Below are 57,671 nucleotides of genomic sequence, written 5' to 3'. Positions count from 1 at the left end.
TGCAGCGGCGCGTAGTTGGCGATCAGCGTCACGTGTTCGCTGCGGCCGGGTTCGTAGCTGCGGAACATGTAGAAGTCGGTCGCGTCCACCTTGGGGCTGGTGGTGATGAACGGGGCTTCACGGTGGCTCGATGCGAGCGCGCCACCAAAGGCTGCGGCCAGCGACGCGGCCAGGACCGAGAGCGCCGCGGCGCGGAACAGGGGCTGTGGGTGCATGAGAGGTCTCCTGAAAGGCCGATGAGGCCGGTGGGGCTGTTGAGAACGGGCCCGGCGCCGGGCACGGAAGGCTTTACGCAGCCCGCCACCGCTTGGATGCAAGGGCGTCGCGTGACAGACCGCAGCCGAACATCCGGACACAGCTGAAACACCCCGGTGGGCCGCCACTGCCGCCGCGCCGCTTCCAATGTCGGGGTGAACGACCTGCCGGCCGCCAGCTTCCAGAGCACCCAGCCGCACAACGGCCTGCCGCGGCGCCGTGTGGGCGACCGCCTGCGCGTCACTGCCGAGCGCCGCAGCCGCCGCGATGTCGATGCCGGCATCACGCACCTGGCCTCGCTGAACCCTTCGCTGCTCCAGGACCTGCAGCGCTTTGCGCAGTCGCACCGCCCGGGTGAAGGGCTGGACCTGCTGGAGGTGCTGGCCGCCTCGCTGCGCCACAACAGCGCGCTGCTGCTGCACCTGCAAGACGACGAGCAGGTGCTGCAGATGCAGGTGCTGCCGGCCAGCCGGCAGCTGCGCTGCGAACTGGGCCGCGCGCCCTGGCAGGCCCTGGGCCTGCTCACGCTGCGCGTGCTGCGCGTGGGCACGCTCGACCTCAGCGGCGGCAGCGCCCCCGAGCCCTTCGGCACGGCCTACGACCTCGGCCCCATGCTCTGGCACCTGGCGCTGCACGGCGCGCGCGGTGAACTGCTGCCCGAGATCAGCGGCGTGGCCACCTACCGCGTCACGCCCGGCGCCAGCCTCGACGTGGCCGAATCCGTGGGTGCGCTGGCCACGGCGGTGCAACGCCTGCAGGGGCAGACCACGCCGCTGCGCGAGATCGCCAGCTGGCCCGGTTTCGACCGCGACCGCGCCGAGCGCCTGCTCAACGCGCTGTACCTGCAGTCGGCACTGATCGTCACGCGCTCGCACCCGGGGGCCTTGAGCGGCCTGTAGCCCGGCCCGTATCGGCACCACCAGCCGCGCCGCAGAATGCGGCCCATGGACAGCCCCACCGCCCCTTCCGACCAGCGCGCCCTGGCCCGTGCCGACTTCACCCTGCAGGGCCCTGGCTTCAGCCTGCAGCTGCAAGCCACCGTGCCTGCCGGCCCGGCGCGGCAGGCCGACCTGCTGCCGCTGGCCCGCGCGCTGGCCGACACCGTGGTGGCGCAGACGAGCCAGGCCGTGGAAGCCGCCGGCCAGACCATCAGCTGCCGCGCCGGCTGCGGCGCCTGCTGCCGCAGCCTGGTGGCCATCTCCGAGGTGGAGGCGCGGCGTCTGCATGCGCACATCCACGCGCTGCCTGAGCCGCGCCGCAGCACCCTGCTGGCGCGCTTCGACGCCGCACTGGGCGCGCTGCAGTCTGCCGATGTGCTGCCCGCGCTGCAGCACTGGGCGGCTTGGAGCCCCGCCGAATACCGCCGGCAGCTCACCGCCTATTTCGCCGCCGGGGTGCCTTGCCCTTTGCTGGAGGACGAGTCTTGCGGCCTCTACGCCGAGCGGCCCATCACCTGCCGCGAATTCCTGGTCACCTCACCGGCACGCCACTGCGGCGAACTGGGCTCGCCGCTCGTGAAGCGCGTGGAGCTGCCCGTGCAGATGTTCAACGCCGTGGCGCGCTGGCGCCCGCGCGCTGCCGACGAAAGCGGCGGTGTGCAGGAGCGCTGGGTGCCCCTGGTCCTGGCCCTGGCCTGGGCCGCCGCGCACCCCGACGAGAGCGAACCGGCACCCGGCCCCGAGCTCCTGCAAGACCTGCTCGGCGCGATCAACGGCTGAATCAGCGCGCGCCCAGCGTTTCCCAGCGCTCCAGCGCCTGCAGCAGCTCGGTCTCGATGGCCTCGTGCCGCGCCTGCAGCACGGGCACGCGCTGCGGCTCCTTCGTGTAGACCTCGGTGCCGGCCAGCGTGGCGGCGATGGCGGCCTGCTCGGCTTCCAACGCCTCGATGCGTGCCGGCAGGCCGTCGAGTTCGCGTTGTTCCTTGTAGCTGAGCTTGGTCTTGGCCGGCTCGCTGCGCACGGGCGCGGCGGCCGCGGGCTTCGGCGCCGGTGCGGCCAGCGGCGCGGCGGCGGGCTGCAGGCCGGCCACGCGGCCGCGCGCGCGCTGCTGCTTCCAGTCTTCATAGCCGCCTTCGTACTCGCGCCAGAAACCGGTGCGGCCGCCGTAGGCCGGGTCGCCTTCCCAGGCGATGGTGCTGGTGACCACGTTGTCGAGGAAACGCCGGTCGTGGCTGACGAGGAAGACCGTGCCCGCGTACTGCTGCAGCAGCTCTTCCAGCAGCTCCAGCGTGTCGATGTCGAGGTCGTTGGTGGGCTCGTCCAGCACCAGCACGTTGGCCGGCAAGGCGAACAGCCGCGCCAGCAGCACGCGGTTGCGCTCGCCGCCGCTGAGCGTGCGCACGGGCGAGTTCGCGCGCTCGGGGCTGAAGAGGAAGTCGGTGAGGTAGCTCATCACGTGCTTGCGCGAGCTGCCCGTCTCGATCCACTCGCTGCCGGGGCTGATGGTGTCGGCCAGCGTGGCGTCGAGGTCGAGCCCGGCGCGCATCTGGTCGAAGTAGGCCACCTGCAGCTTGGTGCCCTGGCGCACACTGCCGCGCGTGGGCTGCAGCTCGCCGAGGATGAGCTTGAGCAGCGTGGTCTTGCCCACGCCGTTGGGGCCGATGAGGCCGACCTTGTCGCCGCGCAGGATGGTGCCGCTGAAGTCGTCGATGAGCACGCGCTCGCCGTACTGCATGCCCACGTTCTTCAGCTCGGCGACGATCTTGCCCGGCGGCAGGCCGGCGTCCAGCTCCAGCTTCACGCGGCCGAGCTGCTCGCGCCGCTGCGCACGCTGCTCGCGCAGCTTCAAGAGGCGCTGCACGCGGCCCACGCTGCGGGTGCGGCGCGCTTCCACGCCCTTGCGCACCCACACCTCTTCCTGCGCCAGCAGCTTGTCGGCACGGGCGCGTTCCAGCGCTTCGTCTTCCAGCTCGCGCGCCTTGGTCTTCTCGAAGGCCGCGAAGCTGCCCGGGTAGCTGCGCAGGATGCCGCGGTCGAGCTCGACGATGCGCGTGGACACGGCGTCGATGAAGGCGCGGTCGTGCGACACCAGCACCAGCGCGCCGGCGCGTTCGTTCAGCAGGGTCTGCAGCCACTCGATGGCGTCGATGTCGAGGTGGTTGGTGGGCTCGTCCAGCAGCAGCAGGTCGGGCGCGGCCACCAGGGCCTGGGCCAGGGCCACGCGCTTCTTGGTGCCGCCGCTGAGCGCGTCCACGCGCAGGCTGCCGTCCAGGTGCAGGCGCTGCAGGGCTTCATCGACGCGCTGTTCCCAGGTCCAGCCGCCCAGGGCCTCGATGCGGGTCATCAGGGCATCCAGGTCGTCGGCGGGGTCATGGCGCTCGAACTGCTCGCGCAGCGCACGGGCTTCGCCCACGCCCACGCTCACCGCGTCGAAGACGCTGATGCCGGCTTCGAACAGCGGCTCCTGCGCCACGTAGACGCGGCGCAGGCCGGTCTGCAGCTGCAGCGTGCCTTCGTCGGGCTTGTCCAGCCCGGCCAGGATCTTCAGCAGGCTGGACTTGCCAGCGCCGTTGCGGCCGATGAGCGCGATGCGCTCGCCAGCTTCCAGGGAAAGTGCGGTGCCATCGAGCAAGGGCACATGGCCGAAAGCGAGGTGGGCGTTGGAGAGGGTGAGCAGGGCCATGCGCGGATTGTCAGGGCCCCGGCGCGATCACCCTGCCCAGGGCGCGGGCGCGCGGGGGCAGGTTCAGTTGGCGGGCTGCTGCACCACGCGCGAGGCGGCACGGCGCCACACGTCGCCGCCGTAGGCGCGCTGCTGCTCGCGGCAGCTGTCCACGAGCTTGGCGCTGTGGTCGTCGTCGGCAGCGATGGCGGCGGCCACGATGCGCGCCCAGGGCTGCACAGGCACCGCGCCCAGAGGGCGCGCGCCGCTGGCCGCCCAGGCCGCGGCGAAGCCGCGCCAGTAGGCCTGCACGGCGGGCAGCGGGTCGTCCAGCACCGGCAGCAGCACGCGCAGCGCGTGCGCGCTGGTCAACAGGTGCAGCACGGTGAAGTTGCCGCTGGCGGCGTAGAGCTCGGCGGCGCCGCGGGCCAGGCGCTCCAGCGTGTGTTCGTCGACGCGCAGCTGCGCCGCGGCGTCACCGAAGCCCGGCCAGGCCGCCACCACGGCCACGCGGTCGGCGATCAGGCGCCCGGCGATGGGCAGCGGCGGCAGCGGCAGCCGGCGCAGCACGGCGGCAGGGTCGGCCTCGGTGGCGTGGTGCGGCGCGGCAGGCGGGGGGTCCAGCGCCAGCCAGGTGGCCGCCCAGTGCGCCAGCGCGTCGGCCAGCTCCTGCCGGTGCGCCGCCTGCGTGGCGTAGGCGGTACGGATGAGGCCGTGGAAAGCGGCACCTGCACAGCCCTGCATCAGGCGCGGCAGCACGGCTTCGAGCACGTCGCCGGCGCCTTCCTGCGACAGCCACTGCGTGAAGAGATCGCGGTAGATCGGCCAGGCCTCGCGGCGGCCCAGGTGGGCGGCCCAGGCGTCACCGGCAGGCCAGGCTTCGGCCGCGGGTGCGGGCTGCAGGCGCGTGGCGTAGGCCTCGCACCAGGCCTGCAGGCGCGGCGCGGGCGCGCCCAGGCGGTGCAGCGCGAAGGCGGCCATGGGCAGGTGGCTGCTGAGACCGTTGCCGTACTCGGCGTGGTAGCGGGCGCCGGCGTCCAGCCAGGCCAGCAGGGTGGGGTTGTGGGCGGAACTCGGGATGGGCATGGCGGTGCTCTTGGCGGTCTCTCAGCGCAGCGCGGCTTCCAGGGCGTCGACGTACATCGCCGGCACGTCGAAGCCGGTCTGGTCGGTGATCTCGGCGAAGCAGGTGGGGCTGGTGACGTTGATCTCGGTGAGGTGGCTGCCGATGACGTCCAGCCCGACCAGCAGCAGGCCGCGCGCCACCAGGATGGGGCCCAGGGTCTCGGCGATCTCGCGGTCGCGCTCGGACAGCGGTTGCGCGACGCCCTTGCCACCGGCCGCCAGGTTGCCGCGGATCTCGCTGCCCTGCGGGATGCGCGCCAGGCAGTAGGGCACCGGTTTGCCACCGATGACGAGCACGCGCTTGTCGCCGTGCACGATCTCGGGCAGGTATTTCTGCACCATCAGCGTGGTGGCGCCACCCTGGTTCAGCGTCTCGGTGATGCTGCCCAGGTTCATGCCGTCGGGGCCGACGCGGAAGATGCCCATGCCGCCCATGCCGTCGAGCGGCTTGAGGATGATGTCGCCGTGCTCGGCGTGGAAACGCTTCACGTCGGCGGCGTCGCGCGTCACGAGCGTGGGGCCGATGAACTGCGGGAACTCCAGGATCGCGAGCTTCTCGGGGTGCTCGCGCAAGGCGCTGGGCTTGTTGAAGACGCGTGCGCCTTCTCGCTCGGCCTGGCTCAGCAGGTGCGTGGCGTAGAAGTACTCGGGGTCGAAGGGCGGGTCCTTGCGCATCAGCACGGCGTCCACGTCGCGCAGCGCCTGCGGGCGTTCGTGCGGGGCCTGCTGCGCGGCCTCGAACCAGTCACCCGAGTGGCCGTTGCCAGGGCGGCCGGTGAGCGTGATGTCGCGCACGAAGCCGGTGACGGGCTCGCCGCGCTGCCAGCGCAGGTCCTTGGGCTCGCAGGCCATCAGCGTGTGGCCGCGGCGGGCGGCCTCGCGCATCATCGCGAAGGTCGAGTCCTTGTGGGTCTTGAAGGTCTCCAGCGGGTCGGCAACGAAGAGCAGTTTCACGGGCGCGGGCTCCGGCAGGCAGGGCAAACAGGGCCCGAACTGTGGCACAGCCGCGCCCGCGCCGCAGCGGCCTCAGCCGCGAAGCCGCCAGCGCTGCGCGGTCAAGGTCAGCACACCCGCCACCACGCCCCAGAAGGCTGCGCCCACGCCCCACAGCGTGAGCCCGCTGGCAGTGACGAGGAAAGTGACCAGCGCGGCTTCGCGCTGGCCCTCGTCCTTCATCGCGGTGGCCAGGCCGCCGCCGATGGTGCCCAGCAGCGCGAAGCCGGCCACGGCCAGCACCAGTTCTTTCGGGAAGGCGGCGATCAGGCCCACCACCGCGCCGCCCAGCAGGCCCACGGCGATGTAGATCACGCCAGCGGCGGCCGCGGCCTTCCAGCGCTGCGCGGGGTCTTCATGCGCCTCGCGGCCCATGCAGATGGCGGCCGTGATGGCCGCGAGATTCAGCGCATAGCCGCCAAAGGGCGCCAGCACCAGCGAAGCCAGGCCGGTGGTGGCGATGACGGGCGACACCGGCACCGCGTAGCCGGCCGCGCGCTGCGCCGCCACGCCGGGCAGGTTCTGCGAGGCCATGGTGACGATGAAGAGCGGCAGCGCGATGCCGATGGTCGCCGCCAGGCTGAACTGCGGTGCGGTGAACACGGGCACGGCCCAGGCCTGCGCCCAATCGATGCCACCCAGGTGCAACTGCCCCTGCAGCGCAGCCACCGCCACGCCCACGGCCAGCACCCCGGGCACCGCGTAGCGCGGCCACAGGCGCCGGCCCAGCAGGTAGGCCGCGAACATCAGCGCCACCAGCGTGAACTGCGTGCGCAGCGACGCGAAGGCATCGAAGGCGAAACGCGCCAGCACACCCGCCAGCAGCGCCGCGGCCAGGGCCTGGGGGATGCGGTCCATCACGCGTGCGAACCAGCCCGTGGCGCCCGCCAGCGTGATGAGCAACGCGCACACCATGAAGGCGCCCACGGCCTGCGCCATCGGCACGCCCGCGCCGGCGGTGACGAGCAGGGCCGCGCCGGGCGTGCTCCACGCCGTGAGCACGGGCATGCGGTAGTGCCAGCTCAGGCCCAGGCTGGTGAGGCCCATGCCCAGGCCCAGGGCCCAGATCCACGAGGTGGCCTGCGCAGGGCTTGCACCGAAAGCAGCGGCCGCCTGGAAGACGATGACCACCGAACTCGTGAAACCCACCAGCACGGCCACGAAGCCGGCCACCAGGGCCGACAGCGGCAAAGACAAACGCAAACCCGGCCCCTTCATCGCAGACATCGCAAGAGGGGCCGAGCATAGACGCCGGGCCCGCAGCGGCCCGGCGATGCAGAGATCAGCGCGGCGCTTCGCTCACGCGCCGGCCCAGCGACACCGCATAGGGTGCGGCGCGCGCGCGCAGCACCGGGTCGTTGGAGGCTTCCAAGCCCTTGGGCAGCGCCGTCGGGTTGAAGGTGATGTTCTCGCAGGCACCGCCCGCGCCAGGCGCCACCTGCGTGACGAAGAGCTGGCCCACGGGCACCAGGCGGCGGCTCTCCGGCCAGACCTGCGTGGGGTCGTCCACCGGGTCGCCGGCTTCGGCGATCTGGAACTTCAGGTCGAAGACCACCGGGCCGCTGGCCACGCGGCGGCGCAGCTCGTCGGCGAGGAAGTCGTCGGGCATCGTCTTGAGCTGTTCGTCGGTGAGGCCCAGCGTGCCGGCCACGGGCTCGAACTGCCAGCGCACGGTGGTCTTGTCGCCCTTGGCGTTGGTGGCGATGAAGGCGTTGGTGCTCCAGTAGTTCACCGCGCCGTAACTCGCCGGCACCGGGGCCTTGGCCAGGTAGGCGGCCTGGCGCAGGGTCTCGGGGTTGGCCTCGTTGAAGGCCTTGAGCCTGGCCGGGTCGGGCTTGCCGGTGACGGGGTCGGGCGTGCGCGCCTGCAGGAAGGGCGCGAACTGCTCGGGCTTGGCGACGAAGAACACCGGCGCCGAGATGTTGGCGCTTTGCCAGAGCTCGCCCCCCGCGCCCGTGAACTGGAAGGCCAGGCCGCGCACCGAGCGGCCCTTGTCGCTGGCCTTGGGGCTGCCGCCGCCGATGGAGAAGCGCAGGATGGCCGGCACCTGATCGCCGCTGAAGACGCTGGCGCTGCTGAGGTTGCGCCCCACGGTGTTGCCAACGAAGTGGCCGGCCGCGCACACGCCCTTGGCGCCGCTGCGGCGGGCGCCGGCGTTCTTGCCGAACAGGCCTTCGAGCGCGTTGACCTGGTCCAGCGGCAGGCTCTGTGCCGCAGCAGGTGCGTTGAAGGCGAACGAACAGAGGGCGGCCGCGGCAGCGGCGGTGAGGGTGAGCAACTTCATGGCGGGGGCAGTCCTTCTCTAGGTGGCGCGACAGGAAACGAAAGGGGGCTGCGCAGCGGCCTTCACCGCCTGCAGCCCCCTTCTGTCGGCGCGCCCCGCGCCGGCTTACAGCCCTGACATCAATTCACGACGAACACCGCCACGCTGCGGGCCGGCACCGTGAAGGCACCGCTGGTGATGTCGAAGCGCGCTTCGGTGGCCACGCGGCGGTCGGCCGCGGTAGCGGCGGCCTGCACCGGGTGCAGCACATAGCCCTGGCCGGCCAGCGCGGGCACCGTGAGCGTCTGCGCCGTGGTGCCCACGTTCATCACATAGGTCAGTTTGCGGTGGTTGGCGCCGGCGTAGCCCGTGCCGTCCACCGTGGCCGCGATCACCGTGGGCAGCTGGTTGCTGCCCAGGTTGTGGAACTGCAGGCGCTGCTGGATGTCGGCGGCCGTGCGCAGGCGCAGAAGCGTGGTGCCGCTGCGGATCTTCAGCAGGTCGCGGAAGGCGTCGCGCATCCAAGCGATCTCGGTGGCTGTGGGCTTGATGTCGGCATTGGCCAGCACCGGGCGCATCAAACCCCAGGTGTTCTGGTTGTCGGCCGCGCGCGGCAGGCCCACGCCGAAGTTGTTGTCGGTGTAGGTCCAGTCGAGCTTGTTGAACCAGTCGCCGCTGTCGTAGCTGTTGCGGTCCAGGCTCTTGCTGCGCAGCGTGTCGATGCCGGCGTGGAAGTAGGCCGTGCCCTGCGCCAGTGCCACGGTGGCCACGCCCAGCAGCTGCACGCGGGCGCGGTCGGCCTTGCTGGTGGCCGCCGGCAGCTTCATGGCGTTGACGTCGAAGAGCGTCTGGTTGTCGTGGTTCTCGACGTAGTTCACCACCTCGCCGGGCTGCGTGGCGTAGCCCACCGGCACGCCGCCGTCGCCGCCCAGGTTCTTGAGCTGCAGCGTGGCGTCCCAGTGCGTGACGAGGGTGTAGTCGGCAATGCTGCCGGCCAGCGCGCCCTTGATGAGGTCGCCATACCAGCGCAGGTCATTCAGGGGGCGGTTGCCGGCGCTGGGGTTGGGGTCGTACCAGAGGCCGTTGATGAAGCCCTGGTTGCTGACGAGCTGGCTGCCGCTGTCGCAGCAGCCGCCACCGCGCACGGCGTCGCGCATCTTGTCGCCGAAGGTGCCGATGCCGGTGCCGCCCAAGCCGCCCTGCGCGGCCTGCGCGAAGCGCGTGCCGTTGATCACCTCGCCGAAGTTCCAGCCTTCGCCGAAGAGCTGCACGGTGCGGCCGGCGGCAGCATTCACGCGCGTCTGCAACTGCTCCATCACCGCGCGCGGCTGGTGGCCCATCAGGTCGAAGCGGAAGCTGGCGATCTTGTATTCCTTGGCCCACAGCGCGGCCGAGTCGATCATCAGCTTGCCCATCATCAGGTGCTCGGTGGCCGTGTTGTCGCAGCAGGTGCTGTTGGTCACGGCGCCGTTGGCATCCAGGCGGTGGTAGTAGCCGGGCACGATGCGGTCGAGCACGCTCTTGGCGTTCTGGCCGCTGGCGGTGGTGTGGTTGTAGACCACGTCCATGCCCACGCGCAGGCCGGCGGCGTGCAGGCCCATCACCATCTGGCGGAACTCGACGATGCGCCTCGCGCCATCGGCCGCGGTGCTGGCGTAGCTGCCTTCGGGCGCGTTGTAGTGCCAGGGGTCGTAGCCCCAGTTGAAGCAGTCGGTGCCGGCGCTGGCCGTCACGGCGGCCTGCTGCGTTTCGGCGTTGGCCGCGCCGGTGGGCGTGGGCGTGGTGCAGCCGCTTTCGGGGATGCTGGCCAGGTCGTAGGTGGGCAGCAGGTGCACGTCGGTCACGCCGGCATCGGCGATGGCCTTCAGGTGCTTCATGCCGTTGCTGTTCGCTTCGGTGAAGGCCAGGTACTTGCCGCGGTTGGCGGCGCTGACCGTGCTGTCGCTGGCGCTGAAATCGCGCACGTGCAGTTCGTACACCACCATGTCGGTGGAGGCCTGCACCTTGGCCGGCACGGCACTCGCGTCCCAGCCGGCGGGCTTGAGCGCGGCGGCGCCCAGGTCGGCGATGTAGCTGCGCGCGCTGTCGGTGGCGAGGCTGATGCTGTAGGGGTCGGTGACGAGGTTGCGCACCAGGCCCGTGCCGCGCGCGAACACCTCCACGGCAAAGCGGTAGTACTTGCCGGAGAGATCGCCCGTGCGCTGTGCGCTCCACACGCCGGTGGCGGCGTCCATCGCCATCTCGTCGACGGTGGTGGCATCGCCGGTGGCGGTGTCGTAGGTGAAGACCAGCACCTTCTGCGCGGTAGGGGCCCAGAGCTTGAAGCGGGTGTTGCCGCCGCCGATGCTGACGCCCAGGTCCGTGACGTTCGCAGCAGCCGCGTACAGGTCGTCCAGCGCCGCGGCGTGCTGCGCGGTGGTGGCGTTCTGCACCTTGCCGGCGGCGGTCTCCTGCACCAGCACGAGCTGGCTCTTCAGCAACGTGGGCAGGCGGGCGGCGTCGGCGTCCTTCACCGCGAAGACGGCGCCGGTGTCGATCCACTTGAAGCGCTGCGCCGCAGCGGCCGGCACGGTGCCGGTGTAGCGGTCCAGCGTGATGAAGCCGTCGGCGCCGCCCACGTTGCCGTCCAGCGGCGCGGTGATCTGGCCGGTGGCCGAGTGGTAGAGCTTGACCACGCCGCCGCCGTCCACGCGCGGCCACTGGATCAGCTGCTTGTTCAGCCAGAAGGCGCGGGCGTCGCGCGTGCTGGCGCTGCGCGTATCGGGCTTGGCGGTGTAGACGGTGGCGTCGCCCTGCACCAGCCAGATCTCGCCCACGCCAGCGCTGATGCTCAGCGCGGCGTAGTTGACGCGGATGTTGTCGTTGCGGCCGTCCTTGTCATCGCTCTTGGGCGGGAAGCCGTGCACGATGAATTCCAGCGCCGTGCGGTTGGCATCGCCCTGCGGGTTGAGCACCGGGATGTCGAACACCACCTCGGCCGCGGCCGCGCTGGGGGCGGCGTAGCCGGGCATGGCGCTGAAGGCCACGGGGGCGGCCCATTGGTCCAGCGTCACGCCGGCGGGCATGCGGGCCGTGTCCATGCCGTTGCTGGGCCACAGGTGCAAGCCGTAGGCGCTGTAGTCGCCGGCAAAACGCAGGTAGCGCACGCGCACGGTGTGCAGGTTGGGCGCACTCGCCCCCAGCGGGTTGCTGGTGTAGGTGACGGGGTCGCCCTGGATGCGCCAGATCTCGTTGCGACCGGGCTTCAGCGTGTAGCGCTGGTCGGCACCGGCGTGATCTTTCTCGTCGCCCTTGTGGAAGATGTAGCCGACGCTGCCGCTCTGCGCGGCCAGCGGCACCTCGATCACCTGGCCGAAGGCCGTGGTGCTGCTGGCGGTGCGGCCGGCGGTCCAGGGGGTTTCGACGGCGGCGTCCCAGGTGTGCAGCGTCCAGCCGGTGTAGTCGCCGGCGGGGCGGCGGTAGTTCACCGTCAGCGTGGTGGCGGTGCCACCGGGCGCTGGGGCGCTGGCCGCCGGGTTGGCAGGCTGCGCGTTCAGCACGGTGGCAAAGCCGGCATTGCCCAGAGCCAGGCGCGCATCGGGCGCCGGGGCCACGGGCGGCGTGGGCGCGGGCGCCTCGGCAGCCCCTCCACCGCCGCCACCACAGCCGGCCAGCATCAGGGCCGAAGCCAGCGCCGCACCCAGCTGCAGGCGGGCGCGGGACCAAAGGGAAGTTGACAGGGCGGCAAGCATGACGGCCTCCACGGAACAGCGAGGAGGCGCATGCTATTGAAACAAAACTACATATTCACACCGGGACTTACCCGCACCACACAGGGGCGTGAGCGCTCGCCAACCACGCCATCTTCCTCTGTAACCGCCTTGGAACCGCCAAAGCCAGGGCTTTGCCATCACAAGTTCCGTACCAAAACTACATCTCACGGCAGCCACGGGCCTCCGCCCGGCACCGCACAGACCGCTCCGTACAATCCCGCGGATGGCACCCGATCACCAGTTCGTCCTCACCCTGGCCTGCCGCGACACCAAAGGCATCGTGCACGCCGTCTCGGGCCTGCTCTACCAGGCCGGCTGCAACATCATCGATTCGCAGCAGTTCGGCGATCTGGAAGGCGAACACGCCACGGGCCTCTTCTTCATGCGCGTGCACTTCCAGGCGCCGCCGCAGCTGGCCAGCGCGGAGACGCTGGGCACGCTGTTCGAGCACACGCGGCAGCAGTTCGGCATGCAGGTGCACTTCCATGCCTTGGGCGTGCGGCCGCGGCTGCTGCTGATGGTGAGCCAGCACGGCCACTGCCTGAACGACCTGCTGTTCCGCTGGAAGAGCGGCAGCCTGGCGGTGGACATCCCGGCCATCGTGAGCAACCACGAGAACTACCGCGGCCTGGCCGAGAGCTACGGCATCCCCTTCCACCACCTGCCGCTGGCCGGTGGCAGCAGCGCCGAGGTCAAGCGCGCGCAAGAACTGCAGGTGGAAGCGCTGGTGGCGCGCGAGCGCATCGACCTCGTGGTGCTGGCGCGCTACATGCAGATCCTCAGCGAGCCCTTCTGCCAGGCGCTGGCCGGCCGCGCGATCAACATCCACCACAGCTTCCTGCCCAGCTTCAAGGGCGGGCGGCCTTACCACCAGGCCCACGCGCGCGGCGTGAAGCTCATCGGCGCCACGGCGCATTACGTGACGGCCGATCTGGATGAGGGCCCCATCATCGAGCAGGACGTGCAGCGCGTGGACCACACGCTCTCGGCCGAAGACTTCACCGCCGTGGGCCGCGACATCGAGTGCATGGTGCTGGCGCGCGCGGTGCGCTGGCACGTGGAGCACCGCGTGCTGGTGAACGGCCACAAGTGCGTGGTCTTCCGCTGAAACGCGCACGCACCCCGCGATGAAACGCCCCGCCCCGCCGCCCACGCCGGCCGAGAGCCCTGACGAAGCCGAGGCGCGCTTCTACGAAGCCCTGCGCCAGGGCGACCTGGCCGCGCTGATGGCGCTGTGGGCCGATGAAGACGAGATCGCCTGTGTCCACCCCGGCGGCGGCCGCGTGGTGGGCGCCACGGCCATCCGTGCCAGCTTCGAGGGCATCTTCGCCAACGGCGGCATCCCGGTGCAGACCGAGCAGGTGCACCGCCTCCATCAGGAGAACTTCGCGCTGCACCACCTGGTGGAACGCATCGAGGTGACCGGCGAGCAAGGCGCTCAGACCGGCTGGGTGCTGGCCACCAACGTGTTCATCAAGACAGCGCTGGGCTGGCGCATCGCGGCCCACCACGCCAGCCCCGGCCTGCCGCCCGAGCTGGCCGCGCTGGCCGGCCTGGGCGCCGACGGCGACACGCCGGCCACGCTGCACTAGCGGCGCGCCGGTTTCGCGATGCAGGGCTACCGAAGCCCGGCCTGGTTGCCGGGCGGGAACCTCCAGACCATCTGGGCGGCCAAGCTCGCACGCCGCCACCTGGGCCCGCCGCCACGGTTCACGCGCGAACGCTGGGCCACGCCCGATGGCGACTTCATCGATGTCGACCACCTGCAGCGCGCGCCCGGCGCCCCGCCGCCGAAGCAGCACCTCGTGCTCTTCCACGGCCTGGAAGGCAGCAGCGCCAGCCAGTATGCGCAAGCCTTCGCCACCGTGGCGCGCGAGCGCGGCTGGGCCTACAGCGTGCCGCACTTCCGCGGCTGCTCGGGCGAGCTGAACCTGGCGCCGCGCGCCTACCACTCGGGCGATTTCGAAGAGATCGGCTTCATGCTGCAGCGCCTGCGCCAAAGCAGCGCTGCGCCACTGCTGGCGGTGGGCATCTCGCTGGGCGGCAACGCGCTGCTGCGCTGGGCGCAAGAGGCCGGCGACAGCGCCGCCGCCACGGCCGCGGCGGTGGCCTCGGTGAGCTCGCCCATCGACCTGGCCGCCGCCGGCCACGCCATCGACCGCGGCTTCAACTGGCTCGTCTACTCGCGCATGTTCCTCGCGACGATGAAGCCGCGCGCGCTGGCCAAGTGGCAGCAGCACCCGGGCCTGTTCGATCGCGAGAAGCTGGCCCGTGCGCGCACGCTCTACGAGTTCGACAACGTCTTCACCGCGCCGCTGCACGGTTTTGCCGACACGCCCGACTACTGGGGCCGCGCCTCCGCGAAACCGCAGTTGGCGCGCATCCGCATCCCGGCGCTGGTGCTGAATGCGCGCAACGACCCTTTCGTGCCTGGCAGCAGCCTGCCCACGGCGGCGCAGGTGGGCCGGCATGTCACGCTGTGGCAGCCGGCGCATGGCGGGCATGTGGGCTTCCCGCACGGCGCGCCGCCGGGGCGTGTGCTGGCCATGCCGCAGGCCGTGAGCGCCTGGCTGGCCGGCGAGCGGTGAAAACAGCGCAAGATCGCCCCATGGACGCACTGGTCGAAGCCGCGCTGCGCAAGTGGCCGAACGTGCCGCACTGCCACGGCTGGCTGGCGCTGGACGCACGCGGCAACTGGTACATGCGCGACGAGCGCACGCAGCACGCCGGGCCCTTCCCACAGAGCAAGGGCAGCCGGATCGAGCACGAGAAGCTGCGCCAGTTCATCGAACGCAACTACGCCGCCGACGAAGCCGGCGCCTGGTACTTCCAGAACGGCCCGCAACGCGTGTACGTCGATCTGGAAGCCGCCCCTTGGGTGTGGCGCGTGGGTGATGAAGCCGGCTGGCCCGTCACCAGCCACACCGGCCTGGCCACCGAGGTGCTGAGCGCCTGGCTGGATGAGAGCGGTCGGCTCTTCCTGCACACGCCACTGGGCCTGGGCCTGGTGCACACGCAGGACATGGAGTTCGCCGCGCGCGCCGTGGAGGCAGGGGCCTGGGTGCCGCAGCCCCTGCCCTTCGCGCAGATGGCCGCGCACTTCGGCCACGTGCTGCAGCCGCAGCCCTGAAAGCAAGAAGGCCACCTCGCGGTGGCCTTCTCGTTGGCGGCGCCGCAGCGCCGGCGCTCAGTTGGGTGCGCTGGCCGCTGCCGCACCCGAGGCAGCGGCAGCCGGGGCCGGCACCGCCGGCTCGGCCATCTTGCCGCCGCTCTGGTTGACCATGTAGACCACGGCGCGGCCGATCTCGATGTCGGAGTACTCGCCACCGCCCTGCGCGCCCATGGCGCCCTTGCCCTTGAGGGCCGAGGTCAGCAGCGCTTCGTAGCCGGTCTTGATGCGGGGCGCCCAGGCGGCGGCATCGCCCAGCTTGGGCGCGCCGGCGGCGCCGACGTTGTGGCAGGCGGCGCACTGGCCGTTGTAGACCGCATCCGCGGCGCGCAGCACCGCCGGGGCCGAGGCGTCCTTCACTTCCACGGTGCCCACCGGCTGCAGGCGCTTGGCCACGGCCTCGGGGCCCAGACCGTCGCTGCCGGCGCTGGGCTTGGCGCCGAAATCAACGTAGTTCACCAGCAGGACGATGCCGAGGATGGGGATGATGAAAGAAGCCAGCACCGCAACCACCAGCTGCTTGGGCGTCTTGATCGGCCCCTCGTGGTTCTCGGCGTGGGCGCCATCGTGTCCCTGGTCGTGCGTCTGACTCATGAATTCCTCGGGTTCGGATGCTGCAAAAGCGGCCTGCCTGGGCAGGCAAAAACCCATCGATTATAGGGGGCCGGCCCCCGCAGCCAAGCCTGCGCGCGCGGCCTTGCCGTGGCATCTGCACCCCGAGGGCTAGAATGGCGGGCTGTCCACGAGCGACCGTGGTGAAGTGGATATCATGCGGCCCTCCGAAGGCCACGTCGCAGGTTCGATTCCTGCCGGTCGCACCAAGCCGTATCTGCTCAAGAAGCGACAGAGGTGTCGAGTCGGGCATATCGTGGGTTTACTTCCAGGTGATGGCTTACCGCAAGCTCAACCAAGATATGGTTGAACGGCGGCGGCTAGATCCCCAAACAGCAACGGCTGTTGGCACAAGCCAACAGCCGTTTGTGTTTGCGCGACGGCGTCCGCCGTCGACTCTTCTATCGGTACTGCAGTGGCAGGCGTGGTTGCTGACCGCCGGTCGCCGCGCTGATCCTCTGAACCGCGGCCTCGATCTTCTTGAGTAGCGGCTCACCCATCCGATATGCCAGCGGAGGGTAGGCGAGCGTCTGGTCACCCAGCCCGATCCTGATCATGGACAGGACGGCCGCTGGAGCTTCGCTGGGGTACGACGCTATCCCGATCTTGCGAGCGTTGCGGTGCGTGATCGGACGGTTCAGCCGGGCCAGGCGCAAAGCCACAGTCTCGGCAGCGTGCACGGCCTCATCTTGGCGTGCTTGCATGGCAGCTTCCTGCTTCTGGCGAGTTGCTTCGCGCACCTGGGCGTAAAGCGACTTGTGGCGGGCCAGGGTAGCGATGTCAACGCGGAGCCGTTCAGCGACCTGAGTGACTGACTCCCCAGATTTCGTGGCCTCCTCCAAAGCCGCCTTCACCGCCTGGTGATCGACAGGCGCCACCTTGCGTCGGACGCGCGACGGCTCCACCGACCCACCAGGTTCTTGCGACGCTTCCAGTCGCCCTTGAAGCAGCGTCGCCAACTCCATCCCTTCGACACCGCAGATGTCCAGCAGCTGATCGAAGGAGAGGCGTGCGTGCGGATTGTTGATCCAGCGCGAGAGTACGGACAGGGTAGCGCCGGAACGCAGTGCGAGGCTGGTCAGACCGCCAGGCCGGTCGCAGTGCCGCTTGATGCAGCGAGGGACCTCTCGGGGGTCGGCAGCTGCGATCTGGGGCAGCGCGCCGATCATCCGCTGGCATTGTTTCGCCCGCCAAACCTCCTCGAAGGTGGCTTCGGTCGACGGGCTTCCGAAGCAGCGGTGTCCGATCGAGCCGCACTGATTGCAGACTCCGGCGAGCTTGACCCGACCGAAATGGGCTCGCACCGGAGCTTCGCCGCGCCCGCAGATTGGTTCCACTAAGCGGCTTCGATGGACAGGGCAGCATGTCACTGCTTTCAGCCGCCAGAGCAGCCGACCGTAGGGCAGAGTGTCCCTCGCCGAATCCTCCGCGAGGCACTGGAGGCACACGCGATCCCCAGGCGCGATGAGGTCGCCGCTGACATGCCCCGACAGGGCGATCAGCGTGGATGCTTCCAGGCCCGCTTGGCCCGTGGCGGCCGAGAGGACACGAACCCACTTCTGCGTGACGCGCCCACCAGAGAGCATGTCGCGACCACCGTCCTTGTCCCAGCCCCAGCCGATCCTCCAAGCTTCCAGTTGTGGGACGAGTGGGATCACGTCCCGAAGAACGGCGTCGACCAGGTTCCTAGGTGTGAGCCGGTGCTCATGGGCGACCCGCAGGAAGTAGCTGAACAGCGACTCCGCGTTACCCGTGCCCTCGCACCGCGGGCGCATTCCGAAGAGCGGCGTCGTCTCGGCCTGAGGCCAATCGACGCGGATGAAGGAACCTTCAAGCATGACCGCGCGGGCGGCGAACGTGCTGCGCGCAACGTCGTCGTTCGCCGGAGCAGCCGTGCGCTGGGCGGCGGGAGTAGCGCTGTTTGGCGCGAGCTGCGGGCGCGGCTGCGCCGGCTCAACTGCAGGTGTCGGCTGCTCGATGAGGCCACTGGCTGCCTCTTGCTCCTGCAGTGCGGTGAGCACATCGGGCATGGCTGTTGTGGCGCCGATAACGCGATCGAGGACGCACTGCTCGACCTGCTGCGTGGCGACGCGGGGGTCGAAGTCCTGGGGCCTCAGAGGCGTGAGCTTGGACTTGAGCGACTTGACGCTGACGCCGTCTCGCTTGGCGTTGAGCTTCATGATTCGCTCCTGATCACGCAGGGCGAACTCCACTTCGTAGTGGGTGCGCTGTCCCAGCCAACGGCTGGAGTTGCCCGTGGCGGCCACCCAGCGATCGCCGACGTTCACGTAGACGACGCTGGCGTTGTACGGCTCGATGCGGACCTCGACTGACTGTTTGGGGCGAACCCGATCCAGCGCGACATGCCGGTAGTAGATGCCATTGACGTTGACTCCCCGTCCGCGGATGACTTTGCGCGTCGCGCGCTTCGCGTGCGGACAGGTCATCAGCATCATGTTCTCGTCGAGGGTGAACATGCGGAACTCCCTGTGGCCTGTCAGGTCCTTGCTGCGTGCTTCGAACTCGTTGGGGGTAACGCCCAGCGCCGGATGAACGCGATTCGGCCGCACTTCGAATAGGTACCGTTCGACCGCTTTGTAGGCAGCGAGCAGCGTCCACTCGGCGCGGCGAAAGGGGTCCACGCTCTTGGTCACCAGGCGGGTCCCTTCCTTCATGATTCGCGTGTTGCCGTTCATCTCGGAGAGCACCTCCTCTTCGATGCTTCCGAACGTCCTCTCCACCATGGCCGCGCCGCGCGGCATGCCGGGAGACCGAAAGCGCAGCTCGATGCCGAACAGGCGGCAGAAGTACTCCAGTTCGTGACCGTGGTACGGCTTGGCGTTGTCGAGCACCAGCACACGCGGAAGCCGGTGATTGCGCCTCACGTAGTCCCGAAGCAGGAACAGCACGGTCCGCGACGAGGGCGGCTCGAAGCGAAGCGCGAAGGCCCGCGGGTGAGTGGTGTGGCTGCCGGCGGCGCCGCAAGACTGGCTACCGGCGGGTCACTTGGCGTACTGCATCAACGACACAGTCGACGCCTTGGACCTCAAGGCGTTCTTAGCGCGCTACGAGGGCGGCGGCTCGCGCACCTGCCGTTCCACCCGGCGATGCTTCAAGACCGCGTTGTAGGCGAGCCCAGCCATAAAGTCGGCGCTCAGTTCGATGCGTCGCGAGTTCGCCATTGGATCTAGCGCCTTCAGCCGAGAACCGGCCACCCGGACAAGACCGGATTCAACTGCAACCTGCTGATCGCCTAGAGAAGAGGCGTAAAGGCAGTCGGGGACAGCACTTGGGGCTGCCTCAGAGGCAAGGTGTGCAAGCAAAGCCAGGGCGAGCATTGCTCGCCTGGACCGAAAGATTCGCTTCGTCGAATTCACTGTCCGCAACCCCGCCTCCGACACGATCGCAAGCCTGAGCCACGACCGACGAATCACTATCCCCAACTTTGCTGACGTGAGACGGCATCGGGTCGCGCATATGCCGGTTCGGCTTGCATCCAACCTGAGTCGGTTCAACCGTTTCGTGATCAGCGGCACCTTCGCAGGAGAAAAGCTCTTTGCGGGCTAATCACTTAGCCGACTCTGCAAGCTGACTCGTTTTTCGGGTGACCATTGACAGACCAAGGAGCCGTTTGGTTTACTGAGGCTCATGCAATGCGCCTGGCTCTGCCAAGTAGCGCCGGCAAGTGCTTTACTTGCCTCCAGCATTCGACCGACTCGTCAAGAGGTTTGGTCAAGTGATGCGTTGAATGGCGCGAAGGGCCTCTTACGGTTAACGGCAGGTTCGGCCAGTTGATCGTTGATGGTGAAGGAGACAGCGCCTCGCAGTCGCAGCCCTGGCGGCTTGCGTCCGCCGGCGCACCGCGTGCGCGCAGCCCCCTGATGCTGGCGGGGCTGAACCGGCAGCCAAAATCCGCATAGCTGCTTCTGCGACTTCCGCCTTCAGCGCGGCCCCCATGTTCAGGGCCTTCAGCGTCGCCCTGATGCGCGGGTCACGGGCCACCGAACGATGGCGATTCGGCCCGCAGGTTCTGGCGTCCGGCGCGTGCAGGACGGGGAATCTCCAAAGGTAGGTTCGGCGCACGAACCTGCGGGTCCCTTGTTTCGCCATCCACCGAAGAGCCGGCCCACCGGGCACTGCGCATGAACGCGCTGCGCCATGAAACAGGCGCCCCGCAGGGCGCCTGTTGGCTGTCCGCAGGAACGTGGCTTCAGGTCAGCGCGTCGGCCCAGATGTTGCGCGCCCAGCTCAGCGCGTAGACGCCTTCCAGTTCGTTGCGCGCCGCGCTCAGGCCACCGGCGCCGGCCACCGGCACCAAGGTCTTCTGCTCGGCGTTCCACTTGTGCACGCTGGCCACATGCACCACTTCCTTGTCGCTCACGAAGCTGTAGCAGGTGTTGGCGATGATGGGGCTCTCGTTGACGGGCTGGCCCGTGAGGCGGGCCACCACCGCATCGGCCACCACCTTGCCGTGGTTGTTGGCCTGGAAGCCGCTCTTGGGCATGCCGGGCGCCGCGGCGATGGCGTCGCCGATGACGTGCACGCCGGGCACCTTGGTGGATTCCCAGGTCTGGAACTCCACGCCCACCCACTGGTTGTTGACCGTGATCAGCGGCTGCGCAATGCGCCCGGCCTGCTGCGGCGGGATGATGTTGAAGAGGTCGGCCTTGTAGTCTTCCACCTGGCCCTTGGCGACGTTGCCGCGCACGTCGAACTCCACCACCTCGGCGTTGGCCCGGTACTCGATGATGCCCGGGTAGAGCTCGTTCCAGGCCTTCACGAACAGGCCCTTCTTCGAGACGATGTCGGGGTTGGCGTCGAGGATCAGCACCTTGCTGCGCGGCTTGTGCTGCTTGAAGTAGGCCGCCACCACGCTGGCGCGTTCATAGGGCCCGGGCGGGCAGCGGTAGGGCGCCCTCGGGATGCTGATCGCGAACACGCCGCCATCGGGCAGCGCCTGCAGGCGCGCACGCAACTCGGTGGTCTGCGGGCCGGCTTTCCAGGCGTGCAGCACGCGCCCTGCGGGACCGGCTTCGGCCAGGCCGCCGATCTTCTCGAACTGGAAGTCCACGCCCGGGGCCACCACCAGGCGGTCGTAGGGCAGCGCCGCACCGCGGGCCAGGCGCACTTCCTTCTTCTCGAAGTCGATGGCGGTGGCTTCGTCGCGCACCAGCTTCACGCCGTGCTTGGCCAGGCCGTCGTAAGGCAGCGTGATCTCGCTGAGGTTCTTGTAGCCCGCCACCACCAGGTTGCTGATGGGGCAGCTGATGAACTCGGGGTTGCGCTCCACCAGCGTGACCTCGATGCGCGGCTCCCACAGCCGGATGTACTTGGCCGTGGTGGCGCCGCCGAAGCCGCCGCCGATGACGACCACGCGGCCGATGGGCTTGCTGCCGCCCACGCTGGCGCAGCCGGTGAGGGCCGCCGCGCTGCCGCCCAGGCCGGCGAGGATGAGTTGACGTCGGTTCAGAGCCATGCTGCAGCCCTCCTCACTTGTTGTTGCTGGCGGTGGCGAAGTAGGCCGCGATGCGCTTGAGCTCATCGTCGGTGTAGCCCTTGGTGTGCTGGTGCATCACCGTGGCCGCCGGACGTTGGTTGTTCTTGAACTCCAGCAGGGCGCGGTAGACGAGTTGGGCGTCGCGGCCGATGGGCGGGATGCCGCCCTGGCTCTGCCCGCCGGTGCCGTGGCAGGCGGCGCAGGTGGCGGCCCAGGCGCGGGCCTGGCGGTCGACGGTTTGCGCGCCGGCCGCCGTGGCGGCCAGCAGGGCGCTGGCCAGGATCAAGGTCTTCAAGGGGCGTCTCCAGGGTTGGGTTTTGTGTTCAAGCCCGCGCCAGTCGCCGCACCACGGCGACCAGCCGGTCGATCTCTTCGCAGGTGTTGCAGAACGCGAACGAGGGCCGCACCGTGGCCTCCAGGCCGAAGCGCCGCAGGATGGGCTGGGCGCAGTGGTGGCCCGAGCGTACCGCGATGCCTTCTTCGTTCAGCGCCTTGCCCACGGCTTCGGGCGCGTAGCCCTCCAGCACGAAGCTCATCACGCTGGCCTTCTCGGCCGCGGTGCCGATCAAGCGCACGCCGGGGATGGGCCGCACGGCCGCGGTGGCGTGTCTTCCAGCACTGCCTTGCGGCCGTAGACGGCGCCGATGCCGGTGGGCGCGAAGAGCTTGTGGCCGCTGAAGACGAAGAAGTCGCAGCCGATGGCCTGCACGTCCACCGCCAGGTGCGAGATGCTCTGCGCGCCGTCGACGAGGGTGGTGATGCCCTGGCGGCGCGCGATGTCCACCTCCTCGTGCACCGGCACCACGGTGCCCAGGGCGTTGCTCACCTGGCTGATGCCGACGAGCTTGGCTCGGGCCCAGCAGGCCGTAGTCGGCGTTGTTGATCAGCTCGCTTTCCTGCTTCTCCTGGATCGTCTCGATGACGACGCGCAGCTGCTCCTTGATCTGGTCGTGTGGGCTGCTGTAGAGGTCGCTCACGCGCGTTGGCATGTCCAGCACCGTGCCCACGACGTTCAGGAAGTACTCGCGCGGCTGGGCGTCTTGATCGGCCAAGATGACGGGCAGTTCGGCCTCGTCGCGCTGGGCGCAGGCCACCTTCACGGCCTCGGGGTCCTTGACCTTGTTCAGGCGGTAGCTGCAGGCTTCCACGGGCACCCACTGCAGCAGGTGCGTCAGCCAGCGCGGCGTGATGGTGGCGAGCTGCGGCGCGGTCTTCTTCGCACTGGTCAGCTGCCGTGCGGCAGCGTCGCTGAGCGCGAGTTGGGTCTCGGGGGCGTCGGCCATGGCTGCGTTCGGCGTTCCGTGGGGTGTGCGCGGTAGGGAAGGAAGCAGTGCTTCGTGGCGCCTCAGCGCGATTGGTGGTCGGCCTGCGTCACGTGCGTGCCGGGCGGCACGCTGCGCGTGAGCCAGACATTGCCGCCGATCACCGAGCCGCGGCCGATGGTCACCCGCCCCAGCACGGTCGCGCCAGCGTAGACCACGACTTCGTCTTCGACAATCGGGTGCCTTGGCAGGCCCTTGGTGAGCTGGCCGTCGGGGCCGCTGGGGAAGCTGCGGGCGCCCAGCGTCACGTTCTGGTAGATGCGCACCCGTTCGCCGATGACGGTGGTTTCGCCGATGACGACGCCCGTGCCGTGGTCGATGAAGAAGCCCGGGCCGATCTGCGCGCCGGGGTGGATGTCGATGCCGGTCTCGCCGTGCGCCAGTTCGGCGATCACACGGGCCAGCAGTGGCACGCCTTGGCGGTACAGCTGGTGCGCCAGCCGGTGGTTGATGGTGGCGCGGATGCCGGGGTAGCAGAGCAGCACCTCGTCCACGCTGCGCGCCGCGGGGTCGCCTTCGAAGGCGGCGAGGACGTCGCTGTCGAGCAGCGTGCGGATGGCCGGCAGCGACTGGGCAAAAGCCTGCACGGTGCTGCGGGCCTGCTGTTCCAGCGTCGCCCCCGGCGCGCCGGGGCCTTCGCCGCCGTGGCGCGCGTGGTGGCGCAGCTCCAAGGCCACCTGCTGCTGCAGGGCGCCCAGCACCGTGTCCAGGGTGTGGCCGACGTAGTAGTCCTCGGTGTCGGGCCGCAGGTCGGGCGGGCCCAGGCGCATCGGGAACAAGGCCCCCCGCAGCCCTTCGACGATGGCGGCCAGCGCCTCGCGCGAGGGCAGCTCGCGGCCGCCCGCTTCGCGCGGGCGGCGCTGTGCGTCGCGCCAGCGGTGGCGCGCAGCGCGCAGTTCGGCGACGACGGGGTCGAGTTCGAGGTCTGCGGCCGCGCTGCCGGGGGCGTGGCCGTGGACGCGGTCGGGGCTGTCTGCAGCGCTCATCGCGCGGCCGCCCTCAGTCTTGAACCCAGGGCAGGCTGTGCCAGCGCCATCCGTTGATGTGGCCTCGCTGCTGCGTCCCGTCGGCCTCGCCCTCGAAGCCTTCCAGCACGTTGAACACCGCGTTGAAGCCAGCCTGCGCGGCAGCCTCGGCGGCCCGCGCCGAGCGCTTGCCGCCGGCACGGCTTTCCAGCTCCTTCACGAAGCGTGGGTTGCGCTTGAGCGAAGTGCCCGTGGCCCAGGCCACGTGCAGGCCGCCCGGCACGTGACCCACGAAGCGCCGCTCTTCGGCGCTGCGCAGGTCCACCAGCGCCACCTCCCGGGCCAGCGCCAGCGCCCAGGCCTGCCGCGGTGGCAGGCGGGGCGGCAGTGTCGGCACTCATGTCCATCGTCCTTCGGGGTCAGGGGCCGCGTTCATGGACAGGGCCCTCGGGGTCAGCTCGGTGCGCAAGACTAGGCGGGCCTGCGGGGCCGGCCAACGAAGTAAAACGCGGTTGCTCATGCGCAGACCGCATCAGCGCTGGGTGGTCTTGATGCGGACAGCGCAGATGCGCACACGGCATGACCTCAGAACAAAGGCTTCGTTCGCGCCGCGGCGGGGGGCGGGCAAGCTGCAAGGCCCGTCGTTGCCGAAAAGAGGCTAGCCTTGGAACCGACCTCGCCTGCCACCTTGCCGCCGCGCCTGCTGGTGATTCCCGGCCTGCGCGACAGCGGCCCGGCCCACTGGCAGACCTGGCTGGAGGGGCGCAGTCAGGGCGCCGTGCGCGTGGTGCAGCGCGATTGGGACACCGCCGACCTGCGCCGCTGGGGCGCTCGCATCGACAGCGTGCTCGCCCGCCACGGCCCCGGCCCGTGGCTGGCCGTGGCGCACAGCTTCGGTGTGCTGGCGCTGGTGGAACACCTCGCCCGCGTGCCCGGCAGCCCCATCGCCGCGGCGCTGCTGGTGGCGCCGGCCGACCCGGCCCGCTTCGGGCTGTCGGAGGCGATCTCGCGCGAACCGCTGCCTGTGCCGGCCACGGTGGTGGCGAGCCTCAACGACCCCTGGCTGCCGTGGAGCGAGGCGGCGCGATGGGGCGCACGCTGGGGCTGCCCGGTGGTCAACCTGGGTGCGGCCGGTCACATCAATGCCGAATCGGGCCACGGCCCCCTGGCCCTGGCCGAACGCTGGTGCCAGACCCAGGCCGAACGCCTCGCGGCCGTGTTGGCGCCCAAACCTTCTGCTTTGGCCGCATGAGCAGACTCGATTTGCTTCGTTGTCCCGCAGCAGGGCGCTTTCTAGGATGCGCCGCGATGTCGTCCGCCGGCCCCTGCCGGCGGCCCGTGTCTTCGACGTTCCATGGCCTTGAAACCCTGCTGAGACCTGCATGAAAAAGCCCGCCCTGCCCTCCATCGCCCGTCGCGGCGTCCTTGCCGCCGCCGCCACCACGGCCGCCACCATGCTGGCCCCGGCGGCGCTGGCGCAGAAGACGGTGACCCTGCTCAACGTCAGCTACGACCCCACGCGCGAGCTGTATGTCGACTTCAACAAGGCCTTCGCCGCCCACTGGCAGAAGAAGACGGGCGAGGTCGTCACCGTCAAGCAGAGCCACGGCGGCTCGGGCCGCCAGGCGCGCTCGGTCATCGACGGTCTGGATGCCGACGTCGTGACGCTGGCCCTGGCCTACGACATCGACGAACTGCACAACAAGGCCAAGCTGATCCCGGCCGACTGGCAGAAGCGCCTGCCCAACAACAGCAGCCCGTACACCAGCACCATCGTCTTCCTGGTGCGCAAGGGCAACCCGAAGAACATCAAGGACTGGGACGACCTCGTCAAGCCCGGCATCTCCGTCGTCACGCCCAATCCCAAGACCAGCGGCGGTGCTCGCTGGAACTACCTGGCCGCCTGGGGTTACGCGCTGCGCAAGAACGGCAACAACGCCGCGGTCGCCGAGAAGTTCGTGGCCGACCTGTTCAAGAACGTGCCGGTGCTCGATTCGGGTGCGCGCGGCTCGCTGACCACCTTCACCGAGCGCGGCGTGGGCGACGTGTTCCTGAGCTGGGAGAACGAGGCCTTCCTGGCCGTGAAGGAACTGGGCCCGACCAAGTTCGACATCGTGGTGCCGTCCATCAGCATCCTGGCCGAGCCGCCGGTGACCATCGTCGACAAGAACGTCGATCGCAAGGGCACGCGCGCCGCGGCCCAGGCCTACCTGGAGTTCCTCTACACGCCCGAGGGCCAGGACATCGCGGCGCAGAACTACTACCGTCCGCGCGATGCCAAGGTGGCCGCGAAGTACGCCAACGTGCTGAACCTGAAGGTGAACCTGTTCACCATCGACGAGGTCTTCGGCGGCTGGACCAAGGCCCAGACCGAACACTTCAACGACGGCGGTTCCTTCGATCGCATCTACACGAAGAAGTGAGGGCGCGCCGAGGCCGGCACTTTCCCGGGTGTCGGCCTGCCAGCGATTCCGTGGATCATCGAGCCTGCCTCCACCGGCCGTCCGCCCGCCCAGGGTAGCCAGGGGCTCGCCCACGCTGAAGGCGCAGGGCGCGACCTGCGCCCTGCGCAGGCTGCCGGCGTCAACGCTCCGAAGGTCTTGGACATGCGTGATTCGCGCTCGTGGGCCCTGCTCGTGCTGCTCCTGGGTAGCATGACGGCCATGGCGCAGACGAACACCCTGGAGCAGGTGTTGCAGCAGCGGCTGGAGGGCGACCGCACCGGCGCCTGCATCGTCGCCGCCACCATCGAAGACGGCACCGTGCAGCGTGCCCGCTTCTGTGCACGCGCCACATCGCCACCCGCACTGGACGCCGCCTTCGAGATCGGCTCCATCTCGAAGACGATGCTCGGTCTGCTCGTCGCCGACCTGGTGGAGCAAGGCCGCTGGAGGCTGGACGACCCGATTGCGCGCCACCTGCCCGCCGGCACGGTGCTGCCCCGCCAGGGCGAGCGGCAGATCACCGTGGCCGACCTGCTCACGCACAGCGCTGGCCTGCCTGCGGTGCCGGCGCTGATGCAGGCCCCCAACCCCGAAGACCCCTACGCCACCCTCACCGAAGCGCAGCTGCTCGATTCGCTGGCCCGGGTGCAGCTGAGTGGCCCCATCGGCAGCCGCAGCAGCTACTCGAACTTCGGCGCGATGGTCCTGTCGCTGGCGGTGGCACGCGCCCATGGCGGCGACTTCGAGACGGCGCTGCGCGAACGGGTGCTGCTGCCGCTGAAGATGCCGGGTGCTTGGGTCGCCCGCGCGCCGGCGGGCCAGCCGCGTGCCACGGGCCACCAGGCCAGCGGTCGCCCCAACGCGCCGTGGACCTTCCCGCCCAACCTGGCCGGTGTGGGCGGCGTGAAGGCCACGCTGGACGACATGGTGGCCTACGCACAGGCACTGCTGCGGCCCGAGGCCACGCCATTGCGGGCGGTGATCGCGCGCAGCCTGCAGCCGCTGGCCCATCGACATGGCTACTTCTGGCTGCTCGGCCGCGCCAACGGTCGCGCCGCGCCGGGGCACGAAGGGGGCACGGGCGGCTTCTCGTCACTGCTGATCGTGCAGCCGGCGCCTGCCGACGGCAGCGCACCCGGCCGTGCCGTGGTGTTGCTGGCCGACACCGCGCTCACCGACCTGGGTGGCCTGGGCGACGTGGCCGCCGCGCTGCTGGGCGCACGGCCGGCGCCACAGCGCCCGCGCCGGGCGGTGGAGCTGGCTGCCGAACTGCGGGCAGCCCTGGTCGGCGAGTACCAGTTGCAGCCCGGCGTGCGCATGCGGCTTCATGAAGCCCCTGGGGGGCGGCTCATGGCCAGTGTGCCCGGGCAGGACGATTTCGAGCTGCGCGCCGACGACCGCGGCGATCTCTACCCCCTGGTGACCACGGCGCTGGCCACGCCCCAGCGCGACCCGCAGGGCCAGGTGCTGCGGCTGCTGTGGCGCCAGGGCGGCGGCGTCATCGACATGCCGCGGGTGGGCGTGGCCCGCACGGCCACGGCGCCCAACCCGGCCTGGGCGCCGTGGGCCGGCCACTACGAGCTGATGCCGGGTTTCGTGCTGCGCATCTTCGAAAGCGACGGCAGGCTGATGGGGCAGGCCACCGGCCAGGGCGCCTTCGAGTTGACGCCCACCGGCACCGAGCAGGCCGAGGCCCCGGCCTTCGGCGTGCAGATCACCTTCGTGCGAGACGCGGCCGGGCAGGTCAGCGGCCTGGTCTTCCGGCAGGGCGGGCAAACGATCCAGGCCAGGAAGCAGCAGCCCGGGCAGCCCGGCTAGGCGGCCGGCTCCGTCTGCCCGGTCTGCCGCGCCTGCGGGCGGCAGAATGCCCGCATGCCCGCCCATGCCCCGACCCCGAACCCGGCAGCCGCCTCCGATCTGAAGCAGCGGCTCAAGGGCCTCACGCAGCGCCAGGCCGAAACGATGCGCCGCGTGATGCAGCTGCAGGCCGCCGGTGACCGCCTGATGGCCGGGCAATGGCTGCTGCAACTGGCCAACGAGGCCCCCGACCACCCCGAAGTGCTGCTGGGGCTGGCGCAACAGTCGCGCGAGGCCGGCGACTGGCCCTTGGCCGCCGCCCGCCTGCTGCGCGCCACCGAGCGGCGCCCCGATGACCCCCGCCTGTGGCTGCAGCTCGCCCAGGCCCAGGCCGAGGCCGACGACCCCTCGGGCGCCCAGCGCAGCCTGGCGGCTGCGGCGGCCTGCACCCGCAGCGCCAGCGACTGGCTCGAACTCAGCCAGGAATGCGACCGGCAAGGCCACTACGACATGGCGCTCGGTGCGGCCGAGGCGCACCTGGCGCGCTCGCCCGATTCGGCCCCGGGTCTGCTGCAGCGCTCGCGCTGCCACAAGGCGCTGGGCCACAGCGAGCCGGCCGCGGCCGACTGCCGGCGGCTCATCGCACAGGGGCGCGAGGCGGCGCGCGCCTGGTTCGCCCTCGTCGACCTGAAGACCGTGCCGCTGCAGCCGGCCGAGCTCGAACAGCTCGCCGCGGCCAGCCGGCGCGGCACGGCCCCGGCGGACGAGCAGGCGCTGCTGGACTTCGCGCTCGGTGGCGCCCTCGAAGCCGCCGGCCGCCCTGCCGAGGCCCTGCAGGCCCTGCAGCAGGCCAACGCCGGCGTGCGCCGCACGCTGCCCTGGAACGCCGCCGTCTTCGCGCAACAGATGCAGGCGCTGGAGGCCGCGTTCTCCGGGCCCGTGGCCCGCAGCGAAGCCGCGCAGGGCGAAGAGGTGATCTTTCTCGTGGGCCTGCCGCGCTCGGGCAGCACGCTGGTCGAGCAGGTGCTGGCCAGCCATCCGCAGGTCGAAGGCGCCAGCGAGCTGCCTTACCTGCAGCAGGTCATCGAAGAGGAATCGCAGCGCCGCCGCCGGCCCTTCCTGCAATGGGCCACCGACGCCCGTGCAACCGACTGGACACGCCTGGGCCGCGACTACCTGCGCCGCAGCGCCCGCTGGCGCCAGCAAAGGCCCATCGCCACCGACAAGCTGCCCGACAACTGGCTCTACACCGGCGCGCTGCGGGCCATGCTGCCGGGTGCGCGCATCATCGACTGCCGGCGCGAGGCGCTGCAGACCTGCTGGTCTTGCTACAAGCAGCTTTTCGGGCCCGGGCTGGCTGCCTACAGCTACGACTTCGAGAGCCTGGCGCAGTTCGCGGTGGCCTGCGAGCGCTCGGGCGACGCCTGGGCCGCGCGCGAGCCCGCGCACGTGAGGGTGCAGCACTACGAAGCCTTGATCCAGGACGCCGAGCGCGAGATCCGTGCGCTGCTGGCCTTCTGCGGCCTGCCTTTCGACGCCGTCTGCCTGAATGCCCATGCTGCGCAGCGGGCCATCCGCACGCCCAGCGCCCTGCAAGTGCGGCAGCCTATGAAACGCATCTCGGCCCCGGCGGACGCCTACGGCGAGCTGCTGGCCCCGTTGCGCGATGCGCTGGTGCGTGCGCGCCAGCAGGACCGTGCAAACCCGGACTGCAAACTAGGTGTTTGGTGACGGCGGTGTGTCGGTCCCCGCAAACGCGGGGTTGTTGCTAGGGGGCCCCCGTGGGACCGTCACGGTGAGTGTGGGAGGGGGCGCCGCAGAAGCGTCATTCCGCATTCGAGACGGTCGAACTCGCGGGCACCGGAAACCTCCGGGCCCGGCGATGCATCTCAACCCTTTTGATCTCAGAACGCCAGGAGTCCCGATGACAAGCCGATTCATCCCCAGCACCGCGCGCACCTCGATCGCCCTCGCGATCGGCGCCGGCGCCCTCTTCGCTGCCGCCACCGCCCACGCCCAGGTCGTGAGCAGCGGCATCGTCAACCTGAACATCCCCGCTTCCACCAACGGTCTGTACCTGAACGTGGTGACCGGTGCCAACAACCTGCCGGCTGGCGGCACGGGCACCACCGTGCCGGGCTGGGACATCAACCCGTGGAGCGCAACGGGCCTGGCCTTCTTCAGCCCGACGGCCCCGGCCGGCGGCGCCTACGTGATCACGTCTGCCAACAACGTGACCAACCTGGCCCCCGGCAGCCTGGTCGGTGCGACGAGCACCTTCGGCTCGGGCACCACCGCCTTCCAGTCGCAGTGGCTGCTGAACAGCTCGAACAACTTCTTCGGCTTCCGCTTCGTCAACGAAGCGGGCGGCACCACCCACTATGGCTGGGCGCAGATCGCCATCGGCGCCGCGCTGACCCAACGCACCCTGGTGCAGTACGCCTTCGAAGCGACGCCGGGTGCCTCGATCGCCGTCGTGCCGGAACCCGGCACCTACGCGATGATGGGCCTGGGCGTCATCGCCCTGCTGGCCGCTCGCCGCCGCCTGTCGAAGCAGGCCTGATCGCCTGACCGACCCAGCGCCCTGGGCGCCCGCAAGGCGCCCAGGGCGTTTTCACGTCTGCTGCGGCGCCTTGCGCGCTGCTTCCCCTGCCTTCGCACAGGCCGCGCCGCCATGCACGCCTTCAGACCCTGGGCCCGCGCGGCCAGCTTCCTGGCCACGGGCCTGCTCGGCTTCGGGCTCGCATCGGCCCAGGCGCCGGCAACGGCTCCGGTCGCGCCGACGGCAGCTTCCGCACCCGCAGCCCTCAGTGCCGAAGAGCGGCGCTACATCGAAGGCCTGATCGACGACTGGCCGGGCATGGTCATCAGCCTGCCGGCCCAGCTGCCGCTGGACGCCGACATGGCGGCCCGCGCCAAGACCCTCACCGCCGAAATGGAGCTCTTGATGAAGGCGGCCGGCCGGCGCTGGCTGCAGGAGATCCGCGCGGCCCACCCGCAGGCCAGCGCCCCGGTGACCCTGCTCCACCTGATGGCCCGGATGAACGACGAGCTGGTCGCATGGCTGGTCTCCAGCCCCGGCGCGGAGCGCGAGGCCACCGAGTGGCGCCTGGCGCAGCATCCCGGCTACTGCCGCCTGCGCAGCAAGTTGCACGAGGACGGCTGGGCGCTGCTCGCTGACCGGCTGCTCTTCCTGATGCCGCTGCAGGGCAGCGAGCGCGACGCCGCCATCGCGGCCGAACGCCAACGCTGGCAACGCTGGCTCTCGGGCAGCCTGCCCGCCACCAGCAGCCCGATGCCGTCGCCGCAGCTGCAGGCCTTCCAGGCCGCCGAGCGGCAGCGCGCCGACGAGCCCGTGGGCACGCGGGCCATGACGCCGTGGCTGTCGCGGCAGGTGCTCGGCGAACGCCCGCCGGTGCCCTATGGCGGCTTGATGGTGGAGTGCGCGCTGATGCAGTGGTGGCTGGCCAACGAAGTGCCGCGGGCCGGGCTCTCGCCCGAGGCCGCGATGCGCCTGTTCCGCTTCGGCACCTTGCCGGCCAACGAGAACCTGCTGCTGATGGCCGGTGAGGTGCGGCAGCGCGCCCGCCGCGCGGCGGCAGAAGACTACCCACCCATCGCGCAACGGTTCGAAGTGACGGGCGCCACCGAGGTGGCGGTGGTGATCGACGCGGCCGGGCGGGTGCGCGACGTGCAGATCATCCGGCGCACGCTGCAGATGCCCGGGCTGCGGCCCGGCCACGTGCCGCTCGCCCTGGAACAGACCATGGACCGTGCCACCTTTGCCCGCGTGCGTGCCATGCGCCATGCCAAGCCCGACGCCAGCAAGCTGCGCCAGGGTGTCGTCAGCCGCCAGCTGGAGTTGCTGTGGAATCTCGACTGAACCCGGGCCCGCAGGCCGCCCGCCTGCGCGGGGCCCTCAAGGCCGTGGCTGCGTTGGCCGCACTGGCCGTGGGCAGCTGGGCCGCGCACGCGCAGACGGACGCCCCGGCAAAGGCGCAGGCCTCGGCAAAGGCGCCGGCTGCAGCCCGCACCGCCGAAGCCTTGGTGGACGGCTCAGCCGTCTTCAGCGCGGCCTCGCTGGCCTTGCACTGGGGCGATTTCGCCGAAGCCGAGCGCCTTTTCAAGGCCGCGCGCGCGCAGCCGCGCCGCACCAGCGCCGGCCTGTGGGAGGTGGTGCAGCTGTACCGGGGCTTCGAGAACGGCCTGTCCACCAACCGCGGCCTGCGCGTGCGCCAGGCCGAGCACACGGCGGCCCTGAGCGCGCAGTGGGTGCAGCAGCACCCGCGTTCACCGCTGGCCCATGCGCTGCATGTGGTGACGCTCACCAACCTGGCCTGGGCCCACCGCGGCTCGGGCTATGCCAACACGGTGGCGCCGCAGGCCTGGGAGCTGTTCCGTGCGGCACTGGACAAGGCCACGGCCCACGCCGTGCAGCATGGCGACGTGCTGCTGTCCGACGGCCTGGGCTTCCAGGCCTTGCTGGTGGTGGCGCGCGGCGCCGGCTGGGACGACCGCCGCACGCAGGCCATCTACGAGCAGGGCATCCTGCGCTTCCCCGACGAAGACCTGCTGCACTTCACGCAGCTGACCAACCTGCTGCCCAAGTGGGGCGGCAGCGCGCGCCAGGTCGACCAGCACATACAGGCCGCCGCCCAGCGCACCCGGGCCCCGTACGGGCCAGCGCTGTACGCGCGGCTCTACACCGCCGCGGCGCGAGAGCAGTTCGAGCACGCGCTGTTCGCCGACTCGCTGGCCCGCTGGGAGCGCGTGGACGCCGGCTATGCCGAGATGACCGCTCGCTACCCCCATGCCGGGCATTTCAATGCATGGGCCTGGATGGCGTGCCAGGCCCAGGACCGCAAGCGCCTGCTGGAGGTGCTGGAGAAGATCGGCCCCGAACCCGATCTCGACTTCTGGGGCAGCAACGCGCAGGAGACCTACGACACCTGCAAGTCCTGGGCGCAGAAGCTGTAGCCGGCCCCGTCCGGCCGGCCCCGCCAACGGACCTCCGGCGCCTTGCGGCCGCCCCTCGCCTGCTGGATGCGGTCCGTGTGACGATCTGTCACAGTGCTGTCTACACTTGCGCCGGCCCTGCAGGCCTTGCTCCCCTCGAACATGCCTCAGCGTAAAGACACCTTCCGCCGCACCTCCGCTGCCTGCCTGCTGGCCGTGCTGGGCGGCACCGGCCACGCCCAGACCGCGCCGGCGACTGCGCCTGCGGTGCCCGTCCTGCCCACGCCGCCGGCCACACAAGCCCCCGTGCAGGCGCAGAACACCGAAGGCTCGGCCCCGCCGATGGCGGTGCCGGCCACCCTGCCCGAACTGCGCCTGCCCGACGTGCGCGAGATCAACATCGCCGTGCCGCGCCAGGTGCGGGCCGCGCAGGCGATGCTGGGCATGGGCAAGCAGCGCCTGGCCCTGGTGCTGGGCCTGGGCAAGGTGGGCCACCGTTCGGTGGTGGACAGCGCCGCCCGCAACACGCAGGCCGTGTCGGCCGCGCTGCGCAGCGGAGGCTTCGTCGTGATGACACGCGAAGACCTCACCGCCGCCGACCTGCGCGCCACGCTGAAGGAATTCCGCGAACGCCTGCAGCCCGGCGGCGTGGGTTTCGTCTACGTCACGGGCCTGGGCGCCCAGGTGGACGGCCGCAACCTCCTGCTGCCGCGCGACGCCGCGCTCGACGCCAGCATGCCGCCCGACCGCCTGGCCAAGCGACTGGCCGAGACCTCGGTGCCGCTGGACGAGGTGGCCGACGCCCTCATCGGCACGCCCGACAGCCTGCGCCTGCTGGTGGTGGAAGCCGCCTGGCAGCACCCGGTGCTGGCCACGCTGCCGCAGCAGGGCCTGGCCCAGCCCCGCGTGCCGCACGGCATGATGGCCATGCTGGGCGTGGCCCCCGGCGTCGTGCAGGAGGTGCCCGCAGTGGCCCCGCTGCCGCTGCCGGCGCCCACGGCCCCGGCCGAACTGGCGGCCACACCCTTCGTGCGCACGCTGGTGGGCGCGCTGCTCAAGCCTCGCATCAACGGCCCCGAGGTGCTGCGCAACACGCGCCGCTCGATGGTGGATGCCACGCTCGGCCAGACCAGCCCGTGGATCGGTGGCGACACCGACGACCGCGAAGAACTGGCCGAGGCCTCGCTGCTCGATGGCCTGATCCCGCGCACGCCGGAAGAGATCGCCCGCGAGGCGCTGCGCCAGGGCTCGCGCCTGGTCACGCGGCCGGCGGTGCGTGCTGCCGGTGAGAAGTCGGTGGCCGAGGTGCTGGCGCAGAACAGCGCACCGCCTGCACCGGCCGCCGCCGTGGCCGCCCCGACGCCGGAGCTTCCGCAGACCACCGCCACGCCCGATGCCAAGCCCCTGAGCAACGCGGCCAAGGCCGGCGGCAGCCTGGGCAGCACGGTGGGCAGCGCGGTCAGCGCGCTGGGCACCGTGGCCGGCGTGGCCACCACGGTGGCCGGCGTGGCCGCCACCGCCCAGGTGGCCAAGGCGGCCGCCACCGTCAGCGCCGCCACCACCGCGGCCGGCGCCGTGGGCAGCGTCGCCAGCAGCCTGGGCAGCACCGCGGTGGCGCTCGGGGTGCGGGCCACCAGTTCGTCGTCGGGCGGCAGCGCCGCCGTCAGCACCGTGGCGGCAGCCACCACCCCCAGCGCCGTGGCGGCGGTGGTCCCGGCTGCTGCCGTGGCTGCCGTGCCGGTGGCTGCCCCCGCGGCAGCGGTTGCGGCAGCCGCCGCGCCTGGGGCACCGGCCGCCGCGGCCGCCACGGCAGCCACGTTGGCACCGGCCGGGGCAGCCCCGGCCGCGGCTGCGGCTGCGCCCGCGACAGCCGCGGCCGCACCGGCGGCGGCCGGTGAAGCGACTGCGGCGGCCACCGCCGGCGCCACGCCTGAAGCCGCAGCCACCGCCGCACCGGCCGCCGCGGCCGCGAACCAGGCCGTCAACCAGAGCACCGACACCCCGGTGGCCGATGCCGCACGCCGCGCCGCGCCCGCCACGACGGCTGCCACCGAAGCGGTGCAGCCCAGCGCCAAGCCCAGCCCGGCAGAGGCCCCCAGCACACCGGCCATCGCGGTGCCGCGCCGCAACCCCTTCGGCTACACCGAAGGCGACAGCTTCACCTACCAGGTGGTCGACACCTGGGCCGACGAGGTGGTGGGCGAATACACCACCGCCATCGACGAGGTGATGAAGGACGGCGCCCTGCGCGCCAACGGCCAGCAGCTGCAGATGGACCCGCAGGGCCGGCCCACGCGCCTGGCGCGGCCCGACGGCAGCTTCTCGATCTTCGAGCCGCATCAAGACCTGTGGTGGGCCGACCCGAAGCGCGGTGACCGCCGTGTGGTGCGCTTCATCGAGAAGTTCCAGCGCGCCGACCAGACCATCGGCCAGACCGAATGGCGCGGTGGCAGCCTGGTGGCCCGCGCCACCGAGATCGAGACGCCCGCCGGCAAGTTCGACGTGCTGCCGATCGAGAGCACCGGCACCTGGACCGAAACCCTGGCCAACGGCACGCGCAGCAACGGGCAGTGGACACGCACCGTCTACTACTCGCCCAAGCTCAAGCACCCGGTGGCCATCGACGTGCGCGATGCCGATGCCATGGGCCGCCCCTTGCGCCGCGAGCGCATCCAGCTGATGCACGCGCAGCAGGCGCGCCCCACACCCTGATGGCCGCCGCGGCGCGGCCCACCGCCCCGGACGCGGCCCGCCGTGGTGCCGCGGTGGTGGCGACGGCCGCCGCGTTGCTGAGCGGCTGCGCCAGCAGCCCCGATGGCCGCCCCACCACTGACGGCGCGGAGGCCCGCCCGCCGCCGGGCCTGGCCCAGGTGCCCGACGCCGTGCCGCGCGTGGAAGCGCTGCGGGTGGGCGGGCCCAACAAGCCCTACCGCGTCAACGGCCGCAGCTACACGCCCATGACCGAAGACCTGCCGCTGCAGGAGGAGGGCCTGGCCTCGTGGTACGGGCGCAAGTTCCACGGCCAGCGCACCTCCAATGGCGAGGTCTACGACATGTACGCGATGACGGCCGCGCACAAGACCATGCCGCTGCCGAGCTACGCCCGCGTGCGCAACCCGGCCAACGGGCGCGAGGTCATCGTGCGCATCAACGACCGCGGGCCCTTCGCCGACGGCCGCGTCATCGACCTCAGCTACACCGCCGCCCTGAAGCTCGGCGTGCTGGCCGGTGTGGCGCCGGTGCAGGTGCAGCGCATCACCTTCGACGAGATCCGCAGCGGGCGCTGGCAGCAGCCACGTGACGAGGCCCAGGCCACCGTGGCCAGCCCCGGCCGCCAAGCGCCGCGCGTGCTGGACGACGCCTTGCCCGGCGACCGCGCACCCGCGGGCTTCTGGCTGCAGGTGGGCGCCTTCCGCCAGTTCGAGGGCGCGCAGCAGTTGCAGCGCCAGCTGCTGGCCACGCCGCAGGCCGGCATCGACAGCATTGCGGTCTTCGAGGAGAGCGGCCTGTTCCGCGTGCAGGCCGGCCCCTACGCCACGCGCGCCGATGCGCAGCAGGCGGCCGAACGCGTGCGCCGCCACACCGGCCGCAGCCCGCTGGTGGTGGACCGCAGCACGCCCTGAGCAGGGGGCAGCGCAGGGCCCGCACCCCGGGGGCCCTAGATCGGTAGTGGCGCCAGCTTGCCGGGCACCGGCTTTGCACCGATGCTCGCCCGCTGTCCGCCCGCCGTCCGCCCTGTACCGCCGGCCGGCTTCGCCACCCCGGAGAGTCCATGAGCCAGCCCCCCGCCACCCCCAAGTCCGCGGCCCCCATCACTTTCATCGTGCAGGGCCAGGCCGCGCCAGGGGGCGTGCAGGCGGGCGGTGGCACGCGCGGTGCCGGGGGCCGACGCAGCGGGCCGGGCACCGTGAAGGCGGCGGTGCGGCTGGGTGCGCTGCGCGGCACGGCCCAGCCGCACACGCTGGTGGCGGTGCCCGGCGAGGATGTCGTGGCGCTGCACATCGCCGGTGGCCCGGTGCTGCTGCTGCACCCCGAGAACGCGCGCGACCTGCTCCTGGCGCAGGCCGGTGCCCCCACCACCACCCGGGGCGGCCAGACCCAGAACGCGGCGCAAGCCGCGGGTGCCGGGGTGCCGGTGTCGGCCACGCTGCGCTGGCAAGGCCTGGAGGCAGGCTCGCCCACCCGCGGCCTGCTGGGCGACGTGGTGCTGGCCGCCTTCGAGGTGCTGACCGGCCTGGTGAAGGACGAGGTGGCCGATTTCGCCGCCAGCCAGGTGGTGGCCAAGGTCGACAGCCAGGTGCAGGCCGGCGTCTATGCGCTCTCGCCCGAGAGCCTGCCGGCGCTGAAGGGCAGCGGCCGGCGCGTGGCGCAGCTGCCGGCCAGCACCGAGCCGGTGCTGGTGCTGATCCACGGCACCTTCGTCGAGACCACCAGCACCTTCGGCAAGCTGTGGGCGCAGCACCCGCAGCGCGTGCGCCAGCTCTTCCAGCACTACGGCGGCCGCGTCTACGCGCTGGAGCACGAGACGCTGGGCAAGAGCCCGATCGACAACGCGCTCGAACTCGTGAAGGCCCTGCCGCGCGGCACGCGGCTGCACCTGCTGACGCACTCGCGCGGCGGCCTGGTGGCCGAGGTGCTGGCGCGCATGGCGCACCAGCGCAGCGTGGGCGCCGCCGACGACGCGTTTTTCGCCGGCCCCGCCTACGCCGCGCAGCGCGCCACGCTGCGCCTGCTGGCCGCCGAGATGGCCGCACGCGACGTGAAGGTGGAGCGCGTGGTGCGCGTGGCCTGCCCGGCGCGCGGCACGCTGCTGGCGAGCAAGCGCCTCGATGCCTACCTCTCGGTCTTCAAGTGGGGGCTGGAAGCCACCGGCCTGCCGCTGCTGCCGGCGGTGATGGATTTCCTGGGCGAAGTGGCACGCCGCCGCGCCGACCCCGCGCTGCTGCCCGGCATGGCGGCCATGATCGCCGGCACGCCGCTGCTGGAGTGGCTGAACGCCGCGCCCGCGCCCATCGCGGGCGAGCTGCGCGTGGTGGCCGGCGACCTGGAAGGCGACAGCCTCTCCAGCTGGCTCAAGACCCTGGTGACCGACGCCTACTACTGGACCGACCACGACATCGTCGTGCAGACGAGTTCGATGTACGCCGGCGCGCCACGGGCCGGCGGTGCCAGCTTCCTGCTCGACCAGGGCGGCAAGACCACGCACTTCGCCTACTTCGTCAATGCACGCACGGTGGAGGCGGTGGTGGATGCGCTGGTGCAGAAGCCGCTGCCGGCGGGTTTTGCGCCCATCGGCCCGCTGTCGTGGGCCGGGCGCTCGGCCGACGGGCTGCGCGGTGCGGAAGCTGCAAGCACCGCGGACCCCGCCAAGCCGGCCGTCTTCTTGCTGCCCGGCATCCTGGGCAGCAACCTCGCGGTCGAAGGCCGCCGCATCTGGCTGGGCCTGGGCCTGGTGGGCGGGCTGGGGCAGCTCGAATACCAGCCCGACAGCGCCGACCGCGTGCAGCCGGACGGTGCCATCTCGCTGGTCTACGAGAAGCTCATGCGCCACCTGCGCGCCACGCACGAGGTCATCGAGTTCGCCTTCGACTGGCGCGTGCCCATCGAGCAGGAAGGCCGGCGCCTGGCCGCGGCCGTGACGGCGGCGCTGGACGCGCGCGCGGCCAGCGGCACGGCGGTGCAGATCCTCGCGCACTCGATGGGCGGCGTGCTGGCGCGCTGCATGGCGCTGGAGGCGCCGGCCGTCTGGCAGCGGCTGATGGCCCATCCGCAGGCGCGGCTGCTGATGCTGGGCACGCCCAACGGCGGCTCGTGGGCGCCGATGCAGGTGCTCAGCGGCGACGACACCTTCGGCAACGCGCTGGCGGCTTTCGGCTCGCCGCTGGCCGACCGCGCGGCGCGCCGCATCATGGCCGGCATGCCGGGTTTCCTGCAGCTGCAGGCCGGCCTGCTCGACCCGGCCCTGGGCCTGGACCAGGAAGCCACCTGGGCCCGCCTGGCCGACGACGACTACACCCGCATGCAGCAGGCCAACTGGTGGCACCGCCATGCCGGCGAGGAGATGCAGGCCGCCTACCACTGGGGCGTGCCGCCGCAGGCCGTGCTGGACGCCGCCAAGGCCCTGCGCCAGCGCCTGGACGCGCAGCGCGAGCAAGACCTGCCGCAGTGGGCGCACAAGCTGGCGCTGGTCGTGGGGCGCGCGCCGGCCACGCCGGTGGGCTTCGAGGTCGGCGCTCAGGGTTTCGTCTACCTCGATGCGAACGACGGTGACGGGCGTGTGCCCCTGACCTCGGCCCTGCTGCCCGGCGTGGCCACCTGGCAGCTCGGCTGCGACCACGGCAGCCTGCCCAGCGAAACCGCGGCCTTCCCGGCCTACGTGGAACTGCTGAACACCGGCAAGACCGCGGCGCTGCCGCCGCTGCTGGACATCGCCACGCGCGGCGCCCGCAGCGTGCCGGTGCGCAGCCGGCCCTCGCGCCAGCGCCGCAGCGCGCGGCCTGCGGCTTTGCAGGACGCGGTGTTCCGCAGCCCCGGCGGCGCGGTGGACGTCAGCACCGCGCCGGCCAACGACGCCGGCACGCTGCAACTGCGGGTGCTCAACGGCAACCTCAGCTTCATCGGCGAGCCGCTGCTCATCGGCCACTACACCGCCAGCGAGCTGACCGGCACCGAAAACGTGGTCGACCGCATGCTCGGCGGCAGCCTGCAGCAGGCGCTGGCGGCGGGGCTCTACCCCTCGGTGGTGGGCACGCACCAGGTCTTCGTGAACACGCGCCGCGACCCCGGCAACCCCTGGCGCGAACCGCGCCCGCACGGCGTGCTGGTGGTGGGCCTGGGCGAAGAGGGCGAACTGCGCGAGGCCGAGCTCAGCGCCAGCGTGCGCCAGGGCGTGCTGGCCTGGGCCCAGCGCCAGGCCGAACGTGTGGGCAGCGGCAACGGCAGCGCCGCCAAGCCCACACTGGCCGCCACGCTGCTGGGCAGCGGCGGCCTGGGCATCAGCCCGGCGGCCGCGGCGCGCGCCATCGCCCGCGGCGTGGCCGAGGCCAACCTGCGCGCCACCGCCTCGGGCTGGCCCGCGGTGCAGCGCCTGACGCTGGTGGAGCTCTACCTCGACCGCGCCACCGACGCCTGGAACGGCCTGCGCCTGCTGGCCGAGGGGCACGCCGGCCCTTACCACTTCGAGCTGCTGCCCGAGATCAGCAGCGGCACCGGCCCGCTGCGCCGCCAGCTCGACAACGGCTACCGCGGCACCGACCACGACCTCATCCGCGCCACCACGCGCGCCGATGGCAGCCTGGAATACGTGCTCGACACGCGCCGCGCGCGCACCGAGGTGCGTTCGCTGCGACCGCAGACGCCGCTGCTGCGCGAACTGCTGACCGCCGCCGCCACCGACCGCAACGACGACCCGGCGCTGGGACGCACGCTCTTCCAGCTGCTGGTGCCCACCGAGATCGAGCCCTTCCTCGGCGGCCTGGACCGCATGGTGCTGGAGCTCGACAGCGGCACCGCCGCGCTGCCCTGGGAACTGCTGGACACCGGCGTGCCCGGCGCGGGCGCACCGGGCGCCGCCTCGCCCGGCGAGACGCCGATGCCCTGGGCCATCCGCGCGCGGCTGCTGCGCCGCCTGCAGAAGGGCGGCCCGGCCGCCAAGCCGCGCGATGCCAGCGCCGACCACGACGTGCTCATCATCGGCGAGCCCCAGGTCAGCGACGAGTGGGCGCCGCTGCCCGCCGCGCGCGAGGAAGCGCTGGCCGTGGAAGAAGCGCTGTGCGGCGCCGGTGGCCTGCCGCCCGAGCGTGTGCTGGCGCTGGTGGACAGCCCGGCGGCGCAGACCGTCATCGGCGCGCTGCTCTCGCGGCCCTGGCGCATCGTGCACATCAGCGGGCACGGCGAAGCGCCTTCGGCGGCCAACGCTGGCGGCGTGGTGCTCTCGGGCGGGCACCACCTGGGGCCGGCGGAGATCGAGGCCATGCGCGTGGTGCCCGAACTCGTGTTCGTGAACTGCTGCAACCTCGCGCAATACGACCAAGGGCAGGCCATCGCTCCACAACTTCGCCCAGGCTTCGACCCCGGCGCCTTCGCCGCCGTGGTGGCCGACCAACTCATCGCCAAGGGCGTGCGCTGCGTGATCGCCTGCGGCTGGCCCGTCAACGACGGCCCGGCGGCCGAGTTCGCGCGGGTCTTCTACACGCAGCTGCTGCGCGGCGCGCGCTTCATCGACGCCGTGGCCGAGGCGCGCAGCGCCTGCTGGCGCGCCATGCCGCACGGCAAGAGCTGGGCCGCCTACCAGTGCTACGGCGACGCCAACTGGGTCTACCGCACGCGCACCGGCGACGCCCAGGCGCCGGCTGCCGCGGCGAAGCGCGACGAGTTCGCCGACATCGCCTCGCCCCCCGCGTTGGCTCTGGCGCTGGAGACGCTGGCCACGCGCGCCCGCTACATGGGCGGCACCAAGCCGGCGCTGGCGGCTGCGGTGCAGGCCCTCGTGCAGCGCTTCGAGGCGCGCTGGGGCGGCATGGGGGCGGTGGCCGAGGCCTTCGCCGTGGCCTGGCAGGCGCTGGGCGACCGACCGCAAGCCATCACCTGGTATGGCCGCGCGGTGGCCGCCGCCGATGGCAGCGCCTCGTTCAAGGCCGAGGAACAGATGCTCAACCTGAGCGCACGCCAGGCCTGGGCGGAAGCGAGCGACGCGGGCGACCCGGCCGGGGCCCGGGGCACGGCAGCCCTGCGCCAGCGCCTGGTGGGTGCCGTGGCGGCCCTGCAGCAGCTGTGCATGGCCCGCCCCAGCGCCGAGCGCTGGAGCCTGCTGGGCTCGGCCTGCAAGCGCCTGTACCTGCTGGAGCGCCGTGCGCGCCGCAATGCGGCGGCGCGCACGGCGCTGCAACGCGCCCACGCCGCCTACCGCGACGCCGACCAGCTGGTGCAGCAACAGGCCAGTGGCGAAGCCGCCCGCTGCTACCCGCTGCAAAACGCCTTTGCGCTGGCGCTGTGCCTGGACAGCGACGGCCGCGCCTTCGACGCCGCCGACCGCGCCGCGCTCGCCTCGGCCCAGGCCGCTGCCGGCCAGCGGCCCGATTTCTGGAGCGAAGCCGGCGAGGTGGAATTCCGCCTCTGGCAGGCCCTGGCCGAGGGCCGCCTTGCGGCCGAGGCCGAGGCGCTGCAACGCGCCTTCGAAGACCTGCATGAACTGCACAACGCCCCCAACGACTGGGCCTCGGTGGCCGACCAGGCCGAGCTGGTGTTGGCACCGCGCCTGCTGCGGCGCGGCGGCGGGGGTGGCACGGCGCGTGCGGCGCGCGCGCTGCTCACGCAGCTGCAACAGTTCGCCAAGGCACCTGGAGCCACCGCTTGAGCTTCAAACAGCACGCCTTCGTGGCCATGCCCTTCGGCACCAAGCCGGGCGCCGACGGCCAGCCCATAGACTTCAACCGCGTCTACCTCGAGCTCATCAAGCCGGCCTTGGAAGACGCAGGTTTCGAGGTCTTCCGCGCCGACGAGGAAACGCGCGCCGGCGACATCCGCACCGACATGTTCCAGGAGTTGCTGGCCGCCGACCTCGTGGTGGCCGACCTGACGCTGGACAACCCCAACGTCTGGTACGAGCTCGGCGTGCGCCACGCCCTGCGCGCGCGTGGCGTGGTGCTGGTGCAGGGCCCGCGCAGCACCAGCCCTTTCGACATCTACACCGACCGCAAGCTGCGCTACGGCGTGGCCGCCGGCGCCCCCGACCCCGCCACGCTGGCCATCGACCGCGCCGCTCTGGCCAAGATGGCGCGCGAGACGCAGAACGCCAGCACGCGCCGCAAGGTGAGCCCGGTGTACACGCTGCTGCCGCACCTGCAGCAGCCGCGCTGGCAAGACCTGCTGCTCAGCGGCGACAACGAGTTCGCGCAGCGCTACGAAGCCTGGCGCAGCCGGCTGGAGGTGGCACAGCAGAAACACCGCGCCGGCGACATCCTCGTACTGGCCGAAGAAACGCCGGTGCGCGCACTGGCCGTGGAAGCGCGCTTCCAGGCCGGCCGCGCGCTGATGCGGCTGCCGCAGTTCACCTTCGCGCTGGAGCAGTTCGACGCCGCGCTGGCCATCGACGACGAGCACCTCGGCAGCCGCCAGCAGCGCGCCGTTTGCCTGGGCCGGCTGCGCCGCACCGAAGAAGCGCGCGAGGCCGCGCTGCAGCTCACCGAAGAGCACCCGCAAGACCCGGAGTGCTGGTCGCTGGCCGGCCGGGTGGAGAAGAGCGCCTGGATCGACCGCTTCCGCGAGCCCGGCGAGCCCTGGACGCCGGGCGCCTTCCGCGACAAGGCGGCGCTGGAAGACGCGCTGCTGGCCGAGGCCATCACGCCCTACCGGCACGCCTTTGCCACCGCGCCCAACCACCTCTTCGCCGGCATCAACGCGCTGACGCTGAACACGCTGCGCGCCCACCTCGGCGGCGAGCACGACCCGGCCGAAACCGACCGCCTGCTGGCCGGGCTGCGCTGGGGCATCGCCTGCGCGCTGGAGCGCAAGCCCAAGGACTACTGGGCCCGCGCCGCGCAGGCCGAGGTGAGCCTGCTGTGCGACAGCCGCGCCGCCGTGCAGCGCGACTGGCGCGCCGCCACCGCGGCCGCCGGCCGCGACTGGCTGGCGCTGGACTCGTCGCGCCAGCAGCTGCAGCTGCTCTCGGGCCTGGGCTTCCGGCCCGAGGAAACCGCGCTGGCCCTGGGCATCGTGGAAGGCGAGCTGCGTCGCCTGAACCCGCCCTTCGAGCCGCGCCAGGTGCTGCTGTTCTCGGGGCACATCATGGACGCGCCCTCGCGGCCCGAGCCCCGCTTTCCGCTGGCCATGGAGCCGGCGGCGCGCGCGGCTCTCGAACAGGCGCTCGACCGTCTGGGTGCCGGGCCCGAAGACATCGCGCTCACGCAGGGCGCCGCCGGGGGCGACCTGATGTTCACCGAGGCCGCGCTGGCCCGCGGCGTGAAGGTGGTCTGGATGCAGCCGCTGCCCGAGCCGCAGTTCATCGAAAGCAGCGTGCAGCGCGCCACCAACGCCGAAGACTGGCGCCTGCGCTACTACGCCGCGCGCGCGCAGCTGGCCGAGCCGCCGCGCAGCATGGCGCAGGAACTCGGGCCGCCGCCACCGGGCATCAACGTGTGGGAGCGTGGCAACCGCTGGCTGCTGCACACCACGCTGGCCTACGGCCCCGACAAGGCGCGCTGCGTGGTGCTGTGGGACGGCGGCGGCGGCGACGGCCCCGGGGGCACGCGCCACATGGTGGAAGAGATCAAGCGCCGCACCGGCCGTGTGCAGTGGATAGACACGCGCCGGCTGCCGCTGGCCTGAACCCGAATGCGAAAGGCACCCCGATGAACACCGCCCTGCTGCAACGCCTGCAAGCGCCCGGCCCCAAACGCATCCTCAGCTGTGACGGCGGCGGCATCCGCGGGCTGATGAGCGTGGAGATCCTGGCCAAGCTGGAGGCCGACCTGCGCCAGCAGCTCGGCAAGCCCGACCTGGTGCTGGCCGACTTCTTCGATTTCGCCGCCGGCACGAGCACCGGCGCCATCATCGCGGCCTGCGTGAGCGCCGGCATGAGCACCGCGCAGATGCGGCGCTTCTACGTCGACAGCGGCGCGCAGATGTTCGACAAGGCCTCGCTGCTCAAGCGCCTGCGCTACAGCTACAACAGCGAGCCGCTGGCGCAGCTGCTGCGCCGGGAGCTCAACCGCGCGCTGGGCCATGCCGACGACGCGCCCCCGGCGACGCTGGGCGACCCCGGCCTGCAATGCCTGCTGCTGATGGTGATGCGCAACCACAGCACCGATTCACCCTGGTTCGTGAGCAACCACCCGCTGGCCAAGTACAACGACCCGGCGCGCCCCGACAGCAACCTGCAGCTGCCGCTGTGGCAGCTGGTGCGCGCCAGCACCGCCGCGCCCACCTACTTTCCGCCCGAGGTGGTGGTGTTCGGCGAGGGCACGGCGCGCGAGTACGAGTTCGTGTTCGTCGACGGCGGCATCACGGGCTACAACAACCCGGCCTTCCTCAGCTTCGAGATGGCCACGGCCGCACCCTACCGGCTGGGCTGGGCCACGGGGCCGGAGCAACTGCTCATCGTCTCGGTGGGCACCGGCAAGGTGCCGCTGGACCGCCGGCAGGACGAGGCCGACGACCTGCACCTGCTGGCCCACGCGCAGACGCTGCCGCTGGCGCTGATGAACGCCGCCACCGAGGGCTGGGACCTGGCCTGCCGCACGCTGGGCGCCTGCCGCCACGGCGCCGAGATCGACCGCGAAACCGGCGCCATGCTGCAACTGCCCGGCGGCGCGCCGAGTTCCAGCGCGCCCAAGCTCTTCACCTACGTGCGCCACGACCCGCTGCTCACGCGCGAGGGGCTCGACGGCCTGGGCCTGCGCGATGTGCACCCGGCCAAGGTGCAGCAGCTCGATTCGGTGGCCCACATCGCCGACATCCAGCGCGTGGGCCAGGCCTACGCGGCGCAGCAGCTGCGGCTGGAACAGCTGGCGCCCTTCGTCAGGGGCTGAAGGCGTGAAGGCGCGGGGCCTGCGGCCGGGCCCCCGGTGGCTTCAGCGTGCACCGCCCACGTCGAGCACCGCGCCGCTGGTGTAGCTGGCGGCGTCCGACAGCAGCCAGACGATGGCCTGCGCCACCTCGTCGGCGCGGCCCGGGCGCAGCATGGGCAGCGAGGGCGCCAGACGCTGCGCACGCTCGGGCTGGCCGCCGCTGGCGTGGATCTCGGTGTCGATGACGCCCGGCCGCACGGCGTTCACGCGCACGCCCTCGGCCGCCACCTCGCGCGCCAGGCCGAGGGTGAACACGTCCACCGCGCCCTTGGCCGCGGCGTAGTCGACGTACTGCCCTGGCGCGCCCAGGCGCGCAGCCACCGACGACAGGTTGACGATGCTGCCGCCGCTGCCGCCATGCTGCGTGCTCATGCGGCGCACCGCCTCGCGCGCGCAGAGCATGGTGCCGAAGACATTGACGGCGAACATGCGCTGCAGCCGCGCCCCGCTCATCTCGTCCACGCGCGCGGCCACGTCCACCACGCCGGCGTTGTTCACCAGGCCGGCCAGGCGCGTGCCGTCTTCCTGCAGGCGGCGGTCGAGGGTGGCGAACATCGCGCGCACCTGGCCTTCATGGGCCACGTCGGCGCACAGCGTCAAGGCGCGGCGGCCGGCGGCGCGCACGGCATCGGCCACCGCCTCGGCCGCCGCTTCGTCGCGCGCGTAGTTGATGGCCACGTCCCAGCCCTGCGCCGCGGCCAGCCGCGCGGTGGCCGCGCCGATGCCCCGGCTGGCGCCGGTGATGAGCACGAGGGGGCGGGTCTGCATGCACGCATTGTGGCCAAGCGCAGCCCGCAGGCCTACAGTGCAAGGCCCTGCCAGCGGCACGACGCCCCGGAGCCCACCGCCATGTCCAACGTCCTTCTGCTCGAACGCGAACTGCCCCTGCCCCCCGCCGCCGTGTGGCGCGCCTGGACCGAGCCCGATCTGCTCAAGCGCTGGTTCTGCCCGCTGCCTTGGCAAACGGTGGAAGCCCACATCGACCTGCAGCCCGGCGGCGCCTTCGGCACGGTGATGCAGGGCCCCGACGGCACGCGCATGGCCGGCACCGGCTGCTATCTCGTGGTGGAGGCGCCGCACCGCCTGGTGTGGACCTCGGCGCTGGGCCCGGGCTACACGCCGCAGGTCGACTTCCACGGCGCGCCGCTCTTCACCTGCGAGCTGCGCTTCGAAGCCCTGCCGGATGGCGGCACACGCTACTCGGCCCGCGCCATCCACGGCGATGAAGCCGGCGCGCAGCGCCATGCCGCCATGGGTTTCCACGACGGCTGGGGCGCGGCGCTCAGCCAGCTGGTCACCACCATGCAGGCGCAGATGAAGGGGCCCATGCAAGGACATATCGCCGAGGGCTGAGACCCGGTCCGCAGACGCGGACAATGCAAGCTCCCGACCCGATCTGAACGCCGCGATCCATGCCCAAGGACTTCAGCACCATGGAGGACAGCAACCGCTCCTCCAACCCCAGCATCCACGACGTTTCCGACCCCGAGCGCCGCGTCTGGCTGCGCAGCGGCCTGGGGCTCTCGCTGGGCGGCCTGCTGGCGCCGCTGGCGGGCTGTGGCGCGGTCGGCCTGGGCGGCAGCAACGCGGCGGGGCCGGCGCTGGGTTTCCAGCCGGTGCGCGCCTCGGTGGCCGACCGCGTGGTGGTGCCCGAGGGCTACACCGCGCAGGTGCTGGCGCCCTGGGGCGAGCCGGTGGGCATCGCCGGGCAGATGCCTGCCTTCAGGGCCGACGCCGGCAACAGCGCCGAAGAGCAGGCCCTGCAGATGGGCATGCACCACGACGGCATCCACTACTACCCGCTGGACGGCTCGCGGCGAGGGCTGCTGTGCCTGAACCAGGAGTACACCGACGAAGGGCTGCTGCACCCCGACGGCCAGGCCACCTGGACGGCCGCCAAGGTGAGGAAGTCGCAGGCCGCACACGGCATCACCGTCATCGAAATCGAACAGCGCCCCGACGGCTGGCAGATGGTGCGCCCGTCGCGCTACGCACGGCGCATCACCGCCACCACGCCCTTCGCCATCGGTGGCCCGGCGGCCGGCCACCCGCTGATGCGCACCATCGCCGACCCCAGCGGCATGACGGTGCTGGGCACCATCAGCAACTGCGCCGCCGGCCAGACGCCCTGGGGCACCTACCTGTCGGGCGAAGAGAACTGGGCCAACTACTTCACCGCCAGCGACGTGCCCACCGGGCACGAGCGCCGATGGGGCATCAACAAGGCCACCTGGTACCGCTGGCCCGAGTTCGACCCGCGCTTCGACACCGTGCGCAACCCCAACGAGCCCAACCGCTTCGGCTGGGTGGTGGAAGTCGACCCGATGGACCCCAAGAGCACGCCCGTCAAGCGCACGGCCCTGGGCCGCGCCGCGCACGAGGGCGCCTGGGTGGCTGTCACGAAGGACGGGCGCGCCGTCGTCTACTCGGGCGAAGACGCGGTCTTCGAGTACATCTACAAGTTCGTCAGCCGCGACAAGATCCAGCCCGCCACCAAGGACAAGACGGCCGCGCAGGCCAACGCCACGCTGCTGGACCACGGCACGCTCTACGTGGCCCAGTTCAACGCCGACGGCACCGGCCGCTGGCTGCCCATGGTGCATGGCCAGGGCCCGCTGACGGCGGCCAACGGCTTTGCCGACCAGGGCGAGGTGGTCATCAAGACGCGTCAGGCCGCCGACCTGCTGGGCGCCACCAAGATGGACCGCCCCGAATGGCTGGCCATCGACCCGAACTCGGGCTGGGTCTACTGCACGCTCACCAACAACAGCCAGCGCGGCACGGCCGGCCGGCCGGGTGTGGACGCAGCCAACCCGCGCACCCGCAACACCATGGGCCAGATCATCCGCTGGAAGGAGGCGCTCGACTTCGCCAGCGAGGCCTTCGTCTGGAACCACCTGCTGCTGGCCGGCGACCCGGCCAACGAGCGGCCCGAAGCCAAGGGCAACATCAAGGGCGATGTCTTCGCCGGCCCGGACACCATCGCCTTCGACAACCGCGGCCTGCTGTGGATAGGCACCGACCACAGCGCCAGCGCACAGGGCGAGTTCGCACGCATGGGCAACAACGCCTTGCTGGCCTGCAACCCGGTGAGCGGGGAGGTGCGGCGCTTTCTCGTCGGGCCGCAGCGCTGCGAGCTCACGGGCGCGGCCTGGACACCCGACGGCCGCACGATGTTCGTCAACATCCAGCACCCGGGCTCGGGCTCGCCGCGCGATGGCAGCAACCCGCGGCAGTTCTCGAACTGGCCCGACTTCAACCCGGCCGGCCGGCCGCGCTCGGCCACCCTGGCCATCCGCCGGCTCGATGGCGGCGTGATCGGGGCCTGAAGCCAGGCCGTCGGCTCAGGCCGGCGCCAGCAGCACCCGGTTGCGGCCTGCGGCCTTGGCGCGGTAGAGGGCATGGTCGGCGCGGGCCAGCAGCACCTCCAGCTCATAGGCAGGCGCCGTGGCCAGGCCCAGGCTGGCGGTGACGGGCACGGTGGTGCCGCAGCCGCTGTGCCACGGGAAGGCCGCCACGCGCTCGCGCAGGCGCTCGCAGACCTCCACCGCCGCCTCGGCGGCCAGGCCCGGCAGCACGAGCACGAACTCTTCGCCGCCGTGGCGCACCAGCACGTCGTCGGTGCGCATGCTTTCGCGCAGCAGCTGCGCCAGGGCCACCAGCACCGCGTCGCCCACGGCATGGCCGTGGGTGTCGTTGACGGCCTTGAAGCGGTCCAGGTCCAGCAGCGCCAGCGCCAGCGGGCGCTGGTGGCGCCGCGCCGCGGGCAGCAGCTCGGCACAGCGCTTGAGCAGGTGGCGGCGGTTGCCCAGGCCGGTGAGCGGGTCGCGTTCGGCGTGTTCGGCGGCGGCCGCGGCGCGTTCTCGCTGCTCCTGGGCCTCGCGCCGGGCTTGCTCGGCCTGCCACTGCGCATGCTGGGCCTCGCTGCGCGTGACGAACAGCGTCGACTGCGCGCGCAGTTGCGCCATGGTGCGGCGCCGCTCGATGCGCTCGGCGGCTTCGAAGTGGCCCAGCGCCTCCTCGCAGCGCCCCAGCGCTCGGCCAGCGCAGTAAGCCACGTGGTGCGTGCGCACCAGCGTCTGCGGCGGGGCGTGCTCGCCCATCTCGGCCACCAGCTCGCGCATCGACAGCATGGCCTGCAGGGGCTCGTTGCGCGCCACCAGCAAGGCCCCCAACGTGGCCTGGATGCGCCAGGCGTAGGCACGCAGGCCCAGCCGGCGGGCCTGCTCGTAGGCGCCGTGCACCAGCGGCGCCGCCGCTTCGGTGTCGCCCTGGTACATCAGCACCTCGCCGAGGTTGCCCATCACAGCCACGCGGTAGACGGGGTCGGGCATGCGGCTGAGCAGTTCGCTGGCCCGTTCGCCGGCCAGGCGGGCCAGGGCCAGCACGTCACGCAGTTCGTCGGCATCGTCCAGGTCGAACAGGCGGTGTGCAATGCCCAGCGCCGTGGCACACAGCCCGTTGCTGGCCATCAACAGCGGCAGCAGCACCGGCTCGGGCGCATCGGCACCGGCGCTGCCATGCTCGCGCAGGGCCTCTTCCAGCAGGCGCATGGCCTGCCACGAATCGCCCATGCGCTCGAAGCAGACCGCCAGGGCCAAGGCCGCCGTGAGCGCGGCGTCGTCGCCCGCCTCGGCCGACAAGGCCACCAGCTCGTGCGCGGCCTTCAGCGCCACCTCGAAGCTGCCCGCCTCGCTGCCGGCCAGGCTGAGCAGGCGCAGCAGTTCACGGTGCTCGGCCTGCAGGCCCTCGCGCGCCACCAGCGGGCGGCCGAGCTCGGCCTCGTGCAGAAGTTCGTCGTAACGCCCCTGGCGCAGGAGGTGCGCGCAGGCCCACACGCCCGCGCGGCCGGCATCCGCCGGGCGGCCCAGTTCGAGTGCCAGGCTGCGCGCTCGGCGGGCGGCCTCCAGCGCCACGTCGGCGTGGGCAGACGCAGCCGGGGCCGCCAAGGCCAGGCAGCGATCGAGTTCGGCCGCTGAAGTGGTGGAGAGGTTGCTGGGCACCGGGAAGACAAAGGACTCGGCCAGACGCCGATCGATCCCTTATCGGCGCATCTTCGCCAACTCAGGAGCCCTTGGCGCCCAACCGGGCCCAGGGCCCGGCCGAGGACGTGAAATCAGGCCGCTGGAGGCGTCCAGCGCAGCGGTGACTGGGACGCCAGCCAGGCCGTGGCCGCCCAGCAGGCGACGTTCTGCGCCAGTTCGGACGGGACGATGCGCTCCAGCGTGTCGTGCACCGTGTGGTGCACGTCGAAGTAGTTCGTGCCGTCCTGCGCCAGTTGAACGGCCGGCCAGCGGTGGCGGCGCATCAGCAGCGCGGCGTCCGGCCCCGGACTGCCTTCGTTGCGGCCGGCCTCGGGCCAGGCCACGCCGAGCGGCGCCAGCACCTCGGCCAGCGCGCCGAAGAGCGGCAGCGCCTGCGGCTGCACGCGGCTGCGCAGCGCGTACACCGCGCCGGCGCCGAAATCGCTTTCGCTCACCAGCTGGTGCACCTGCTGCTTGTAGCGGTCGCCATAGGCCAGCGCGCCGTCGAAGCCGTTCTCTTCGTTGGCGAAGAGCACCACACGCACGGTGCGGCGCGGGCGGCGGCCGGTCTGCTGGGCCAGGCGCTGCAGCACGCCGGCCGCGGCGCTGACGATGGCCACACCGGCGCCGTCGTCGAGCGCGCCGACGCCGAGATCCCAGCTGTCGAGGTGGGCGCCCAGCAGCACGATCTCTTCCGGCAACTCAGCACCCGGCACTTCGGCGATGACGTTGTGCGACACCGCTTCCACGCCGCTGCGCGACTGCAACTGCACGCGCAAGCGCAGCGTGGCGCCACCGGCCTGCAGCGCAGCCAGGCGCTCGGCATCGGGCACCGAGACCGCGAAGGCCGGGATCTGCGGCAGCCCGATCTCGTAGCGCATGGCGCCGGTGTGGGCGATGCGCTCGCGGTCGGTGCCGATGCTGCGGATGCCGAGCGCCAGCGCGCCGCGCTTGGCGGCTTCCACCGCGCCGCGGCTGCGGGCGACCACGGCGGCGCCGTAGCCACGGCCGTCGCGCGAGCGCTCGGTCTTCTGGTCGATGAAGACGATGCGGCCGCGGGCGCGATCGCTGGTGTCCGCCACCAGCGCGGCGAAGTCGGGATACCAGGCCACCTCGGCCTCGATGCCGGTCTCGGGCGTGGCCACGCTGTTGCCCAGCGCCACCATCACCAGCGGCTCGGCCACCGGCGCCACCAGCGTGGCCGAGGCCGGCCCGCGCACCCACACGCGCAGCGGCACGGGTTCGGCGCGCACGTTCTGCAGTTGCAGCCCGCGCAAGGCCTGCTGCGCCCAGGCCACGGCCTTGGCGTCGCCCGGCGAGCCCGCCGGGCGCGGCCCCACCTCGTTGCACAGCTGCTGCACCAGGCGCCAGGCCTGGCCGTCGGCCAGGCCGGCATCGCGCAGGCGCGCGGCGTGTTGCAGGTCGGCCGGGCTGTAGGCCGGCGCAGCTTCGGCAGGTGCGGGCGTCTGAGCGCGGGCCCAGGGCGTGGCAGCGGCCAGCAGGCCGGCGGTGATCAGCGGACGGCGCTTCATGGCAGGACGCAGGGCCTCACTTGGCCGTGGGCATCACGAACTCGGCGCCCTTGCCGATGCTGTCGGGCCAGCGCTGCATCACGCTCTTCTGCTTGGTGTAGAAGCGCACGCCCTCTTCGCCGTAGGCGTGCATGTCGCCGAAGAGGCTCTTCTTCCAGCCACCGAAACCGTGCCAGGCCATGGGCACCGGGATGGGCACGTTGATGCCGACCATGCCCACCTGCACACGCCGGCTGAACTCGCGCGCGATGCCGCCGTCGCTGGTGAAGAGCGCCACGCCGTTGCCGAACTCGTGCGCGTTGATCAGCGCCAGCGCGTCGGCGAAGGCCGGCACGCGCACGCAGGCCAGCACCGGGCCGAAGATCTCTTCCTTGTAGATGCGCATGGACGGCTCCACGAAGTCGAAGAGCGTGCCGCCGGTGAAGAAGCCGTTCTCGTAGCCGCGCACCTGGTGGCCGCGCCCGTCGACGACGAGCTGGGCGCCTTCTTCGACGCCGATGCCGATATAGCCCTCGATGCGGTCGCGCGCTTCTTTCGTGACGATGGGGCCCATCTCGGCATCGAGCTCCATGCCGTTCTTGATCTTCAGCGCCTTCGCGCGCTCGGCCAGCATGGGGACGATCTTGTCGGCCACGTCGCCCACCAGCACGGCCACGCTGATGGCCATGCAGCGTTCGCCGGCGCTGCCGTAGGCGGCACCGATCAGCGCATCCACCGCCTGCTCCAGGTTCGCGTCGGGCATCACCACCATGTGGTTCTTCGCGCCGCCCAGGGCCTGCACGCGCTTGCCGTGGTGGGCGCCGGTCTCGTAGATGTACTGGGCGATGGGCGTGCTGCCCACGAAGCTCAGCGCCTTCACGTCAGGGTGGGTGAGCAGGGCGTCCACCGCCACCTTGTCGCCATTGACCACGCTGAACACGCCGTCGGGCAGGCCGGCCTCCTTCAGCAGCTGCGCCATGAAGAGGGCCGGGCTCGGGTCGCGCTCGCTGGGCTTGAGGATGAAGGCGTTGCCGCAGGCCAGCGCCACCGGGAACATCCAGCACGGCACCATGCACGGGAAGTTGAAGGGCGTGATGCCGGCCACCACGCCCAGGGGCTGGCGCAGCGTCCAGTTGTCGATGCCGGTGGAGACCTGGTCGGTGTGGTCGCCCTTGAGCAGCTGCGGCGCGCCGCAGGCGAACTCGACGATGTCGATGCCGCGCATCACCTCGCCCTGGGCGTCGGTGAAGACCTTGCCGTGCTCGGCGGTGATCATGGCCGCCAGGGTGTCCTTGTGGCGGTTCATCAGTTCGAGGAACTTGTTCAGCACCCGCGCCCGGCGGATGGGCGGGGTGTCGGCCCAGGCCGGCTGCGCCGCCACGGCGGCGGCGACGGCGGCATCCACATCGGCCGCTTCGGCCAGCAGCACGCGGCGCGCGGCGGTGCCGGTGGCGGGGTTCCAGACGGTCTGGCTGCGTGTGCCGCTGCCTCGCTGCACGCCCCCCTGGATCCAGTGGCCGATGTCGGCGGTGTCGGTGTAGGGTTGGGGCGAGGGCATGGTGGTCTCCGGCAAGGGCTGTTCTGGTTGTCGCCGAACAGTCTAAGCCGCCGCCCAAAAAAGAACCCGCTGCTCGCGCAGCGGGTTGTCGCAAGTCCTCCGGAGAGGACGTCGTTGGGACCGGTGACCGCCGCTCTGCAGGACAATGCCCCACGGCCCGGCGGACTCCGAGGCGGAATCTATTCGCGGCCCCCCGTGGCCCCCATCCCTAAACAGCGGGAAAAGCCGTGCCACCCCCTAGTTCAAAGCCGCTGCGCGACGACGAGATCGAGCGCTTGGAAGCCCTGCTCGACGCCCTGCCCGAGCCCCTGCAACCGCTGGACGTGAGCGCGCTCGACGGCTACCTCTGCGGCGTCCTGCTGCAGCCCATGCCCATCCTGCCCACGCAATGGCTGCCGCTGGTGGCCGACGTGGACGGCCGCCCGGCGCCAGCGGGCCCGGCACTGGACGAACTGCACGCGCTGGTGCAGCGCCGCCACGCCGAGATTGCCGACGCCATCAACCGCCGCACCTGGTTCGACCCCTGGATCTACGAGCTCGACGACGCCGAAGACCCGGCCGAGAGCATGCTGCCCTGGGTGGCCGGCTTCGCCACCGCGATGGACGCCTTTCCGGCGCTGATGGCGCTGGACAGCCCCGAGATCGTGGAGCCGCTGGCGCTGGTCTACATGCACTTCGACCCCGAAGACCTGGAAGACGCCGACGCGCTGCTGGAGGTGATCGAGACGCTGGAGCCGCCGGCCGATCTGCCCGAGGCCGTGCAGGATCTCGTGCGCGCCCTCATGCTGATGGCCGACGTCACCCGCCCCCGCAAGGCGCCGGCCGCGCCACCGCCGCGCCGCGTGCCCCGCCGCACCGGGCCGGCGGGGCGTGGCGGTGGCGGCCCCCGCTCGCGCTGAACGACGCCCGCTCCCTCTGACGACCCCCACCCTGGAGAGCCCCATGTCCCAAACCCGCCTTTCGCCGCGCCGCCTGGCACCCCTGGCCGCGCTGGCCTGGTTGCTGGCGGCCCAGCTGCCCAACGCGGCCAACGCGGCCGACACGCCAGAGCCGGTCCCGGCCGCCCGCCCCAAGGCCGATGCCCTGGCCCCGGCGCGCGCGCAGCTGGCGCAACAGCGCTATGCGGCGGCAGTGGCCGAACTCCGGAAAGTGGACGGCAGCAACAACGCCGACTGGAACAACCTGATGGGCTACGCCTTGCGCAAGTCCACCCCACCGGACCTGGACGGCGCGCAGCGCCACTACGACACCGCGTTGCGCCTGAACCCCCAGCACCAGGGGGCGCTGGAGTACTCGGGCGAGCTCGCGCTGATGAAGGGCGACCTGGCCACGGCCGAGGCGCGCCTGGCCACGCTATCGCGCCTGTGCAGCTCGCCCTGCGAGGCGCTGGACGACCTGAAGCAAGCCATCGCCAAGTACAAGGCCGCCGGCGGCAAGCGCTGAGCGCCGCCGGCGCGCTCAGCCGCCGAAGACGGCGCGCGCGTGCAGGCCCAGGCCCTGGGCCACGCTGGAAAAGCGGTCACCGCGCACACGCATCGCGGCCGGAAAGCCGGCGGCGATGCGGTCCACCAGGGGGCGCAGGCCGGTGCTGCCGCCGGTGAAATACACCACGTCCACCGCCTCGGGCGCCACGCCGGCCATGCGGGCGGTTTCGGCGGCGGCCTGCACGATGCGCGCGAGGTCGGCCTCGATGGCCGCGGCCGCGCGGTCTTCCTGCAGCTGCGCGGCCAGGCCGTGCTCCAGAAGACCGAGGTCGATCTGCGCCGCGCCATGCAGGGCCACGTCGATCTTGGCCTGCTCGGCGGCGGCGGCCAGCGCATGGCCCAGGCGTTCGTTCACCGTCGTCATCAGGCGCCGGTGCTGCGCAGCTTCGGCGTACCAGCTCTTCATGCCGCGCAACTCGGCCACGCGGGCCGGGGCGTAGACGGTGTTGATCAGGTGCCAGGTGGCAAGGTCGAAGTAGACGCCGCTGGGCAGCTCGCGCGGAGCCTCACCCGGGCGCGCCGGGCGCAGCGCCCGGTAGCCCAGCAGCGGCAGGATGGAGGCCAGCTCGACATGGCGGTCGAAGTCGGTGCCCGCCAGGTGCACGCCGTGGCTGGCGAGGATGTCGTCGCGGCGCTCGGCGCGTTCACGGCCCCGGCGCGCGCGCTCGGGGCCCACGCGCACCAGCGAGAAGTCAGAGGTGCCGCCACCGATGTCGGCCACCAGCACAAGCTGTTCGTGGTCGATGTGGCTCTCGTGGTCGAGCGCGGCCGCGATGGGTTCGAACTGGAAGTGCACCTCGGTGAAACCGACCTCGCGCGCCGCGGTGGCCAGGGCCTGCGCGGCCTGGGCGTCGCGCACCGGGTCGTCGTCGACGAAGAACACCGGCCGGCCCAGCACCACGCGCTGCAGCGGCTGGCCGGCTTCTGCCTCGGCCAAGGCCTTCAGTCGGCGCAGGTAGCCGGTGACCACTTCGCGGTAGCGCACTTGGCGGCCCCCGCCGATGTCGGTGCTCTGGTCGATGAGCGACGAGCCGAGGATGCTCTTCATCGAGCGCATCAGCCGGCCGTCCACCCCTTCCACGTAGGCCGCCACCGCCGCGCGGCCGTAGAGGCGCTCGGCCTCCAGCTGCTGAGGCGGGGTGTCGGCGCGGTAGAACACCGCGGTGGGCATGGTGGGCTGGCCAGGCTCGAGCTCGACGAGCTTCACGCCGCGCGCGCCGGCCGGCAGCGCCACCGCCGAGTTCGAAGTGCCGAAATCGATGGCCACGAATCCGGCGCCAGGGTCGGGGCTGGGGTGGGCAGACGGCGCTGAAGTGTGGTTCATGCCCAACGGGCGCGCTGGGCGCGGCTGCAGAAAAAGGGGCGCGATTGTAGCGATCGACCCCATGCAGGCCATGCCTGTGAATTGACACACGCTTGCCCGCCTTCTCCATGTGCAGGCGCCCGCGTCCGCAGTGACACTGCTTACGCGCCCATACAAACAAGCACGCCGCAACGGGGACACACCATGTCGAGCAAGGCCGTCAGTTCGCACCGCTGGTTCAGCCATTGGCGCTCGGGCTCCCGCCCCGCCCCCGACACCGACCCCGCCGACCTGGGCACCGCCTTCGGTCTCGATCTCAGCATGTCGGAGCCCGCCCCGCTGCCCGCCGTGAGCCCCGAGCGCCGGCCGGGTTGGGTGCGGCGGCTCACCGCACGCCGCCGCACACCCGCCTGAAGACGCGACAAGACAGCGCGCCCAGCGAATAACTGCACTGTCGACGGAGAGACGGCGCGGTTCATCAGATGACGCCGGCGGCTAAAATTGCCGCATGGCCCGCCTGTCATTCCGCGAACAAGTGCTGCGCGTCCGCGAGGACGCGATCGTGACCTCCGTCAACCGCCTGCTGGCCGACAAGGGTTTCGACCTGATGACGGTCGACGAGGTGGCGGCCGATGTCGGCATCGCCAAGGCCAGCCTCTACAAGCACTTCCCGTCCAAGGAAGCCCTGGCCGCTGCAGCCATGGTGCGACTGCTGGAGCGGGTGCTCGCTTTTCTCGATCAGCAGGCCGCAAGGGCCGAGGCCACGGCCTTCCAGCGCCTGGAAGCCATGATCCGCTGGGCCCTGGCCTTGCAGCTGGCCGGCGAGATGCCGACCGTGCCCTCGCAGAACTCGACCCTGCGCGCCGAGCTGATGGCCCACAAGACCTACCTCGAGCTGCTGATGCAGGTCAGCGAGCGCCTGGGTGCGTGGATCGAGCAGGCCCAGGCTGACGGCGAGATCGACCCCACGCTGCCGCCCGAGGTGGTGCTGTTCACCATCTACGCCCGCGGCTGCGACCCGGTACCGGCTTTCCTGAAGGGCAGCGGCAACTTCACCGACGAGCAGATCGTCGAGTGGGTCATGCGCATCTGCCTGCGCGGCCTGCGCGCGGGCGCCTGAACCGACGCCAGGCGTACAGGGCCCGGCGGCCCTGTCCCCACCTGCGGTCTCAGCGGATCAGCAGGGCGGGTGTGGTGCAGTTGGCCAGCACCTTGGTGGCCACCGAGCCCATCACCAGATTGCTCAGCGTGCCGTGGCCGTGCGAGCCCAGCACGATGAGGTCGTAGCCGCCCTTCTTGGCCATCTCGGCAATGGTCTCGGCGGCGTGGCCGACCTTCATGACGCAGCTGGACTTCAGCCCCTGCTTCGCAGCAAAGGTCCGCAGCGGCTTGAAGATCTTCTCGGCGCTGTCTTCGTAGTAGCCCTTGAGCGTGGCCTTGTCGAGCACGGCGGCGGCGCGCGGCGGCACCGGGGA

44 protein-coding genes, 1 tRNA gene and 1 pseudogene (2 of these 46 cut by a window edge) are annotated in these 57,671 nt (G+C 71.6%); 26 read left to right on the top strand and 20 right to left on the bottom strand.

The features are described 5' to 3' along the window. On the bottom strand, positions 1–215 hold the start of the coding sequence (locus tag EOE66_RS03125) for a DUF4331 domain-containing protein (RefSeq protein WP_128227202.1). The gene continues 1,327 nt to the left of window position 1, outside the view; only the first 215 of its 1,542 coding nucleotides appear in the window; it begins with the start codon at positions 213–215; its stop codon lies off the left edge, out of view. 195 nt (positions 216–410) lie between these two features. Here EOE66_RS03125 and EOE66_RS03120 point away from each other — a divergent pair, with 195 nt between their 5' ends. Further along, complete coding sequence (locus tag EOE66_RS03120) at positions 411–1,154, top strand: hypothetical protein (RefSeq protein ID WP_128227201.1); 744 nt, start codon at positions 411–413, stop codon at positions 1,152–1,154. Between the two features lie 45 nt (positions 1,155–1,199). Beyond that, on the top strand, positions 1,200–1,973 hold the full coding sequence (locus EOE66_RS03115; protein ID WP_164884978.1) for a YkgJ family cysteine cluster protein: 774 nt from the start codon (positions 1,200–1,202) through the stop codon (positions 1,971–1,973). Position 1,974: 1 nt separating this feature from the next. Here the strand turns inward: EOE66_RS03115 and EOE66_RS03110 are convergent, their stop codons facing one another. The 6 genes from EOE66_RS03110 to EOE66_RS03085 form a co-directional block, all read right to left on the bottom strand. Beyond that, entirely contained in the window at positions 1,975–3,876 is a 1,902-nt protein-coding gene (locus tag EOE66_RS03110) for an ATP-binding cassette domain-containing protein (protein WP_128227199.1), read from the bottom strand. A 63-nt stretch (positions 3,877–3,939) separates the two neighbouring features. Then, positions 3,940–4,941 (bottom strand): questin oxidase family protein, encoded by a 1,002-nt coding sequence (locus EOE66_RS03105; RefSeq protein ID WP_128227198.1) that lies wholly within the window; start codon positions 4,939–4,941, stop codon positions 3,940–3,942. A 21-nt stretch (positions 4,942–4,962) separates the two neighbouring features. Then, positions 4,963–5,934: a glutathione synthase gene (gene gshB, locus EOE66_RS03100; protein ID WP_128227197.1), complete on the bottom strand. Its 972-nt coding sequence runs from the start codon at positions 5,932–5,934 to the stop codon at positions 4,963–4,965. A gap of 72 nt (positions 5,935–6,006) precedes the next feature. After that, on the bottom strand, positions 6,007–7,200 hold the full coding sequence (locus EOE66_RS03095; RefSeq protein ID WP_310733087.1) for a benzoate/H(+) symporter BenE family transporter: 1,194 nt from the start codon (positions 7,198–7,200) through the stop codon (positions 6,007–6,009). A 55-nt stretch (positions 7,201–7,255) separates the two neighbouring features. Next, positions 7,256–8,257, bottom strand: a complete 1,002-nt coding sequence (locus tag EOE66_RS03090) for a catalase family peroxidase (protein WP_128227196.1) — start codon at positions 8,255–8,257, stop codon at positions 7,256–7,258. 119 nt (positions 8,258–8,376) lie between these two features. Then, entirely contained in the window at positions 8,377–11,967 is a 3,591-nt protein-coding gene (locus tag EOE66_RS03085) for an alpha-1,6-glucosidase domain-containing protein (RefSeq protein WP_245478875.1), read from the bottom strand. A gap of 244 nt (positions 11,968–12,211) precedes the next feature. Here EOE66_RS03085 and purU point away from each other — a divergent pair, with 244 nt between their 5' ends. From purU to EOE66_RS03065, 4 genes are read left to right on the top strand one after another with little or no spacing between them, the layout of a single operon-like run. Then, positions 12,212–13,096 carry a formyltetrahydrofolate deformylase gene (purU, locus tag EOE66_RS03080; RefSeq protein ID WP_128227195.1) on the top strand — a complete coding sequence of 295 codons (885 nt, stop codon included), beginning with the start codon at positions 12,212–12,214 and terminating at the stop codon, positions 13,094–13,096. A gap of 19 nt (positions 13,097–13,115) precedes the next feature. Further along, on the top strand, positions 13,116–13,580 hold the full coding sequence (locus EOE66_RS03075) for a YybH family protein (RefSeq protein WP_128227194.1): 465 nt from the start codon (positions 13,116–13,118) through the stop codon (positions 13,578–13,580). Positions 13,581–13,598: 18 nt separating this feature from the next. Then, a complete protein-coding gene (locus tag EOE66_RS03070) occupies positions 13,599–14,576 on the top strand; it encodes a YheT family hydrolase (RefSeq protein ID WP_128227193.1) in 978 nt (325 codons plus the stop codon). Positions 14,577–14,596: 20 nt separating this feature from the next. Beyond that, positions 14,597–15,118, top strand: a complete 522-nt coding sequence (locus EOE66_RS03065; RefSeq protein WP_128227192.1) for a DUF2946 family protein — start codon at positions 14,597–14,599, stop codon at positions 15,116–15,118. Between the two features lie 57 nt (positions 15,119–15,175). Here the strand turns inward: EOE66_RS03065 and EOE66_RS03060 are convergent, their stop codons facing one another. Continuing rightward, the gene (locus tag EOE66_RS03060; protein ID WP_128227191.1) at positions 15,176–15,751 is read right to left on the bottom strand and encodes a c-type cytochrome; all 576 of its coding nucleotides are present in this window, start codon (positions 15,749–15,751) and stop codon (positions 15,176–15,178) included. Between the two features lie 152 nt (positions 15,752–15,903). On the opposite strand from EOE66_RS03060, the gene EOE66_RS03055 reads away from it, so the two are divergent. After that, positions 15,904–15,978: transfer RNA gene (locus tag EOE66_RS03055), tRNA-Arg, on the top strand. Positions 15,979–16,170: 192 nt separating this feature from the next. Here EOE66_RS03055 and EOE66_RS03050 read toward each other — a convergent pair. Then, a complete protein-coding gene (locus EOE66_RS03050; protein WP_128227190.1) occupies positions 16,171–18,678 on the bottom strand; it encodes a TniQ family protein in 2,508 nt (835 codons plus the stop codon). Positions 18,679–18,727: 49 nt separating this feature from the next. Between EOE66_RS03050 and EOE66_RS03045 the strand changes: the two are divergent. Then, positions 18,728–18,882, top strand: a pseudogene (locus tag EOE66_RS03045) (IS5/IS1182 family transposase); the annotation flags it as partial. 1,097 nt (positions 18,883–19,979) lie between these two features. On the opposite strand, the gene EOE66_RS03040 reads toward EOE66_RS03045, so the two are convergent. The 5 genes from EOE66_RS03040 to EOE66_RS03015 form a co-directional block, all read right to left on the bottom strand. Beyond that, complete coding sequence (locus EOE66_RS03040) at positions 19,980–21,239, bottom strand: FCSD flavin-binding domain-containing protein (protein WP_375137456.1); 1,260 nt, start codon at positions 21,237–21,239, stop codon at positions 19,980–19,982. Positions 21,240–21,258: 19 nt separating this feature from the next. Continuing rightward, complete coding sequence (locus EOE66_RS03035; RefSeq protein ID WP_205702613.1) at positions 21,259–21,561, bottom strand: c-type cytochrome; 303 nt, start codon at positions 21,559–21,561, stop codon at positions 21,259–21,261. Positions 21,562–21,589: 28 nt separating this feature from the next. Continuing rightward, positions 21,590–22,549 (bottom strand): aminotransferase class V-fold PLP-dependent enzyme, encoded by a 960-nt coding sequence (locus EOE66_RS22500; RefSeq protein ID WP_441347001.1) that lies wholly within the window; start codon positions 22,547–22,549, stop codon positions 21,590–21,592. Positions 22,550–22,611: 62 nt separating this feature from the next. Then, entirely contained in the window at positions 22,612–23,574 is a 963-nt protein-coding gene (gene epsC, locus EOE66_RS03020; RefSeq protein WP_128227188.1) for a serine O-acetyltransferase EpsC, read from the bottom strand. A gap of 13 nt (positions 23,575–23,587) precedes the next feature. Further along, entirely contained in the window at positions 23,588–23,950 is a 363-nt protein-coding gene (locus EOE66_RS03015; RefSeq protein ID WP_375137450.1) for a rhodanese-like domain-containing protein, read from the bottom strand. A gap of 267 nt (positions 23,951–24,217) precedes the next feature. Between EOE66_RS03015 and EOE66_RS03010 the strand changes: the two genes are divergently transcribed. The 12 genes from EOE66_RS03010 (at position 24,218) to EOE66_RS02955 (ending at position 45,277) form a co-directional block, all read left to right on the top strand. Next, entirely contained in the window at positions 24,218–24,805 is a 588-nt protein-coding gene (locus EOE66_RS03010) for an RBBP9/YdeN family alpha/beta hydrolase (protein WP_128227187.1), read from the top strand. A gap of 130 nt (positions 24,806–24,935) precedes the next feature. Beyond that, positions 24,936–25,976: a sulfate ABC transporter substrate-binding protein gene (locus EOE66_RS03005; RefSeq protein ID WP_259376378.1), complete on the top strand. Its 1,041-nt coding sequence runs from the start codon at positions 24,936–24,938 to the stop codon at positions 25,974–25,976. Between the two features lie 183 nt (positions 25,977–26,159). Further along, on the top strand, positions 26,160–27,815 hold the full coding sequence (locus EOE66_RS03000; protein ID WP_128227186.1) for a serine hydrolase domain-containing protein: 1,656 nt from the start codon (positions 26,160–26,162) through the stop codon (positions 27,813–27,815). Between the two features lie 54 nt (positions 27,816–27,869). Beyond that, positions 27,870–29,525, top strand: a complete 1,656-nt coding sequence (locus EOE66_RS02995; protein WP_128227185.1) for a tetratricopeptide repeat-containing sulfotransferase family protein — start codon at positions 27,870–27,872, stop codon at positions 29,523–29,525. Between the two features lie 193 nt (positions 29,526–29,718). Beyond that, complete coding sequence (locus EOE66_RS02990; RefSeq protein WP_164884977.1) at positions 29,719–30,357, top strand: PEP-CTERM sorting domain-containing protein; 639 nt, start codon at positions 29,719–29,721, stop codon at positions 30,355–30,357. Between the two features lie 111 nt (positions 30,358–30,468). Next, positions 30,469–31,677 carry an energy transducer TonB gene (locus EOE66_RS02985; protein ID WP_128227183.1) on the top strand — a complete coding sequence of 403 codons (1,209 nt, stop codon included), beginning with the start codon at positions 30,469–30,471 and terminating at the stop codon, positions 31,675–31,677. After that, the gene (locus EOE66_RS02980) at positions 31,662–32,771 is read left to right on the top strand and encodes a hypothetical protein (protein ID WP_128227182.1); all 1,110 of its coding nucleotides are present in this window, start codon (positions 31,662–31,664) and stop codon (positions 32,769–32,771) included. Before EOE66_RS02985 ends, EOE66_RS02980 begins: the two co-directional genes overlap by 16 nt. A gap of 141 nt (positions 32,772–32,912) precedes the next feature. Then, positions 32,913–35,462, top strand: coding sequence for a caspase family protein (locus EOE66_RS22335; protein ID WP_128227181.1), 2,550 nt, complete (start codon positions 32,913–32,915; stop codon positions 35,460–35,462). Continuing rightward, positions 35,462–36,373, top strand: a complete 912-nt coding sequence (locus EOE66_RS02970; protein WP_128227180.1) for a septal ring lytic transglycosylase RlpA family protein — start codon at positions 35,462–35,464, stop codon at positions 36,371–36,373. The genes EOE66_RS22335 and EOE66_RS02970 overlap by 1 nt, the downstream gene beginning before the upstream one ends. Positions 36,374–36,522: 149 nt before the next feature. After that, positions 36,523–42,105, top strand: coding sequence for a DUF7379 domain-containing protein (locus EOE66_RS02965; RefSeq protein ID WP_128227179.1), 5,583 nt, complete (start codon positions 36,523–36,525; stop codon positions 42,103–42,105). Then, complete coding sequence (locus EOE66_RS22050) at positions 42,102–44,075, top strand: tetratricopeptide repeat-containing protein (RefSeq protein WP_245478874.1); 1,974 nt, start codon at positions 42,102–42,104, stop codon at positions 44,073–44,075. Before EOE66_RS02965 ends, EOE66_RS22050 begins: the two co-directional genes overlap by 4 nt. Before the next feature lie 23 nt (positions 44,076–44,098). Further along, entirely contained in the window at positions 44,099–45,277 is a 1,179-nt protein-coding gene (locus EOE66_RS02955; RefSeq protein WP_128227178.1) for a patatin-like phospholipase family protein, read from the top strand. A gap of 42 nt (positions 45,278–45,319) precedes the next feature. Here the strand turns inward: EOE66_RS02955 and EOE66_RS02950 are convergent, their stop codons facing one another. Then, positions 45,320–46,084: an SDR family oxidoreductase gene (locus EOE66_RS02950; RefSeq protein ID WP_128227177.1), complete on the bottom strand. Its 765-nt coding sequence runs from the start codon at positions 46,082–46,084 to the stop codon at positions 45,320–45,322. Between the two features lie 81 nt (positions 46,085–46,165). Here EOE66_RS02950 and EOE66_RS02945 point away from each other — a divergent pair, with 81 nt between their 5' ends. Then, on the top strand, positions 46,166–46,669 hold the full coding sequence (locus tag EOE66_RS02945) for an SRPBCC domain-containing protein (protein ID WP_128227176.1): 504 nt from the start codon (positions 46,166–46,168) through the stop codon (positions 46,667–46,669). A 59-nt stretch (positions 46,670–46,728) separates the two neighbouring features. Then, the gene (locus tag EOE66_RS02940; RefSeq protein WP_128227175.1) at positions 46,729–48,645 is read left to right on the top strand and encodes a PhoX family protein; all 1,917 of its coding nucleotides are present in this window, start codon (positions 46,729–46,731) and stop codon (positions 48,643–48,645) included. A gap of 15 nt (positions 48,646–48,660) precedes the next feature. On the opposite strand, the gene EOE66_RS02935 is transcribed toward EOE66_RS02940, so the two are convergent. The 3 genes from EOE66_RS02935 to EOE66_RS02925 all read right to left on the bottom strand — a co-directional run bounded on the left by EOE66_RS02935 (position 48,661) and on the right by EOE66_RS02925 (position 53,409). After that, positions 48,661–50,319 (bottom strand): GGDEF domain-containing protein, encoded by a 1,659-nt coding sequence (locus EOE66_RS02935; protein ID WP_128227174.1) that lies wholly within the window; start codon positions 50,317–50,319, stop codon positions 48,661–48,663. 113 nt (positions 50,320–50,432) lie between these two features. After that, positions 50,433–51,872, bottom strand: a complete 1,440-nt coding sequence (locus tag EOE66_RS02930) for a M28 family peptidase (protein WP_128227173.1) — start codon at positions 51,870–51,872, stop codon at positions 50,433–50,435. A gap of 16 nt (positions 51,873–51,888) precedes the next feature. Continuing rightward, on the bottom strand, positions 51,889–53,409 hold the full coding sequence (locus EOE66_RS02925; RefSeq protein WP_128227172.1) for a CoA-acylating methylmalonate-semialdehyde dehydrogenase: 1,521 nt from the start codon (positions 53,407–53,409) through the stop codon (positions 51,889–51,891). A 227-nt stretch (positions 53,410–53,636) separates the two neighbouring features. Here EOE66_RS02925 and EOE66_RS02920 point away from each other — a divergent pair, with 227 nt between their 5' ends. Both EOE66_RS02920 and EOE66_RS02915 read left to right on the top strand, forming a co-directional pair. After that, the gene (locus EOE66_RS02920) at positions 53,637–54,308 is read left to right on the top strand and encodes a YecA/YgfB family protein (RefSeq protein WP_128227171.1); all 672 of its coding nucleotides are present in this window, start codon (positions 53,637–53,639) and stop codon (positions 54,306–54,308) included. 43 nt (positions 54,309–54,351) lie between these two features. Beyond that, on the top strand, positions 54,352–54,852 hold the full coding sequence (locus EOE66_RS02915) for a tetratricopeptide repeat protein (protein ID WP_205702612.1): 501 nt from the start codon (positions 54,352–54,354) through the stop codon (positions 54,850–54,852). A 15-nt stretch (positions 54,853–54,867) separates the two neighbouring features. Here EOE66_RS02915 and EOE66_RS02910 read toward each other — a convergent pair whose 3' ends face one another. Continuing rightward, positions 54,868–56,217, bottom strand: a complete 1,350-nt coding sequence (locus EOE66_RS02910; RefSeq protein ID WP_128227170.1) for an Hsp70 family protein — start codon at positions 56,215–56,217, stop codon at positions 54,868–54,870. A gap of 183 nt (positions 56,218–56,400) precedes the next feature. On the opposite strand from EOE66_RS02910, the gene EOE66_RS02905 reads away from it, so the two are divergent. After that, positions 56,401–56,610, top strand: coding sequence for a hypothetical protein (locus EOE66_RS02905; RefSeq protein ID WP_128227169.1), 210 nt, complete (start codon positions 56,401–56,403; stop codon positions 56,608–56,610). A gap of 94 nt (positions 56,611–56,704) precedes the next feature. Continuing rightward, the gene (locus EOE66_RS02900; RefSeq protein ID WP_128227168.1) at positions 56,705–57,316 is read left to right on the top strand and encodes a TetR/AcrR family transcriptional regulator; all 612 of its coding nucleotides are present in this window, start codon (positions 56,705–56,707) and stop codon (positions 57,314–57,316) included. A 49-nt stretch (positions 57,317–57,365) separates the two neighbouring features. Here EOE66_RS02900 and EOE66_RS02895 read toward each other — a convergent pair whose 3' ends face one another. Further along, positions 57,366–57,671 carry the 3' portion of a universal stress protein gene (locus tag EOE66_RS02895; RefSeq protein WP_128227167.1) on the bottom strand. The gene runs 117 nt beyond the window's last position, so only the last 306 of its 423 coding nucleotides appear in the window; its start codon lies off the right edge, out of view; the stop codon is at positions 57,366–57,368.

Source organism: Rubrivivax rivuli, assembly GCF_004016505.1.
GTDB classification, from domain to species: Bacteria; Pseudomonadota; Gammaproteobacteria; order Burkholderiales; family Burkholderiaceae_C; genus Rubrivivax; species Rubrivivax rivuli.
The sequence above is the reverse complement of the archived record's forward strand: the minus strand, read 5'-3'. Positions and strand labels throughout refer to the sequence as shown.

What these genes read in the sequence shown, in the direction of transcription:
- EOE66_RS03115 (WP_164884978.1), top strand. Translation starts at nt 1,200, where the DNA reads ATGGACAGCCCCACCGCCCCTTCCGACCAGCGCGCCCTGGCCCGTGCC.
- EOE66_RS03110 (WP_128227199.1), bottom strand. Translation starts at nt 3,876, where the DNA reads ATGGCCCTGCTCACCCTCTCCAACGCCCACCTCGCTTTCGGCCATGTG.
- EOE66_RS03105 (WP_128227198.1), bottom strand. Translation starts at nt 4,941, where the DNA reads ATGCCCATCCCGAGTTCCGCCCACAACCCCACCCTGCTGGCCTGGCTG.
- EOE66_RS03095 (WP_310733087.1), bottom strand. Translation starts at nt 7,200, where the DNA reads ATGTCTGCGATGAAGGGGCCGGGTTTGCGTTTGTCTTTGCCGCTGTCG.
- EOE66_RS03090 (WP_128227196.1), bottom strand. Translation starts at nt 8,257, where the DNA reads ATGAAGTTGCTCACCCTCACCGCCGCTGCCGCGGCCGCCCTCTGTTCG.
- EOE66_RS03085 (WP_245478875.1), bottom strand. Translation starts at nt 11,967, where the DNA reads ATGCTTGCCGCCCTGTCAACTTCCCTTTGGTCCCGCGCCCGCCTGCAG.
- purU (WP_128227195.1), top strand. Translation starts at nt 12,212, where the DNA reads ATGGCACCCGATCACCAGTTCGTCCTCACCCTGGCCTGCCGCGACACC.
- EOE66_RS03075 (WP_128227194.1), top strand. Translation starts at nt 13,116, where the DNA reads ATGAAACGCCCCGCCCCGCCGCCCACGCCGGCCGAGAGCCCTGACGAA.
- EOE66_RS03070 (WP_128227193.1), top strand. Translation starts at nt 13,599, where the DNA reads ATGCAGGGCTACCGAAGCCCGGCCTGGTTGCCGGGCGGGAACCTCCAG.
- EOE66_RS03065 (WP_128227192.1), top strand. Translation starts at nt 14,597, where the DNA reads ATGGACGCACTGGTCGAAGCCGCGCTGCGCAAGTGGCCGAACGTGCCG.
- EOE66_RS03060 (WP_128227191.1), bottom strand. Translation starts at nt 15,751, where the DNA reads ATGAGTCAGACGCACGACCAGGGACACGATGGCGCCCACGCCGAGAAC.
- EOE66_RS22500 (WP_441347001.1), bottom strand. Translation starts at nt 22,549, where the DNA reads ATGGCCGACGCCCCCGAGACCCAACTCGCGCTCAGCGACGCTGCCGCA.
- epsC (WP_128227188.1), bottom strand. Translation starts at nt 23,574, where the DNA reads ATGAGCGCTGCAGACAGCCCCGACCGCGTCCACGGCCACGCCCCCGGC.
- EOE66_RS03005 (WP_259376378.1), top strand. Translation starts at nt 24,936, where the DNA reads ATGAAAAAGCCCGCCCTGCCCTCCATCGCCCGTCGCGGCGTCCTTGCC.
- EOE66_RS03000 (WP_128227186.1), top strand. Translation starts at nt 26,160, where the DNA reads ATGCGTGATTCGCGCTCGTGGGCCCTGCTCGTGCTGCTCCTGGGTAGC.
- EOE66_RS02995 (WP_128227185.1), top strand. Translation starts at nt 27,870, where the DNA reads ATGCCCGCCCATGCCCCGACCCCGAACCCGGCAGCCGCCTCCGATCTG.
- EOE66_RS02990 (WP_164884977.1), top strand. Translation starts at nt 29,719, where the DNA reads ATGACAAGCCGATTCATCCCCAGCACCGCGCGCACCTCGATCGCCCTC.
- EOE66_RS02985 (WP_128227183.1), top strand. Translation starts at nt 30,469, where the DNA reads ATGCACGCCTTCAGACCCTGGGCCCGCGCGGCCAGCTTCCTGGCCACG.
- EOE66_RS22335 (WP_128227181.1), top strand. Translation starts at nt 32,913, where the DNA reads ATGCCTCAGCGTAAAGACACCTTCCGCCGCACCTCCGCTGCCTGCCTG.
- EOE66_RS02970 (WP_128227180.1), top strand. Translation starts at nt 35,462, where the DNA reads ATGGCCGCCGCGGCGCGGCCCACCGCCCCGGACGCGGCCCGCCGTGGT.
- EOE66_RS02965 (WP_128227179.1), top strand. Translation starts at nt 36,523, where the DNA reads ATGAGCCAGCCCCCCGCCACCCCCAAGTCCGCGGCCCCCATCACTTTC.
- EOE66_RS02955 (WP_128227178.1), top strand. Translation starts at nt 44,099, where the DNA reads ATGAACACCGCCCTGCTGCAACGCCTGCAAGCGCCCGGCCCCAAACGC.
- EOE66_RS02950 (WP_128227177.1), bottom strand. Translation starts at nt 46,084, where the DNA reads ATGCAGACCCGCCCCCTCGTGCTCATCACCGGCGCCAGCCGGGGCATC.
- EOE66_RS02945 (WP_128227176.1), top strand. Translation starts at nt 46,166, where the DNA reads ATGTCCAACGTCCTTCTGCTCGAACGCGAACTGCCCCTGCCCCCCGCC.
- EOE66_RS02940 (WP_128227175.1), top strand. Translation starts at nt 46,729, where the DNA reads ATGCCCAAGGACTTCAGCACCATGGAGGACAGCAACCGCTCCTCCAAC.
- EOE66_RS02930 (WP_128227173.1), bottom strand. Translation starts at nt 51,872, where the DNA reads ATGAAGCGCCGTCCGCTGATCACCGCCGGCCTGCTGGCCGCTGCCACG.
- EOE66_RS02925 (WP_128227172.1), bottom strand. Translation starts at nt 53,409, where the DNA reads ATGCCCTCGCCCCAACCCTACACCGACACCGCCGACATCGGCCACTGG.
- EOE66_RS02915 (WP_205702612.1), top strand. Translation starts at nt 54,352, where the DNA reads ATGTCCCAAACCCGCCTTTCGCCGCGCCGCCTGGCACCCCTGGCCGCG.
- EOE66_RS02910 (WP_128227170.1), bottom strand. Translation starts at nt 56,217, where the DNA reads ATGAACCACACTTCAGCGCCGTCTGCCCACCCCAGCCCCGACCCTGGC.
- EOE66_RS02905 (WP_128227169.1), top strand. Translation starts at nt 56,401, where the DNA reads ATGTCGAGCAAGGCCGTCAGTTCGCACCGCTGGTTCAGCCATTGGCGC.
- EOE66_RS02900 (WP_128227168.1), top strand. Translation starts at nt 56,705, where the DNA reads ATGGCCCGCCTGTCATTCCGCGAACAAGTGCTGCGCGTCCGCGAGGAC.